At 57.9% G+C, this 52,593-nt stretch carries 41 protein-coding genes and 1 pseudogene; 19 read left to right on the forward strand and 23 right to left on the reverse strand.

All coding sequences use genetic code 11. The annotated features are described in order from the left end of the window. The first annotated feature begins 146 nt into the window (after window positions 1-146). The 3 genes from E4O97_RS03965 to E4O97_RS03975 are packed head-to-tail and all read left to right on the forward strand — an operon-like array spanning window position 147 to window position 3,712. Window positions 147-806: a paraquat-inducible protein A gene (locus tag E4O97_RS03965; protein WP_248131927.1), complete on the forward strand. Its 660-nt coding sequence runs from the start codon at window positions 147-149 to the stop codon at window positions 804-806. Continuing rightward, complete coding sequence (locus tag E4O97_RS03970; protein WP_032878056.1) at window positions 793-1,416, forward strand: paraquat-inducible protein A; 624 nt, start codon at window positions 793-795, stop codon at window positions 1,414-1,416. Before E4O97_RS03965 ends, E4O97_RS03970 begins: the two co-directional genes overlap by 14 nt. Then, window positions 1,409-3,712 (forward strand): MlaD family protein, encoded by a 2,304-nt coding sequence (locus E4O97_RS03975; RefSeq protein WP_248160874.1) that lies wholly within the window; start codon window positions 1,409-1,411, stop codon window positions 3,710-3,712. The genes E4O97_RS03970 and E4O97_RS03975 overlap by 8 nt, the downstream gene beginning before the upstream one ends. Before the next feature lie 186 nt (window positions 3,713-3,898). Here the strand turns inward: E4O97_RS03975 and mksF are convergent, their stop codons facing one another. The 3 genes from mksF to mksB are packed head-to-tail and all read right to left on the reverse strand — an operon-like array spanning window position 3,899 to window position 8,710. After that, window positions 3,899-6,739 carry an Mks condensin complex protein MksF gene (mksF, locus tag E4O97_RS03980; RefSeq protein ID WP_005784503.1) on the reverse strand — a complete coding sequence of 947 codons (2,841 nt, stop codon included), beginning with the start codon at window positions 6,737-6,739 and terminating at the stop codon, window positions 3,899-3,901. Next, the gene (mksE, locus tag E4O97_RS03985) at window positions 6,736-7,443 is read right to left on the reverse strand and encodes an Mks condensin complex protein MksE (protein ID WP_032878054.1); all 708 of its coding nucleotides are present in this window, start codon (window positions 7,441-7,443) and stop codon (window positions 6,736-6,738) included. Before mksE ends, mksF begins: the two co-directional genes overlap by 4 nt. Then, window positions 7,433-8,710 carry an Mks condensin complex protein MksB gene (mksB, locus tag E4O97_RS03990; protein ID WP_005784507.1) on the reverse strand — a complete coding sequence of 426 codons (1,278 nt, stop codon included), beginning with the start codon at window positions 8,708-8,710 and terminating at the stop codon, window positions 7,433-7,435. The genes mksE and mksB overlap by 11 nt, the downstream gene beginning before the upstream one ends. Before the next feature lie 187 nt (window positions 8,711-8,897). On the opposite strand from mksB, the gene E4O97_RS03995 reads away from it, so the two are divergent. Both E4O97_RS03995 and rimI read left to right on the forward strand, forming a co-directional pair. After that, the gene (locus E4O97_RS03995; RefSeq protein ID WP_056845582.1) at window positions 8,898-9,644 is read left to right on the forward strand and encodes a hypothetical protein; all 747 of its coding nucleotides are present in this window, start codon (window positions 8,898-8,900) and stop codon (window positions 9,642-9,644) included. After that, the gene (gene rimI / locus E4O97_RS04000) at window positions 9,637-10,089 is read left to right on the forward strand and encodes a ribosomal protein S18-alanine N-acetyltransferase (RefSeq protein ID WP_003188286.1); all 453 of its coding nucleotides are present in this window, start codon (window positions 9,637-9,639) and stop codon (window positions 10,087-10,089) included. Before E4O97_RS03995 ends, rimI begins: the two co-directional genes overlap by 8 nt. 58 nt (window positions 10,090-10,147) lie before the next feature. On the opposite strand, the gene E4O97_RS04005 is transcribed toward rimI, so the two are convergent. Further along, on the reverse strand, window positions 10,148-10,552 hold the full coding sequence (locus E4O97_RS04005) for a hypothetical protein (RefSeq protein ID WP_032878051.1): 405 nt from the start codon (window positions 10,550-10,552) through the stop codon (window positions 10,148-10,150). 139 nt (window positions 10,553-10,691) lie between these two features. Between E4O97_RS04005 and can the strand changes: the two genes are divergently transcribed. Further along, on the forward strand, window positions 10,692-11,336 hold the full coding sequence (can, locus tag E4O97_RS04010; RefSeq protein WP_005784518.1) for a carbonate dehydratase: 645 nt from the start codon (window positions 10,692-10,694) through the stop codon (window positions 11,334-11,336). Here the strand turns inward: can and E4O97_RS04015 are convergent. From E4O97_RS04015 to acpA, 3 genes are all read right to left on the reverse strand, one after another. Further along, window positions 11,333-11,848, reverse strand: a complete 516-nt coding sequence (locus E4O97_RS04015) for a hypothetical protein (protein ID WP_032878050.1) — start codon at window positions 11,846-11,848, stop codon at window positions 11,333-11,335. The genes can and E4O97_RS04015 overlap by 4 nt on opposite strands. A gap of 137 nt (window positions 11,849-11,985) precedes the next feature. Further along, window positions 11,986-13,155, reverse strand: coding sequence for a hypothetical protein (locus tag E4O97_RS04020; protein WP_078820212.1), 1,170 nt, complete (start codon window positions 13,153-13,155; stop codon window positions 11,986-11,988). Window positions 13,156-13,274: 119 nt separating this feature from the next. Continuing rightward, window positions 13,275-14,975, reverse strand: a complete 1,701-nt coding sequence (gene acpA / locus E4O97_RS04025; RefSeq protein WP_248160875.1) for an acid phosphatase — start codon at window positions 14,973-14,975, stop codon at window positions 13,275-13,277. Window positions 14,976-15,132: 157 nt separating this feature from the next. Between acpA and E4O97_RS04030 the strand changes: the two genes are divergently transcribed. Next, window positions 15,133-15,423, forward strand: coding sequence for a nucleotidyltransferase family protein (locus E4O97_RS04030; protein WP_248160876.1), 291 nt, complete (start codon window positions 15,133-15,135; stop codon window positions 15,421-15,423). Continuing rightward, a pseudogene (locus tag E4O97_RS04035) lies at window positions 15,420-15,762 on the forward strand (DUF86 domain-containing protein). The gene E4O97_RS04030 and the pseudogene E4O97_RS04035 overlap by 4 nt, the downstream one beginning before the upstream one ends. 38 nt (window positions 15,763-15,800) lie before the next feature. On the opposite strand, the gene E4O97_RS04040 reads toward E4O97_RS04035, so the two are convergent. Further along, window positions 15,801-17,219 carry a TIGR00366 family protein gene (locus E4O97_RS04040; RefSeq protein ID WP_032878044.1) on the reverse strand — a complete coding sequence of 473 codons (1,419 nt, stop codon included), beginning with the start codon at window positions 17,217-17,219 and terminating at the stop codon, window positions 15,801-15,803. 186 nt (window positions 17,220-17,405) lie between these two features. On the opposite strand from E4O97_RS04040, the gene E4O97_RS04045 reads away from it, so the two are divergent. Further along, window positions 17,406-18,695, forward strand: a complete 1,290-nt coding sequence (locus E4O97_RS04045) for an MFS transporter (RefSeq protein WP_216090703.1) — start codon at window positions 17,406-17,408, stop codon at window positions 18,693-18,695. Between the two features lie 108 nt (window positions 18,696-18,803). Here the strand turns inward: E4O97_RS04045 and E4O97_RS04050 are convergent, their stop codons facing one another. Next, a complete protein-coding gene (locus E4O97_RS04050) occupies window positions 18,804-19,778 on the reverse strand; it encodes a DUF4917 family protein (protein ID WP_216090704.1) in 975 nt (324 codons plus the stop codon). 316 nt (window positions 19,779-20,094) lie between these two features. On the opposite strand from E4O97_RS04050, the gene E4O97_RS04055 reads away from it, so the two are divergent. The 4 genes from E4O97_RS04055 (at window position 20,095) to E4O97_RS04070 (ending at window position 26,623) form a co-directional block, all read left to right on the forward strand. Next, complete coding sequence (locus E4O97_RS04055) at window positions 20,095-21,000, forward strand: cation diffusion facilitator family transporter (RefSeq protein WP_032878042.1); 906 nt, start codon at window positions 20,095-20,097, stop codon at window positions 20,998-21,000. A gap of 109 nt (window positions 21,001-21,109) precedes the next feature. Next, on the forward strand, window positions 21,110-22,336 hold the full coding sequence (locus E4O97_RS04060; protein WP_032878041.1) for a TolC family protein: 1,227 nt from the start codon (window positions 21,110-21,112) through the stop codon (window positions 22,334-22,336). A 19-nt stretch (window positions 22,337-22,355) separates the two neighbouring features. Beyond that, window positions 22,356-23,462, forward strand: a complete 1,107-nt coding sequence (locus tag E4O97_RS04065; RefSeq protein ID WP_078820219.1) for an efflux RND transporter periplasmic adaptor subunit — start codon at window positions 22,356-22,358, stop codon at window positions 23,460-23,462. Between the two features lie 17 nt (window positions 23,463-23,479). Continuing rightward, on the forward strand, window positions 23,480-26,623 hold the full coding sequence (locus tag E4O97_RS04070; RefSeq protein WP_078820220.1) for a CusA/CzcA family heavy metal efflux RND transporter: 3,144 nt from the start codon (window positions 23,480-23,482) through the stop codon (window positions 26,621-26,623). 59 nt (window positions 26,624-26,682) lie between these two features. On the opposite strand, the gene E4O97_RS04075 is transcribed toward E4O97_RS04070, so the two are convergent. From E4O97_RS04075 to E4O97_RS04085, 3 genes are all read right to left on the reverse strand, one after another. Beyond that, entirely contained in the window at window positions 26,683-28,137 is a 1,455-nt protein-coding gene (locus E4O97_RS04075) for a heavy metal sensor histidine kinase (RefSeq protein ID WP_078820221.1), read from the reverse strand. After that, the gene (locus E4O97_RS04080; protein ID WP_005784544.1) at window positions 28,134-28,808 is read right to left on the reverse strand and encodes a heavy metal response regulator transcription factor; all 675 of its coding nucleotides are present in this window, start codon (window positions 28,806-28,808) and stop codon (window positions 28,134-28,136) included. The genes E4O97_RS04075 and E4O97_RS04080 overlap by 4 nt, the downstream gene beginning before the upstream one ends. A 335-nt stretch (window positions 28,809-29,143) precedes the next feature. Continuing rightward, window positions 29,144-30,463, reverse strand: a complete 1,320-nt coding sequence (locus E4O97_RS04085; protein WP_248160877.1) for an OprD family porin — start codon at window positions 30,461-30,463, stop codon at window positions 29,144-29,146. A 226-nt stretch (window positions 30,464-30,689) separates the two neighbouring features. Here E4O97_RS04085 and E4O97_RS04090 point away from each other — a divergent pair, with 226 nt between their 5' ends. Both E4O97_RS04090 and E4O97_RS04095 read left to right on the forward strand, forming a co-directional pair. Then, complete coding sequence (locus E4O97_RS04090) at window positions 30,690-31,022, forward strand: DUF2790 domain-containing protein (RefSeq protein WP_003188305.1); 333 nt, start codon at window positions 30,690-30,692, stop codon at window positions 31,020-31,022. Between the two features lie 96 nt (window positions 31,023-31,118). Then, window positions 31,119-32,435 carry a PAS domain-containing methyl-accepting chemotaxis protein gene (locus tag E4O97_RS04095; RefSeq protein ID WP_032878035.1) on the forward strand — a complete coding sequence of 439 codons (1,317 nt, stop codon included), beginning with the start codon at window positions 31,119-31,121 and terminating at the stop codon, window positions 32,433-32,435. A gap of 153 nt (window positions 32,436-32,588) precedes the next feature. On the opposite strand, the gene E4O97_RS04100 is transcribed toward E4O97_RS04095, so the two are convergent. Both E4O97_RS04100 and E4O97_RS04105 read right to left on the reverse strand, forming a co-directional pair. Beyond that, window positions 32,589-32,825, reverse strand: a complete 237-nt coding sequence (locus E4O97_RS04100; RefSeq protein WP_005784550.1) for a hypothetical protein — start codon at window positions 32,823-32,825, stop codon at window positions 32,589-32,591. A 452-nt stretch (window positions 32,826-33,277) separates the two neighbouring features. Continuing rightward, a complete protein-coding gene (locus E4O97_RS04105) occupies window positions 33,278-34,087 on the reverse strand; it encodes an AraC family transcriptional regulator (RefSeq protein WP_032878033.1) in 810 nt (269 codons plus the stop codon). 162 nt (window positions 34,088-34,249) lie between these two features. Here E4O97_RS04105 and ddlA point away from each other — a divergent pair, with 162 nt between their 5' ends. Then, entirely contained in the window at window positions 34,250-35,344 is a 1,095-nt protein-coding gene (gene ddlA / locus E4O97_RS04110) for a D-alanine--D-alanine ligase (protein ID WP_248160878.1), read from the forward strand. Between the two features lie 80 nt (window positions 35,345-35,424). On the opposite strand, the gene E4O97_RS04115 is transcribed toward ddlA, so the two are convergent. The 3 genes from E4O97_RS04115 to E4O97_RS04125 are packed head-to-tail and all read right to left on the reverse strand — an operon-like array spanning window position 35,425 to window position 38,814. Next, entirely contained in the window at window positions 35,425-36,141 is a 717-nt protein-coding gene (locus E4O97_RS04115) for a polyphenol oxidase family protein (RefSeq protein WP_216090710.1), read from the reverse strand. A 27-nt stretch (window positions 36,142-36,168) separates the two neighbouring features. Beyond that, window positions 36,169-37,998 (reverse strand): gamma-glutamyltransferase, encoded by a 1,830-nt coding sequence (gene ggt, locus E4O97_RS04120; protein ID WP_078820224.1) that lies wholly within the window; start codon window positions 37,996-37,998, stop codon window positions 36,169-36,171. A gap of 36 nt (window positions 37,999-38,034) precedes the next feature. Then, a complete protein-coding gene (locus E4O97_RS04125) occupies window positions 38,035-38,814 on the reverse strand; it encodes a PhzF family phenazine biosynthesis protein (protein WP_032878029.1) in 780 nt (259 codons plus the stop codon). Window positions 38,815-39,137: 323 nt separating this feature from the next. Between E4O97_RS04125 and E4O97_RS04130 the strand changes: the two genes are divergently transcribed. Then, complete coding sequence (locus E4O97_RS04130) at window positions 39,138-40,361, forward strand: hypothetical protein (protein WP_248160879.1); 1,224 nt, start codon at window positions 39,138-39,140, stop codon at window positions 40,359-40,361. Between the two features lie 576 nt (window positions 40,362-40,937). Here the strand turns inward: E4O97_RS04130 and E4O97_RS04135 are convergent. After that, the gene (locus tag E4O97_RS04135; RefSeq protein WP_248160880.1) at window positions 40,938-41,627 is read right to left on the reverse strand and encodes a DUF5677 domain-containing protein; all 690 of its coding nucleotides are present in this window, start codon (window positions 41,625-41,627) and stop codon (window positions 40,938-40,940) included. 340 nt (window positions 41,628-41,967) lie between these two features. On the opposite strand from E4O97_RS04135, the gene E4O97_RS04140 reads away from it, so the two are divergent. Continuing rightward, on the forward strand, window positions 41,968-45,060 hold the full coding sequence (locus tag E4O97_RS04140) for a TrlF family AAA-like ATPase (protein WP_248160881.1): 3,093 nt from the start codon (window positions 41,968-41,970) through the stop codon (window positions 45,058-45,060). Between the two features lie 215 nt (window positions 45,061-45,275). Continuing rightward, on the forward strand, window positions 45,276-47,555 hold the full coding sequence (locus E4O97_RS04145; RefSeq protein WP_248160882.1) for a restriction endonuclease: 2,280 nt from the start codon (window positions 45,276-45,278) through the stop codon (window positions 47,553-47,555). 273 nt (window positions 47,556-47,828) lie between these two features. Here the strand turns inward: E4O97_RS04145 and E4O97_RS04150 are convergent, their stop codons facing one another. The 5 genes from E4O97_RS04150 to E4O97_RS04170 all read right to left on the reverse strand — a co-directional run bounded on the left by E4O97_RS04150 (window position 47,829) and on the right by E4O97_RS04170 (window position 52,478). Continuing rightward, the gene (locus E4O97_RS04150; RefSeq protein WP_248160883.1) at window positions 47,829-48,038 is read right to left on the reverse strand and encodes a hypothetical protein; all 210 of its coding nucleotides are present in this window, start codon (window positions 48,036-48,038) and stop codon (window positions 47,829-47,831) included. Between the two features lie 63 nt (window positions 48,039-48,101). Beyond that, on the reverse strand, window positions 48,102-48,944 hold the full coding sequence (locus E4O97_RS04155; RefSeq protein ID WP_248160960.1) for a chromosome segregation protein SMC: 843 nt from the start codon (window positions 48,942-48,944) through the stop codon (window positions 48,102-48,104). A 98-nt stretch (window positions 48,945-49,042) separates the two neighbouring features. Beyond that, window positions 49,043-51,931 carry a DUF927 domain-containing protein gene (locus E4O97_RS04160; RefSeq protein WP_248160884.1) on the reverse strand — a complete coding sequence of 963 codons (2,889 nt, stop codon included), beginning with the start codon at window positions 51,929-51,931 and terminating at the stop codon, window positions 49,043-49,045. After that, window positions 51,928-52,197: a DUF3077 domain-containing protein gene (locus E4O97_RS04165; RefSeq protein WP_248160885.1), complete on the reverse strand. Its 270-nt coding sequence runs from the start codon at window positions 52,195-52,197 to the stop codon at window positions 51,928-51,930. The genes E4O97_RS04160 and E4O97_RS04165 overlap by 4 nt, the downstream gene beginning before the upstream one ends. Continuing rightward, a complete protein-coding gene (locus tag E4O97_RS04170) occupies window positions 52,194-52,478 on the reverse strand; it encodes a hypothetical protein (RefSeq protein WP_248160886.1) in 285 nt (94 codons plus the stop codon). Before E4O97_RS04170 ends, E4O97_RS04165 begins: the two co-directional genes overlap by 4 nt. Window positions 52,479-52,593 lie beyond the last annotated feature (115 nt).

Here is a 52,593-nt window from a genome sequence, read left to right on the forward strand (position 1 = left end):
GGGGTTTTGTTTTGGGCGGTCGAAAAGTGTCCACTCTATCCGCGCACGGCTGGCATCCCTCAATCGCCCGACAAAATTGCACAGTTATTTCCGAGCCAGAGCACTAGAATAGCCACCTAACTATTTTTAGAGTCAGAGCCCTATCTATGCCCGATCCGGTTGATGCCGTTGAGGTGTCGGATTTACCACTGGACGACCTGGTGGCATGCCATGAGTGCGATTTGCTGATGCGCAAGCCAGCGCTCGCCCTTGGCGAAAAGGCCCAGTGCCCACGCTGTGGCTACGAGTTGTACGCTCACCGCCACAATGTGGTCGAGCGAAGCCTTGCTTTAGTACTTGCGGCCCTGCTGCTTTACATCCCGGCGAACTTTTTGCCCATCATGCAGCTCAATCTACTCGGGCAGTCCTCGGAGGACACCGTATGGAGCGGCGTTGTTGGCTTATTCGATACCGGTATGCAAGGCGTTGCTGCCGTTGTGTTCTTGTGCAGCATGGGGATCCCCTTGCTAAAGCTGCTCTGCCAATTGGCAGTGTTGCTCAGCATCCGCTGGAACATCGGTCGCAGTTACGGGCTGTTGTTGTACCGCATCTACCACCATATGAAGGATTGGGGGATGCTGGAGGTCTACTTGATGGGCGTACTGGTGGCAATCGTAAAGCTCGCCGACATGGCCTCCATCACGATCGGCCTGGGTCTGGTCTGCTTCGTCAGTTTATTAATGGTTCAAGTTCTGCTTGAGGTGGTGATGTCACCCCATCAGATCTGGCAAGCACTGTCAGGAGAGGATGACCATGCGGGCGATTGATGCAGGCATTCTGATTTGTACCGAATGCCATGAATTGAACAAGCAAGAAGCGGATACCGACGAGCAACTCTGTACCCGTTGCGGCGCGTTGATCCATGCGCGTCGCCCCAATAGCCTCACCCGTACCTGGGCATTGCTGATCACCGCAGCAATCTTGTATATCCCCGCCAACCTGTTGCCCATCATGACCGTCAACTCCCTCGGCCAAGGCGACCCGAGTACCATCATGGCGGGGGTGATCCAGCTGGTGCAGCACGGCATGTTTCCTATCGCCGCCGTGGTGTTCATCGCCAGTATTCTGGTGCCGACATTCAAGTTGGTAGGCATCGGCCTGTTGCTGTTCTCGGTGCAGCGTCACCAACCGCTGTCCGCGCAACAACGCATTGTGATGTACCGCTTTATCGAATTCATTGGCCGTTGGTCCATGCTGGATATCTTCGTGATCGCTATCCTGGTGGCGGTCGTTAACTTTGGGCGACTTGCCAGTGTCGAGGCCAATCTCGGCGCTGCAGCGTTCGCCAGTGTGGTGATCTTGACGATGCTTGCCGCAGTAACTTTCGATCCCCGACTGATTTGGGATAACACGGAGTCGGACGACGACCATGAGTGATTTGCCTAAAGCTAAAACCCGCCCGGCCTCCAATTGGTCGGCTATTTGGGTGTTGCCCCTGATTGCCCTGATCATCGGTGGCTGGCTGGGGTGGCGCGCCTACTCCCAGCAAGGTCTTGAGATTCAGGTCCGCTTTGAGAGCGGCGAGGGTATTCAAGTCAACAAGACTGAAGTGGTCTACAAAGGCATGACCGTAGGTAAGGTCAAGACCCTGGCCCTGGATGACGAAGGCAGTAATCGCGGGGTGATCGCCACCATCGAGATGAACAAGGATGTAGAGCAGTATCTGAGGACCAACACCCGCTTCTGGTTGGTCAAGCCCAGCGTCAGCCTCGCCGGCATCACTGGCCTGGAGACCCTGGTTTCGGGTAACTACATCGCCGCCAGCCCGGGCGATGGTGAGCCCACGCGCAAGTTCAAGGCGCTGTCTGAAGAACCACCGTTATCCGACGCCAAGCCGGGCCTGCACCTGACGCTCAAGGCCGACCGCCTGGGCTCGCTGAACCGTGGCAGTCCGGTGTTCTACAAGCAGATTCAGGTCGGCCAGGTCAAAAGCTATCTGTTGTCCGAAGACCAGAGCATCGTTGAGATCAAGGTTTATATCGAGCCGACCTACGCCAGCCTGGTGCGCAAGCACACGCGTTTCTGGAACGCCAGCGGCATCAGTATCGACGCCAACCTCTCCGGGGTGAAGGTGCGCAGCGAATCGCTTTCCAGCATTGTGGCCGGTGGTATCGCCTTCGCCACGCCTGAGAATCGCCAAGACAGCCCACCCACCGACCCGAGCCTGCCTTTTCGCCTGTACGAGGACTTCGATGCCGCCGCAGCCGGCATCAAGGTCAAGGTCAAACTCACCGATTTCGAAGGCCTCCAGGCCGGGCGTACCCCGGTCATGTACAAAGGCATCCAGGTTGGTAGCCTGAAAACCTTGAAGATCGACCCGGACCTGTCCAGCGCCAGCGCCGAGTTGACCCTTGATCCTTTGGCCGAAGACTACCTGGTCCAGGACACGCAATTCTGGGTGGTCAAGCCGTCCATCTCCCTGGCAGGCATCACCGGCCTGGAAGCACTGGTCAAAGGTAACTACATCGCGATCCGCCCGGGTGACAAAGGCACCCCGCCACAACGTGAGTATGTGGCCCGCGCCAAGGCGCCGCCGTTAGACCTGCGCTCCCCCGGCCTGCACATGGTGCTGCTCACCGACAACCTGGGCTCGCTGGATGTCGGCAGCCCGATTCTGTACAAACAGGTCAAGGTGGGTTCGGTGCAGAGCTACCAGTTTTCACGCAAGAAGAAGCAACTCGTGATCGGCGTTCATATCGAGAAAGAGTATGAAGGCCTGGTCAACGGCTCGACACGTTTCTGGAACGCCAGCGGTGTCACTCTCACTGGTGGGCTCACCGGTGGCATCCAGGTCAAAAGCGAATCCCTGGCCAGCCTGATGGCCGGTGGTATCGCCTTCGAAACACCGGAGCCCAACGTTCCCCTGAAGCACCGTATCCCGCGCTTCCGTTTGTTCGCCGACCGTGACGCCGCGAATCAGCATGGCACCCTGGTGACGATCAAGGTCGATCGTGCCGACGGCCTGCGCCCCGGTACAGCCGTACGCTTCAAAGGCCTCGATGTTGGCAAGGTCGAGAGCGTCGACCTCAGCGCCGACATGCAGTCCGTATTGCTGCGCGCCCGTATTACTCAGGTGGCTGATCGTATCGCCCGCGCAGGCAGCCAGTTCTGGGTGGTCAAGCCGGAGCTGGGCCTGATGAAGACCTCCAATCTTGAAACCCTGGTCACCGGGCAATACATCGAGGTGCAGCCTGCGGTGAAAAATGCCGGGCCGCAAAAAAACTTTGTTGCACTGGATCAGCCGCCGGAGGCTGTCCATCAGGAGCAAGGTCTGAGCCTGACACTCAGCGCCGCTCGCCGTGGTTCGCTCAAAGAAGGCGTGCCGGTCACTTACCGTGAAGTCACCGTGGGCAAGGTCACCGGCTATGAACTGGGCCAGACCGCCGACCGTGTGTTGGTGCATATCCTGATCGAGCCCAAGTACGCACCCCTGGTACGCAGTGGCAGTCGCTTCTGGAACACCAGCGGCTTCGGTCTCGACTTCGGCCTGTTCAAGGGCGCGACGGTGCGCACCGAGTCCCTGGAGACCTTGGTGGCCGGCGGTATCGCCTTTGCCACGCCGGATGGCGAACGCATGGGCAACCCGGCACGGCCACAGCAGACCTTCCCGTTGTTCGATAAGTTTGAAGATGAGTGGCTGACCTGGGCGCCCAAGATTCCACTCGGTAAATAAACCGATGCGCGGCCTTCGCGAGCAAGCCCGGCTCCCACAGGGATATGCATTTTCAGCAAGTATGCATTCCAACTGTGGGAGCCGGGCTTGCCCGCGATGAGGCCCACAAACACACCGCAAATCCCAAGCCGAAAAAAAGGCCGCGATCCAAAAGATCGCGGCCTTTTTGCATGTCAGCGCAACGCGTCAGACCTCATCCAGCTCCGGCTCATCGGCTTGCACATTCATCGTCGCCTTCACCACATCATGGCGACGGATGTATTTCCAGTCCGCCTCATCAATGTAGATTCCGTTCGGCCCGCTGCCGCCTTCCAGGTCGATCGCCACCTGGGCGGAGACCTGCGGCTTCACACTGGCCAGGATCGGCACGAAGCCCAGTTGCAAGCTGGTTTCCAGCAAGGCAGCCTGGTTCTTCTCATCAATGTCTGCAGCCTCATCGAGGTAATACGGCAAACGCACACGGCCGGCCTGGTCACGGTCCATCAAGTGCAACAACAAGTACATGTTGGTCAGCGCCTTGATGGTCATGGTGGTGCCGTTGGACGCGGCGCCATCGATGTCGGTATGAATCACCGGCTGACCGTGCACCTTGGTGATCTCGAACGCCAGTTCGAACAAGTCCTTGAGGCCCAGCTGGTTATGGTTGGCCGCAACGAGGCGCGCCAGGTATTCCTTGGCCTCTTCGTTCTTGTTGTCCTGCTCGGCGCTCTGGCTGAGGTCGAACACCGACAGCGTTTCGCCTTCTTCATACTGGCCAGCACTGTGGATGATCTGGTCGATATGCTTGAGGGCTTCCTTGTTCGGCGCCAGCACGATGCGAAAACTCTGCAGGTTGGAGACCTGGCGTTTGTTGATCTCGCGGTTGAATAACGCCAACTGGTGTTCAAGGCTGTCGTAGTCGCTACGGATATTGCGCAGGGTACGGGCAATATCGGTCACCGCTGCTCGGCGTGCCTTCCCCAGCGTCAACGCCTCATCGGTGCGGTGCGCGTAAGCGTTGATCAGCAGCTGCAGGCGACGCTCCATGTCATCTTCGCTGTCGAACTTGGCCACACCCTTGAGGCGCACCTGAGCGTACAGGGCTTCGATCTGGCCGTCGGCGCGCAGCAAGCCCTGCCAGCTATCCTGGTAGTCATTGAGCAGTGGCAGCAAGTTGTCCATGGAGTCGTCGACCGGGTCCATGAACGGCGTGCCGAACGGCAGGTCCGCCGGCAACAGCTGACGACGACGCAACGCATCATCCAGCGTGCGTTGCTTGGCTTCCATATCGCCGATCTGGCGGCCGACCAGTTGCAGCTTGGCCGATAATTGCTGGACGCGCTCGGTAAAGGCATCGCTGGAGCGCTTCAGCTCATCCTGGGCGGCTTCCATTTGCGCCAGGTTTTCCAGCTTCTCGCCTTCTTCTGCACTTAGGGTCTGGGTGCGGCGGAAATCTTCCAATGCCTTCTGAGCATCCAGCACCTGCTGATACAGCGCTTCGGTCTGGGTCTTGCTCGCCGCGCGGTCGGAAGCTACGGCCTGCTGGGTTTTGAGTTGCTTGAGTTCTTTTTCCAGGCGCTCCTTCTGGTCGCGCAATGCGGCGCGGTCGGCCAGGGCCTGCAACGCAGGCGGCTCGATGTGCGAGATGTCGATGGACAGCCCCGGCACTTCAAAGCGCTCGCCTTTGAAGCCATCGAGAATCTGCTCCAGGGATTTGACCCACTGGCCGTCCTCATCCAGCGTGATGCCGTGCTCACCCAGAGGCAGGCTGAACAACGAGCTGTTGAACAGGCGCATCAGGCGTTCGACATCCTGTTGCGAGAACTCCTCGCGCAGCTTGGCATAGCTGTTGTTGTCGGCGTGATCGAGTTGCTGCCTGACCGACTTCAAGCGCTTTTCCAGGTCGCGCAGACGCTCGTCCAGGTCCTCGGCGCTGAACTGTCGCGACTGCGCCAATGCGCCCGCCAGTTCATCGTGGGCGTCCTTGGCGGCGAGCAACTGTTGCTCCAGCACCTTGACGTCATCCACCAGGGCAAAGCGATGCTTGAGTACCGACAGCTCGCCCAGCCAACGCTGGATACCGCTGATCTCCCGCTCCAGACGCATCAGTTCCTGAGTACCGCCACGCTGGTCGTTCTGCAGCGCGTCCTGCTCGTTGCGGTAGTGCTCGGCCTGGATGGTCAGCTCTTCCTTGCGCGCACTGGCGTAGTCCGACCAGGTGCCCAGCAACGAATCCAGCAGCGGTGACAGGCGATGCAGTTTGCCGCGCAAGGCGTCGCGTTGTTTCACGCCATTGGCCAACGCCTCGACCAACGGCCCGGCAGCCACCAGCGAGTTGTAGTCCTGCTCCATGCGTCGCACATCACGGAAGGCTTCTTCGCACGCAGCGATGTAGTCGACACTGCCTGAACGCAAGCTGTGTTCGAACGCGTCGAGGAACAGTTGCTTGAGCTTGGCCGCGGTGATTTCGCGCATGTGCAGCAGGTTGATAAACAACGCACGGAACGTCTTCAAGCTCTGTTCGCTGGTGGAGCGCAGCGGGATCAGGGTCAGGTCCAGCGGGATCGACGTATGGCCGCCCACCAGCAAGCGCCGCAGTTCATCAGGCTTGAGTTCGTAGGCTTTGAGGCCCTCGCGCTCAAGGTTGGTAAACAGCTCTTTCTGACGCAGACAGGTGTCGTTTTTCTGGTAGTGAGCCAGGTCCAGCTTGCCCGCATAGGCAAAGAACTGGTGACCGAAACCGCCGCCCGGCCCGCGTCCGACCACGCCGATGACGTGCGGGCCGTGGGGCAGGGAGACTTCTACCAGGATGTAGCTGGTATCGGTGGCAAAGTAGAAGCGCCGCGATTGTTCCAGCGTGTACTTGCCGAAACTCATGTCCGACATGCGCGCCAGGATCGGGAACTGCAAGGCGTTGATGGATGCGGATTTACCCAGGTTGTTCGCGCCATACACCGACAGCGGCTCTTCCAGCGGGAACAAGCCCAGGCTGTAACCGGCGGTGTTCAATAGGGCGAAGCGGCGGATGCCGTAACGTTCCTTACTCATACGTCGGTTTCCTGTTCTTCGGCAATGGCTCGGGCCAGGGCGTCTTCTTCGCTTTCCTCATCAAAGGCGCTAAGGTCCAGCGGGTCATCGGTCTTCAGCAGTTTTTCATCGCTGTCTTCGTCGATGATCACTGGCACCGGCAGCGGCAATACGCTGTGCACGCTGGCGGCGAGGTCGCGGTCCTGTTGCACCGACAGGCACACGTCGAGGAAACGGTGCATTGGTGGCAGGAAGCGGTAGATACCGTTGTCTTCGCTGGCAAAACCGAGTTGGGTCATGCGACGCATGATTTTTTCTTCGAGCTCTTCCTGGGTCTGCACTTCGGCCTGGATAAACAGGTCGCGGTACTTCTCCAGCAACGAAGGCAATTCGTCGCGCCCCAGGCTGCCGCCGTCGAGCACGGCAACCGGGTCGCGGCCCTGGTCGGCCAGGTGCTCGACGAGAATGAAGGTAAACAAGGCCAGGCGCTGGGCGGTCTTGTTGACCTGCGCGGCAGCCACGGCGGTGTCCGGGACGAAGTAGTAGAAACCGCGGGTATCGCATACCAGCTCAAAGCCCAAGGCCTTGAACAGCGTGCGGTACTGGTCCTGGAAGTTCGACAGCTGCGCGTACAGCTCCGGGTCGCGGCGGCTGACGTGGTAACCCTTGAACAGCTCGCGAAAAATCGGCGCCAGCTGGGACAGTTCGGATAGATCAAGATGCATAAGGGGTGCTCGCAGAATTCTCGGTGGCGTCAACGCCGGCCGGGAGCAGGGCGAAGGAGCGCAGGCTGACCTGATGCTCGTGGGTGTGGTAATCGCGACGTTCCAGGCGCTCGCGCTTGAAGCGTTTTTCCCGGGATAGGCGTGAAAACCAGTACAGCAATTCGTCGGTGGCGCCGTCGGGCTCCTGTTCCAGCAGCCAGGTCATCAGGTCCGGCATCGGCAGGGCGTCTTCGCAGCGCTCGAGCATTTCCTTGACCGTACGCGGCGCGCGCGGGGCTTCGCCCTTGTGGGATTTGTGCGCCTTGGGGAATCGCGCCGGTTTCGGCTCGAAATTGGCCAGGGCATACACATAAGCCTCGACCTGGCTGGCGCTGCCCAGGAAGGTGCTTTGCGGTCGGGTGAACATCGGCATCGCCGCTTGCGGCACCGCGTCCAGGCCTTTACGGCGAATCGCCGACAAGGCTAGCGCAGCGCCGCGAGTCACTGCGTTATGCCGGCGTGCTTCTTCGCGCAGCGGCAACAGCAGCTCGCGCGCATGGCGCAAGGTCAACTGGGCGCTGGTCTGCATTTCGAGGATGCGCGCGTGAGTGCGCAGCAGCATGTCGTCGTCCACCAGGTGGCCAAGACGCTGTTGCTCGGTGAGCATGCGCAGCAGCACGTTTTCCACCTTGCGCACGCCTTGCTCGAAGGCGCCGTCAGCGTTCACCAGCTGAATCATCGGCTCGACGTATTCGTCCCAGGTTGCCAACACCTCGGCGTAGCGCTGGCGCAACGGGATCTGGCGGTCGCTGGTCTTGGCGCGATCGGCCACGGCGGCGAGGGCCTGTTCGTCGTTGGCAAGTTTTTTCAGCACGTCGCGCACGCGCATATCCAGCAAGCGCAGTTGCCGGGCCAGGTCATGGCCGTCGCGGATGTCGAAGGCGTCCTGGATATAACCGGCCAGACGCTCGAGGTGGCGCAGGTAGGCTTCGATTTCCAGGCACAGGCCAAGCCGGTGCTCCTTGCGAAGATAAGCGAGGAAGTCGTGGATCTGCGCGTTGAGCTCGAAACGGTTCGGGCTCTTGGCGACAGGTACCAGGATATCCAGGCGAATCCACACGTCCAGCAGGCTGGTAATGTCCTGGGGCGTGCTGTCCAGTTGTTGGGCGGCCAATTGTGCGCGCAGCTCGCTCAGGCTCAGGGTGCCTTGGTCGAAGTGTTCGCACAGAGGCTCAAGTAAGGCCCAGTGTTCGGCGAGGGCGCGCAGGACGCGCTTGGGTTCGATCATGGGAATGGCCGGCTGGTTGGCGATTAAAAGTCGCGATTGTACTGCATCAGGCGCGGGATTTATCCACAGCCGGTCAGTGCGCAGTGGGCGATTGTTGCCGAACAGCGGTAGAATCCCCGCTCTTTACTTATCCACAAGTGGCCGAGCTGTGCTTATCGAGTCCCGACGTCGCGCTTACTTGACCGCCATGCAGGTGGTCAACTGGCTGCCCCGCACCGAACTGCCGTTTGCCGCGCCGTCGCGGCCCGAGTTGTTGCAGGCGCTTGAGCCCTATGAGGCGTTCGAGTCGTCGGGGGAAGAGGCTGCCGCGCCCGTGGCGGTGGTCAAGCCCCCAGTCGAAACACGCCCGGCGGTCGAACGGGCAAAGATCGAAGTGCCACGCCCTGCGCCGGTGACCAAGGCTGCCAAGGTGGTGGAGGAGGCCGCGCCGGTGGTCAAGGCTCCGGTAGTGCCGCCGCCCCGCTTTGCCCTGCAATTGCTGCGGGCCGGGCGTTGCCTGTTGCTGGTGGAGCTGCCCACCGGCGAGCGCTTCCAGTCCCGCGACCCGGCCTACCTGCTGCTCAAGGACATGCTGCGCGCCGCCGGCCTGCCCGACAGCCCGCAAATCATCGGTGAGCCTGTACGCTGGCCGCTGCTGGTACGCGGCACCATGGACCAGGGCCCGGAAGCTGCGCGGGATTTTGTCCAGGGCTTTGTCTCGGCGCGTCTGGAAGACGAACCCTGCGTGTGCCTGTGGCTGATCGGCTTGCCTGCCGTGCGGTTTGCCGGTGAAGCCAATGCCGAGGCCTGGTACCGCGAACTGCAGGTCGACAGCCTGGGTTCGGTATGGGCCCTGCCGGGTCTGGAATTATTAATGGAAGAGCCACAGCGTAAGGCTGATGTCTGGCAAGCCATGCGCCGGCTGATGGCGCGCTGGAAAACAACTGATGAGTGAGGCTTTATCCTTCCGCCCGATGACCGAGGCCGACCTCGACGCGGTGCTGAAAATCGAATACGCGGCGTTCAGCCATCCCTGGACGCGAGGGATCTTTCTCGACGGGCTGGGCAAGTATCAAATCTGGCTGATGTTCGAAGGTGAGCAGCAGGTGGGCCATGGGGTGGTGCAGATCATTCTCGATGAAGCGCACTTGCTGAACATCACCGTTAAACCGGAAAACCAGGGGCGCGGATTGGGTTTGGCGCTGCTGGAACACCTGATGTCCCGTGCCTACGCGGCCAACGCGCGGGAATGCTTCCTGGAAGTGCGGGACAGCAATACCGGGGCTTTTCGGTTATATGAGCGCTATGGCTTCAATGAGATTGGCCGACGCCGGGATTACTACCCTGCTGTGGGTGGTCGCGAAGACGCGGTCGTCATGGCTTGCACCCTCGTCGACTAAATACCGGAACCAATGTGGGAGGGAGCAAGCCCCCTCCCACATTTTGAGCTGCGTTGTGTCAGCGTTTGCCGTTGAGCGGGTCCAGATCGGCCAGTTCGGCCTCATCCAGGCCATTTCCGCCACCAATATCCTCTTCACCAACAACACTCAGATCGTAGTCCGCCGGGCTGTCTTCTCCTTCCTCCCGAGCATCTCTGGCACCGTCCTCGTGAATCAGCGTTTCCGGGCTCATATCATCATCGGTTGATTCATGATCAGCGGTCGAGGCCCCGGTCATCCCGGCCTCTCGTACCCGTTCGTCGGGCATCAGCTGCTCGCGCTCGCCACGCGGGATTTCATCGCCGATTTCCGCTGTCTGGTCCTCTTCGTCAAAATCCAGCTCGCGCATCGAACCCATGCGGTCTTCGTTGTCGTCGATCGGTTCCGGCTGGGTTGCGCCGTAGGGACGTCGTGATTCAGTCATGGCCAATCCTCATACTGTGGGGCTTATAGTGTGTGGACAGGCGCTGAGCCCCAAAGATTCAAGCTAATTTGCGCCAGGCGTGACCCGGACGAGGGGTTGTCAGTCACAAAACTGCGCATCATTCCTGAGGCTTTCCCTGATGAACGAACTACAAGACCTGCTTGATAACAACGAACGCTGGGCGGATGCGATCAAACAGGAAGATCCCGAATTCTTCGCCAAGCTCGCCCGCCAGCAAACCCCGGAATACCTGTGGATCGGTTGCTCCGACGCGCGGGTGCCGGCCAATGAGATCGTCGGCATGTTGCCCGGTGATCTGTTCGTGCACCGCAACGTGGCTAACGTGGTGCTGCACACCGACCTTAATTGCCTGTCAGTGATCCAGTACGCGGTGGACGTGCTCAAGGTCAAACACATCCTCGTCACCGGCCACTATGGCTGCGGCGGCGTGCGTGCGTCGATGCAGGACCGCCAGTTCGGCCTGATCGACGGCTGGCTGCGCACTATTCGTGATCTCTACTACGAGAACCGCGAACTGCTGGCTCAACTGCCAACTGAAGAAGAACGCGTTGACCGCATGTGTGAACTCAATGTGATCCAGCAGGTGGCCAATGTCGGTCACACCAGCATTGTGCAAAATGCCTGGCATCGTGGGCAGAGCCTGTCGATCCATGGCTGCATCTACGGCATCAAGGACGGTCGCTGGAAGAGCTTGAACACCACCATCAGTGGCTTCGAGCAACTGCCGCCGCAGTACCGCCTGCGTCCGTTGGGCGAAGCCTAGGACCTTTTGTTTTCGCGCCACCAGGCCAGGCCTTGGGCGTTCAACGGCTCTTTGCTGCCGGTGATCCAGCCCCGGCAGTTCAGCTCGCCGCAATGGCAAGCGAACTGCCGGTAAAGCGCGTCTTCAGTAATGGCGTAATCCAGGGTCAGCAGGCTGCCTGCGGTAATGGTGTTCAGGGTCCATAGTTCCATGTACGTGGTGTCCAGGAGCACGTTCGGCTTGCAGGAGTGCCGTATCAGGCCGCAGAACCATCTATCGTACAAGTGAATACGCGGCGACAGTTGCAGCGTATGCGCCCGGCGCTCGCTGACTGCGTAGCCTGAAACCAGAGCGATGCGTACTCGACTGTCAAAGTCGATGCGAGCCTTGATGCCACCCCGCTTGCCATTAGGGTATCGCACGACCTTGAATTGTGCGGTCGAGGGGTAACCCTGTTCCACCTGCAGCGTCTCAAAGGGGTAGAGGCAGTCATTCACTGCCGTTTTAGCCTTATCCATGGCTTGAGTCTTCATCACTCTCCTGAATTGGGCTGCATGGATCTGGGGTGTTCTGACTGCCAGTCTTGCAGCAAGTGGGCGCAAGCCAAGACTCGCCGAAGTTGAAGCCGGTTTCTACTGCCAGATCTGACAGTAGAAACCGCGGGTTCGCGTTAAAGCGCGGGAGAGGTAACAGTGGGGGGCGGCGCGGCGTTTTTCAGCTGCTTCAATTGCGCCTTGATAGGCGGTGTGGCGCACTTGGTATTGGCCTGCTCCGGGGTCAGGTTGCGCACCGAGGTGAAGAACAGCTCACAGGTCTGCTCCTTGCGTGTGACCTGCCAGGTATTCAAGCAGGCTTTGAGCAACACATTCGCATCGCTGGCGGGTTTCTGGCCCATGCCCGCTTGCCAGCAGGCCGCGCTTAAATCCTGCCCCATTACTTTCAATCCGGCCTCGTCGGCCTTTTGTTCATCTCCGTCATAGCTTGCCGGGTCCGCCGCGTACCAGATGTAGCTGGGGTGGTTGGCGCCCAGCACTGACACGCTCGTGCCTGGTGTCGGGCTGATCTGGGTCAGCTCCAGCACGCCGACGTTCTGACCGTATTGTTGCTTGAGCCAACTGCGCACCGGCGCGCCGAACGCCACCATCGGCAGTGAGCCGTTGGCGTGCAGACTCAGTTCCTTGACCATGCGGGTCTGGTAGTCGGTGAAGTAGCTGTAGACGCTCTCGAGATCCTTGCCTGCGTTGGACGGTGCGGCGATGGGCGCGATATCGATGATGGTCTGGTAAGCCGGTGTCTCGCTGGCCGGGATGCCGTTGTCGGTAAGCAAGGCCGCCCAGCGGTCAGTGGTGGCCGACTCCAGGTAGTCCTGGGCCTGGGTGAGCGAGTAGTCCGGAGGAAAGTGCAGCAGTTCGATGCTCTTGCGGTTCTCCAGGGCCATGCCCAGCGGCAGGAACAGGTACCAGTTATAAGCCCACTTGCCATCGCTGTTGAGCCGGCTGGCACCCTGATAAGCGAGGTCGGCGGTATTGAGCAAGGTGGTCAGGGACTGGCCGTAGGTGTCCGGTACGCCGCTGAAATTCGCCCAGACCTGGCCATCGTGGGTTTTCACACTGACCCTGGCGCGGCTGTAGCCGTCACGCTGCAGGCTCTGGTTCAAGTAGTGCTCAGCGGTCTGCTCCAGCGTCCATGGCCGAAAGCAGATCACGTTGCAGTTATTGGGAAATGCGAATAACTGGGTGACGCGCTGCGTACTGCCCAGAGGCACCTCGATGTCGGCCTGTACGACCGCACTCACCAGCAGTGCGGCGAGGGTGAAGGACAGCCTGGTCGTTTTAAACATAGTTGGTTCCTTGTCAGCGACGCCCGTCTGCGCGGGATAAAAGCCCACCTGCACACAGTAGCGGCTGACCGGGAAAATCGCGTGTTAAATCGCCAGGCATGTCGTTATTGGATAAGCCTCTACGGGTGAAATTGCAAAGCGTTGGTCAGGTCGCCCATGGGCTTCTGGCCGCGGGCGATCATCGCGTCGTCACGCTGCTTGAGGCCGTCCAGAGTCTCCAATTGGAACACTCGGGTGATCAAACGCAGGATCGATGCAGTGTCGTACACCGTGTGGTCAACCGTGCCTTTGCGCGCAAACGGCGACACCACCAGGGCCGGCACCCGCGTGCCCGGGCCCCAGCGGTCACCCTTGGGCGGCGCGACGTGATCCCACCAGCCGCCGTTTTCATCGACGGTGACCACCACCACCATGTTTTTCCACTGCGGGCTCTCTTGCAGCACTTTCAGGGCGCGGGCGATATGGCGGTCGCCCGAGGCCACATCGGCATAACCGGCGTGCATGTTCAGGTTGCCCTGGGGTTTGTAGAAACTCACGGCCGGCAGCTTGCCGGCCTGGGCATCTGCGAAGAACTTGTTCGTGCTTGATTCATCCCCCAAGCCGCCGTCGCGCAGGCGTTTATCACGTTCCGCACGGTTTTGCGGACCTTGCTGCTTGAAGTAGTTGAACGGCTGGTGGTGGTACTGGAAGTTCGGGATCTTGGGGATCCCGCCCGAATCCTTGAACTGCTCCAGAGTGGCCTGCCACGCGCCGGCATACCAGGCCCAGTCAACGTTCTTTTTCGACAGCTTGTCGCCAATGTGCTCGTGGGTTTGCGGCACCAGCACATTGGGCAGGTCAGGCTTTGAGTAATCCGGGTTTTGCGGGTCGCGAATCCAGGTGGGCCAATACGGCGGGGCCAGGGTGTTTACGGCGTAACCGTCCGGGGTCAGCGCGCTGGGGCCGAACTGCGGCGGGCCGGTCATGGCGCTGGCCGGGGACGCGTCCAGCGGCTTGAGGCGCGTGTCGGTGGGGTCATCACTTTGCAGCGTGGCGATCTGCGCCTTGGCCACCGATTGCGCGGCATTGGGATAAACCGGCGCCGTGGCGCTGATCAGGTAGTGGTGGTTAAGAAACGAGCCGCCAAATGCGCCCTGGAAAAAGTTATCGCAGAGCACAAACTCCCTGGCAACGTCCCACAGGCGCAGAGAATAACGACTTTGGGCGTAATGGCCCATCACCAGGCCCCCGGTATCGCCCCAGGCGACAAAACCGTCGTTCTTGCCGCCGTTGATCTGCATCTGGTTTTGATAGAACACATGCCACAGGTCGCGGGTTACCAAGCTCAATGGCAGGTCTTCGGCGTTCGGGCCCTTGAGGGCAAACGGTGCGTTGGAAAGGTTTTCCTGGAATTGCACACCGCTGGGGTAGGTCACCCCGTCGACCGTTTGCGGGCCTACTTGCAACACACCGCCCCATGTGGGCGGCAGGCTGGCCAGCACACTACCGTCGCGGTCGCGCTGCCGGGTGTCAGTGGCGGATAACGCCGACAGTGGTTTTTCAAGCCCGGGGAAATCGGCAAACAGGTTGTTGAAGCTGCGGTTCTCGGCGTAGATCACCACCACGGTTTTAACCTGGTCGCTCAAGGCCTTGTCCAGTTCCTGGGGCGTGAGCGGCCTGGCTACCGGTGTGCTCGGCGCTTCGCTGGTATGGCCGCAGGCACTCAAAGTCGCGCCTACCCCCAACACCGCCGCACCGCCGAGGAAGCGCCGACGGCTGGTGTCGACCGGCGTTTTGGGGGCGCAGTCGTGGGTAGGGCGGTTGTTGTGCTCGTCACTCATTGCGGGGGGAGTCCTTGGCGAGATGTTGCAAGATATTTCGCAGGACGGTAGCAATGGAATGTGACGGAACGAAGACACACATGTGATGTGCGGGGCGTGTCTACACAGAGTAAGCGCTGCTAGACTGGGCTTCTAATGCACACCATCGAGGTGAGTCGTGAAACCTTCAACTGCACTTGATCTACAACGAGCAACTGTCAGAGAAGTGATAGGACGTTTCCAAATATCAAACCCGAGAGTATTTGGGTCTGTATTAACGGGTACCGACCAAGAAGGCAGTGATCTTGATTTGTTGGTTGATGTGCCACCGGGGACAACTCTTTTTGATCTTGGCGGGTTGCAGGTCGAGCTTGAGGACTTGTTAGGCGTCAATGTCGACCTGTTGACGCCTGGCGACTTGCCTTTGAAATTTCGCGCCAAGGTGTTGGCTGAGGCCCGTCCTGTATGACAGAAAATCGCTTAGGGGATTATCTGGAGCACATAAGGCAAGCTGCCACTGACGCTATCACTTTTGTAGAGGGCTTGAGCAAAGAAGAGTTTTTGGAGGACCGGCGAACACAACAAGCTGTGGTCATGAAGCCTGATCATCGTTGGTGAAGCGTCGACGAAAATCATGGATCAGCATCCGGACTTCGCGGCACGCCATTCACATATTCCTTGGCGCAATATGCGAGCGATGCGCAACCGAATCGCTCATGGTTACTTCGATATCAACTTGGATGTTGTTTGGGACACGATACAGAGTGCATTACCTGATCTATTGGCACGCCTTCCTGTAAATCCTTGACCGCAGCTGTTCTACCAACAGTTGCGGTCACCCGTTATTCAGGGCATCACAGGCGGCAAATATTTCAACGTCGTCCCCAGCGCCCACAACAAGAACAACACCAGCGGCGTGTGCACCAACAACTGCACAAACGAAAACCCGATCAAGTCCCGCGCCTTCAGCCCCAACACCCCCAGCAGCGGCAGCATATAGAACGGGTTGATCAAGTTCGGCAGTGCCTCGGCGGCGTTGTAGATCTGCACCGCCCAGCCCAGGTGGTATTGCAGGTCATTGGCCACTTGCATCACATAGGGCGCCTCGATAATCCACTTGCCGCCACCCGATGGGATGAAGAAGCCCAGCACCGCCGAATACACGCCCATCAGCAGCGCGTAGGTGTCGTGGGAGGCGATGGAGGTGAAGAACGTCGAGATATGGTGCGCCAGGGTCTGGCCGTCACCGCCCTTGACCACCGTCATCAGTGCGGCAATCGAGCCGTACAGCGGGAACTGGATCAGCACGCCGGTGGTGGTTGGCACCGCACGGGCCACGGCATCGAGGAAGCTGCGCGGGCGCCAGTGCAGCAGGGCGCCGACCATGATGAACAGGAAATTATAGGTGTTGAGCCCGGAGATGGCGCTGATCGCCGGCTTGGTTGAGAACTCATGGAACAGCCAGCCGGCCGCCAGCAATGCCAGCAATATCGTCAGCAACGGGCTGTGCTCCAGCCATTCGCCCGGACGCGTCGGCGGTTGTGGCTTGGGCAGGTTAAAGGCCGGGTCGACGCCGCATGCCTTGGCATCGCGGGCGCTGTTGGGGCCGGGCGCGGTGGCGTAGGCGATGATCAGCGACACCACGATCAGCGCCAGAAGCAGCACACCGGATTGCCACAGGAAGATCGTTTCGGTGAACGGGATCATCCCGGTGATCGACAGGATCGACGGCGGCAAGCTGGCCGGGTTGGCCTGCAACTGCGCGGCTGACGACGACAGCCCCAACGCCCACACGGCACCGAGGCCCAGGTATGCCGCAGCGCCGGCGGCGCGGTAGTCCATGCGCAAATCGGTACGACGGGCCAACGCCCGCACCAGCAAACCGCCGAACACCAGGGACAAGCCCCAGTTGAGCAACGAGGCCACCATGGAAATCAACGCCACCCAGGCTACCGCCGAACGACCGTTCTTGGGGATGCGCGCCAAGCGGTCGATCAACTTCACCGCGGGCGGCGAGCTGGCGACTACATAACCGCCGATCACCACAAACGCCATCTGCATGGTGAACGGGATCAGGCTCCAGAACCCGTCGCCAAATGCTTTGGCCGCTTCGGCGGGCGCTGCGCCCATGCCCAGGGTCGCCACGGCGACGATAATCACCGCGAGGGCGGCAAACACCCAGGAGTCGGGAAACCAGCGCTCGGCAAAATTGGAACAACGCAGAGCAAATCGAGCGTAACGGCTTTCTTCGATAGCATCGGCCATGAAGCTTTCCTCTTGTATTTATTATGGGGTTTGGCAGTTTTACGGCATGTTCCTCTACCCCCATTGATTTGGGAATGTAGTTATCTTCAACGATCAATGAGTAAAGCAAATATATCCGTCGTGATTGCCTTCAATGGGTTCAGCTCATAACCTGCACGCCATTTTGTTTGTCTGCCGAGCCTGCACATGACTGCCACCTTTTCCCCACGGGCGCAGCGTTTTTCCCGCTCCGACTACAAAACCCTGGGCCTGGCCGCCCTCGGTGGAGCCCTGGAAATCTACGACTTCATTATTTTTGTGTTTTTCGCGCTGACCCTCAGCCAATTATTTTTCCCCCCGGAAATGCCTGAGTGGCTGCGCCTGTTGCAAAGCTTCGGCATCTTCGTGACTGGCTACCTCGCCCGTCCGCTGGGCGGCATCCTGATGGCGCACTTTGCCGACCACCTGGGGCGCAAGCGCGTATTCAGCTTGAGCATCCTGATGATGGCCTTGCCCTGCCTGCTGATCGGCATCATGCCGACCTACGCGCAGATCGGCTATTTCGCACCCTTGATCCTGCTGGCGCTGCGCGTGCTGCAAGGTGCTGCAGTGGGCGGCGAAGTGCCCAGCGCCTGGACCTTCGTCGCCGAGCACGCGCCGCGCCAGCACCGTGGCTACGCCTTGGGCTTCCTGCAAGCCGGCCTGACCTTCGGTTACCTGCTGGGCGCATTGACTGCCACCTTGCTGGCGCAAGTCTTCACCCCGGCCGAAATCCTCGACTATGCCTGGCGCTTGCCCTTCCTGCTCGGCGGCGTATTCGGCGTGATCGGCGTATGGCTGCGTCGCTGGCTCAGCGAAACCCCGGTGTTCCTCCAAATGCAGGCGCGTCGCCAGGCCGCCGCCGAAATGCCATTGCGCACCGTGCTGCGCGAGCATCGCGCCGTGCTGTTGCCAGCCATGATCCTGACCTGCGTACTCACCTCAGCCGTGGTGGTGCTGGTGGTCATCACCCCGACCATGATGCAGAAAACCTTCGGCATGAGTCCCAGCCACACCTTCGCCCTGAGCGCGTTGGGCATCGTTTTCCTGAATATCGGCTGCGTCCTCGCCGGCTTGCTCGTGGACCGCATCGGCGCCTGGCGCGCGGTGCTGGTCTACAGCCTGTTGCTGCCGGTAGGGATTTTTATCCTGTATGCCAGCCTGATCAGCGGCGGTGTGTGGCTGGGCGCGGCGTACGCCGTGGCAGGCTTGAGCTGCGGGGTGGTGGGCGCGGTGCCGTCAGTGATGGTCGGCCTGTTCCCGGCGCAGGTGCGGGTGTCGGGGATTTCCTTCACCTACAACATTGCCTATGCGCTGTGGGCGAGTACTACGCCGCTGCTATTGATCGCGCTGATGCCGACCAGCCCGTGGGTCTGCGTGGGGTATTGCGTGGTGATGGGGGCGGTGGGGGTGGGAACCACGATCGTCTTTCGTAATTTAGGCTACGCGAACTACTAATGTTTTTTTGAGTGTCAATACTCAACCTGCCCCCCCTCCCATAGCCAAATTTCTGCTGATAGGAGGGGGAGATAGTTTTTAATCTTTTGCTTACGGAACTTTAACTTGTTATGGGCCCCAGATCGGTGTCGTTTCGGCCTGGAAGAATTCTATATCAAATCCGAAAAATTGATGTTTTGCTCTCATCATTGTCTGTTGATTTTCTTTGCTTTCAGCTTTTCCGTAGATACTAATGAAAATTTTCTCCACTTGAGCCTCCTTTATTTCTTCAAATATATGTCTGTCGTTGTCTGCTATAGAGTGGCCATAGATGAAGAGTGTGCCGTTTAAGTCTCTAAGCTTTCGTAGGCAATAATTTAAATAGGGGTTGTGTTCTATCCGTGCGCGTTTTTTTGCATGGGTCGGCTCCGCAACAAACAGGGGGAATTTCCCGTGCTCTAAGTTTTCTCTGACCTGGTCAATTATGGGGATTCCATCTTCCGTACATTTATGCTTTTTTATACCGGACACAGTATCATAAATGTGCAGTCCCCCATGAAGAAAGTGGACCTCCTGGTTAGTACCATGCCCTACCCAGGATGTTGGGTATCTGAAGCCGTCATCGGTGGAGTAGCGCTCTGGAGGTAGGTTGTTTTTATTTTTTGCCCAGTAAAGCAATAGGTCATAATTCAGTGTGAATATTTGGTTGAATGAACATAGAAACTTTCGTGCTGTGGTGTATTGTTCATCAGAAATATTGCTGGGTAGTGGAGGGTGAGTGTTGGAGATGGCGTTTATAAGTGCTGACTTCAGTACTTCTTGATCTCGCTTTACGGTTTCTATGAGTTCTGGGTTCGCTTCGTAAATTTCTAGTACAAGCTGTGTGGAAACCAGTCGTTTCATGACTTTTTCAAAGTCATAAGTGTTAAGTTGTTTAAATAGCTCTTTAAGTTGAAATTCTCGATCTCCGAAATTAGCAGCTTGAAGCAGATACTTGTAGTTGAAGATCTGGTGGTTCCACGCTTGAGAGAAACCGTTTGCGAGTAATACTGAGGGCTTTTGGCCCACGGGTACTGATTGCATCGCGTCGCTGTAGGTGATCACCTTCACGCTCCCTGTGAGTAATGTTTAAGGCACAATAATTTGCGTGATGACTATATGCCATTATTCGATCGCTGAGGCAAGACTATGTATTACGTGTGAGGTTTAAGAACTTTCTCCGACAATAGGCACCAGGATGGCAAGGTGCCAGAGCAAGCAAGTCGTACCTGATAGAACTGCCCCAGCGTGTCCATGAACGATTTTGGTGCGCTCAACGCTAACGACGTTCTGGCGTGCAGATGACAATTTTGCAAACCATGCCCGTGGATCTGGCCTATAGCTCTATGATCCGTTTCCTCCCAACCCACAAGGACATCCCATGAGCGCAGGACACAGCCACGCCCAAGTACGCGCCGGCCACGAACGCAAGTTATGGATCGCCCTGGGGCTGACCGGCAGTTTCATGCTGGCCGAAGTCATCGGCGCCTTTATCACCGGCAGCCTGGCACTGTTGTCGGACGCGGCGCACATGATGACCGACGCCCTGGCCCTGGCGATTTCCCTGGTGGCGATCCAGGTCGCCAAGCGCCCGGCAGATCGCAAGCGCACCTTCGGGTATGCGCGGTTCGAGATTCTGGCGGCTGCGTTCAATGCATTGCTGCTGTTCGCCGTGGCGTTCTACATCTTGTACGAGGCTTACCTGCGGCTGCAGACGCCCGCCGAGATCCAGTCCACCGGCATGTTGGTGATTGCGCTGCTGGGGCTGGTCGTCAACCTGATCTCCATGCGCCTGCTCAGCGCGGCCAGCGGCGAGAGCCTTAACGTCAAGGGTGCCTATCTGGAAGTCTGGAGCGACATGCTCGGCTCCGTCGGCGTGATCATTGCCGCGCTGGTGATCATGTTCACCGGCTGGGGGTGGGTCGATTCCGTGGTCGCGGCCGCCATCGGCTTTTGGGTATTGCCGCGCACCTGGACCCTCCTCAAGGCGAGCATGAACATCCTGCTGCAAGGTGTGCCGGAAGGCGTCGATATCGAGCAGGTGGAGCAGGCCATCCGCAGCGTGCCTGGGGTCAGGGACGTGCACGACCTGCACATCTGGGCCCTCACCAGTGGCAAGAATGTGCTGAGTACGCATTTGGTCGCGGATGCGTCCCAGGGCACTGAGCAACAGATCCTCAGCCGAGTGACGGAGTTACTGCACGAGCAATTCGATATTTCCCATGCCACGATCCAGGTCGAGGGCGAGGGTTTTCAGCATGACGATCACGACGACGTGCATGCCTGAGCCTGGCTAACGGATTTGTAATCTTTCACCCACGGCCCTGATAAGTACCGACAGCTACATTGCCCCCGCTGGGACACCTCAGCGACTTCATGGGCGTGGAACTCTCGTTATGGCAATTTCCGTTAGAACACTGTTGGGGGCGGCAGCATTGGCATTGTGGATATCCGCAAACGCCGCCCAGGCACAACCCCTCACCCTCGATGCAGCGCTGCAAACCGCCTTCGCCAACAACCCGGACCTGGCGGCCGCACAATGGGAAATCGACATCGCCCAGGGCGGCCGCCAGCAGGCCGGCTTGATCCCCAACCCTGTGGCCTCCTGGGATGCCGAAGACACCCGCCGCAACAGCCGCACCACCAGTATCAAACTCAGCCAGACCCTGGAACTGGGCGGCAAGCGCGGTGCGCGCATCGAGGTGGCCACCCGCGCCCAGGACGCCGCCGCGCTGACCCTGGAGCAGCGCCGTAACCTGTTGCGCGCCGAGGTCATCGACAGCTACTACGGCGCCCTGCGCGCCCAGGAGCGCCTCGACCTGGCGCAACGCTCCATGACGCTTGCCGAGCGCGGCCTGGTGGTCGCCAACGGGCGTGTCACCGCCGGCAAGTCGTCACCGGTGGAAGCTACCCGCGCCCAGGTGCAGGTGTCGGAAATCCGCCTGGAATTGAACCGCGCACAGATTGGCCTCACTGATGCCTACCGTCGCCTGGCCACCAGCACCGGCAGTGCGGCCACCGACTTCCAGGCCGTCGCCACGCCAAACACCTCCGCGCCGGCGTTACCCGCCGCCGCGCCTTTGCTGGCACGTCTTGAGCAAACCGCCGAACTGCGCCTGGCCGAACTCAATATTGTGCAGAACGAAGCCAGCGTGGGCCTGGAAAAAGCCCAGCGCATTCCGGACCTGGATGTGTCCATTGGCAGCCAGTACGACGCCAGCGTGCGCGAGCGGGTCAACCTGGTGGGCGTGTCGATGCCGATCCCGCTGTTCAACCGCAACCAGGGCAACATCCTCGCGGCCACTCGACGCGCCGACCAGGCCCGCGACCTGCGCAACGCCGCCGAGCTGCGCCTGCGCACCGAAACCCGCCAGGCCCTGGACCTGTGGCAAACGGCGAACACCGAAGTGCGTGCGTTCAACCAACAGATCCTGCCTGCCGCACAGAGCGCGGTAGACAGCGCCACCCGTGGTTTCGAGATGGGCAAGTTCAGCTTTCTCGACGTGCTCGACGCCCAGCGTACCTTGATCGCGGCCCGCACCCAGTACCTCGCGGCGACGGCCCAGGCCACCGACGCCTGGGTGCGTATCGAACGAATTTACGGCGACCTCGCCCGGTTTTGATTTTTCCTGGAGTCCCCTGATGAACAAAAAACATGGCATGGCGCTCGCCGTCGCCTTGGGCCTGCTGCTATCGGGCTTGGCCCACGCCGAGGAAGAAGAAGGCAAACTTGAACTCACCGAGCAGCAGATCCAGGCCGCCGGTATTCAACTGGCCCAAGCGCAACCGCGCTCGATCAGCACGGTGCTGACGCTGCCCGGCGAGGTGCGTTTTGATGAAGACCGTACCTCCCACATCGTGCCCCGTGCTGCGGGCGTGGTGGAAGCGGTGAACGTCAATCTGGGCCAGTCGGTAAAAAAAGGCGAACTGTTGGCGGTGATCGCCAGCCAGCAGATTTCCGACCAGCGCAGTGAGTTGGCGGCCAGCCAGCGCCGGGTCGAACTGGCGCGTACCACCTTTGAGCGCGAGCGCCAGTTGTGGCAGGACAAAATCTCCGCCGAGCAGGATTACCTGCTGGCGCGGCAAACCCTGCAAGAGGCCGAAATCGCCCTGAACAATGCGCGGCAGAAGATGACCGCCCTCAGCGGCAGCGCAGTTCTGGCCGGTGGCAATCGCTATGAACTGCGGGCGCCGTTCGCCGGGGTGGTGGTGGAAAAACACCTGGGCGTGGGCGAGGTGGTCAGTGAAACCAGCAACGCATTCACGCTCTCGGACCTGTCTCAGGTGTGGGTCACCTTCGGTGTCTTTCCCAAGGACTTGAACAAGGTCCGTGTAGGCAAACCAGTAAAAGTCAGCTCGACGGAAATGGGCACCGAAGTGCTGGGCACCGTGGCGTATGTCGGCAACTTGCTCGGCGAGCAAACGCGTACCGCCACCGTGCGTGTGACGGTGCCCAACCCCGACGACGCCTGGCGTCCTGGTTTATTCGTGGCCGTGCAAGTCGCCACCGATACCTACCAGGCCAAGGTCACCGTACCGCAAGCCGCCATCCAGACCGTCGAGGACAAGCCCTCGGTGTTCGTGCGCACTGCAGAAGGCTTTATCACCCGCCATCTTGAACTGGGCGTCAGTGAAAACGGCTACGTCGAAGTGCGTCAGGGCCTGGAGGCCGGTGCGCAAGTGGCGACGGCTGGCAGCTTCATCCTCAAGTCCGAACTGGGCAAAGGCTCGGCCGAACACGCCCATTGATCTGCGAGTGACTCCCCATGTTTGAGCGCCTTATCCAATTCGCCATCGAGCAGCGCATTATCGTGTTGCTGGCGGTGCTGTTGATGGCCGGTGTCGGCATCGCCAGCTATCAGAAACTGCCCATCGACGCGGTGCCCGATATCACCAACGTGCAGGTGCAGATCAACTCGGCGGCCGCCGGTTTTTCGCCGCTGGAAACCGAGCAGCGCATCACCTTTCCCATCGAAACCGCCATGGCCGGCCTGCCGGGCTTGCAGCAGACGCGTTCGCTGTCGCGTTCCGGTTTGTCCCAGGTCACGGTGATTTTCAAGGACGGCACCGACCTGTTTTTTGCCCGCCAACTGGTCAACGAGCGTCTGCAAGTGGCCCGCGGGCAATTGCCCGATGGCATCGAAACCGCGATGGGGCCGATTTCCACCGGGCTTGGGGAAATTTTCCTGTGGACCGTGGAAGCTGAGGACGGTGCGCGCAAAGAGGACGGTACGCCTTACACCCCCACCGACCTGCGGGTGATCCAGGACTGGATCATCAAACCGCAGCTGCGCAATGTGCCGGGCGTGGCCGAGATCAATACCATCGGCGGCTTCGCCAAGGAGTATCAGATTGCGCCGGACCCCAAGCGCCTGGCCGCCTACAACCTGACGCTCAACGATCTGGTGACCGCTCTGGAGCGCAACAACGCCAATGTCGGCGCCGGTTATATCGAGCGCAGCGGCGAACAGTTGTTGATCCGCGCGCCGGGGCAAGTGGCGTCTATCGATGACATCGCCAACATTGTCATCACCACCTCGGACGGCACCCCGATTCGTGTGCGTAACGTGGCCCAGGTCGACATTGGCCGCGAGCTGCGCACCGGCGCCGCCACCGAAAACGGCCGCGAAGTAGTACTGGGCACCGTGTTCATGTTGATCGGTGAGAACAGCCGCAGCGTGTCCCAGGCAGTGGCGAAAAAGCTCGAGGAGATCAACCGTTCACTGCCCGAAGGCGTGGTGGCGGTCACCGTCTACGACCGCACCAACCTGGTGGAAAAAGCCATCGCCACCGTGAAGAAGAACCTCTTCGAAGGTGCGTTGCTGGTGGTGGCGGTGTTGTTCCTGTTCCTGGGCAATATCCGTGCGGCGCTGATCACGGCGATGGTGATTCCGCTGGCGATGCTGTTCACCTTCACCGGCATGTTCACCAACAAAGTCAGCGCCAACCTGATGAGTCTCGGTGCGCTGGACTTCGGCATTATCGTCGACGGTGCGGTGGTGATCGTCGAGAACGCCATCCGTCGTCTGGCCCATGCGCAGCAGCGTCACGGCCGCCTGCTGACCCGCAGTGAGCGCCTGCACGAAGTGTTCGCTGCTGCCAAAGAGGCGCGGCGGGCGCTGATCTTCGGGCAACTGATCATCATGGTGGTGTACCTGCCGATCTTCGCTCTTACCGGGGTGGCCGGGAAGATGTTCCACCCGATGGCGTTCACGGTGGTGATTGCCTTGCTCGGCGCGATGATTCTGTCGGTGACCTTCGTACCGGCGGCGATTGCGTTGTTCGTCACCGGCAAGGTCAAGGAAGAAGAAAACTTCGTCATGCGCAGCGCACGCCGGGTGTATGACCCAGTGCTCAATTGGGTGATGACGCGCCGCCCCTTGGTATTTGGCCTGGCGCTGCTGACCATCGTCGTATCGGGCCTGGTCGCCAGCCGTATGGGCAGCGAATTTATCCCCAGCCTCAGCGAGGGCGACTTCGCCCAGCAGGCGCTGCGCGTACCTGGCACCAGCCTGACGCAATCGGTGCAGATGCAGCAGCAATTGGAAAAAACCTTGCTGGCCGAAGTGCCGGAAATCGAGCGGGTATTTGCGCGCACCGGTACGGCGGAAATCGCCTCCGACCCGATGCCGCCGAACATCTCCGACAGCTACGTGATGCTCAAACCCAAGGACCAATGGCCGGACCCGAGCAAGTCACGCGAGGCGATCATTGCCGACATCCAACGCGCCAGCGCGATTGTGCCGGGCAGCGTGTATGAGCTGTCGCAACCGATCCAGCTGCGTTTCAACGAGCTGATTTCCGGGGTGCGCAGCGATGTGGCGGTGAAGGTGTTTGGCGATGATATGGCCGTGCTCAACACCACTGCCGGGGAAATCGCCGAGACCTTGCAAAAGCTCAACGGCGCCTCGGAAGTGAAGGTGGAACAGACCTCCGGCCTGCCGGTGCTGACCATCAATATCGACCGCGATAAGGCCGCTCGCTTTGGCCTGAATGTGGGCGATGTGCAGGACACCATCGCTGTCGCCGTCGGTGGGCGTCAGGCCGGTACGTTGTACGAAGGTGATCGGCGTTTCGACATGGTCGTGCGCTTGTCCGACGCACTGCGCACAGACATCGAAGGCTTGTCACGGTTATTGATTCCGGTGCCGGCGCTGGCCGGTAGTACCTCGGGACAACTGGGCTTTATCGCCTTGTCCCAGGTCGCCAGCCTCGACCTGGTGCTGGGCCCCAACCAGATCAGTCGCGAGAATGGCAAGCGCCTGGTGATCGTCAGCGCCAACGTGCGTGGGCGTGATATCGGCTCGTTTGTCGAGGAAGCCGAAGCGGCCATTGCCACTCAGGTGAAAGTGCCCGCCGGTTACTGGACCACCTGGGGCGGGCAATTCGAGCAGTTGAAAGAAGCCTCCGAGCGCCTGCGTATCGTGGTGCCGGTGGCGTTGCTGCTGGTGTTCGGCCTGCTGTTCATGATGTTCAACAACCTCAAGGATGGCTTGCTGGTGTTCACCGGGATTCCGTTCGCGTTGACTGGTGGAATCATGGCGCTGTGGCTGCGGGATATTCCGCTATCGATTTCGGCGGGGGTGGGCTTTATCGCTTTGTCGGGTGTGGCGGTGCTGAACGGCCTGGTGATGATCGCCTTTATCCGCAACCTGCGCGAAGAAGGGCGCTCGTTAGCGGTGGCGATCCACGAAGGCGCGCTGACCCGCTTGCGCCCGGTGCTGATGACTGCGCTGGTGGCGTCCCTCGGGTTTATCCCCATGGCACTCGCCACCGGCACCGGCGCCGAAGTACAACGCCCGTTGGCAACGGTGGTGATTGGCGGGATTATTTCCTCGACCTTGCTGACGTTGCTGGTGCTACCGGCGTTGTACCAATGGGCTCATCGCCGCGAGGAAGAGACCGCCTGACAACCTTGAATGCACCACAAAACCAATGTGGGAGGGGGCTTGCTCCCGATGGCAGTGGGTCAGTTGATACATGTATTGGCTGACACACTGCCATCGGGAGCAAGCCCCCTCCCACATTGGACCGGTGTTGGCTTCAGGGGAAAGGCCAGGCTGAACCGCGTGAAACGCCCGAGCTGGCTGGTCACATGAGCGTGCCCCTGGTGCAGGTGCATGATCGACTTGACGATAGCCAGCCCCAACCCGGTGCCACCCTCGGCGCGGGTACGACTGCTGTCGGCGCGGTAGAAACGTTCGAACAGGTGCGGCAGGTGGTGCGCGTCGATGCCTCGGCCGGGGTTGCCCACCGACAGCGACACGCTCTGGCCATAGGTTTCCACCAACAGCAGGATGCTCGAACCTTCTGGCGTATGGCGTATGGCATTGGAGAGCAAATTGGAAATCGCCCGCTGGATCATCAGACGATCCCCCGTCACCCAGGCCTCGCCGCGCAGGCTCAGGGTGACTTGCTTGTCTTCGGCACTCAGGGCAAACAGCTCCATCACTCGCTCGGCCTCTTGCCCCAGGGATACGTCGGTGAATGACGCCCGCGCCGCCGGATGGCTGACCTGGGCAAGGAACAGCATGTCGCTGACAATACGCCCCAGGCGTTCAAGCTCTTCGGTGCTGGATTCCAGCACCGCCTTGTATTCCTCCGGCGGGCGCTGGCGCGACAGGGTCAGTTGAGCCTTGCCCATCAGGTTGGTCAGCGGGGCGCGCAGTTCGTGGGCCAGGTCATCGGAGAATTGCGAGAGTTGCTGTACGCCCGCATCCAGGCGGTCGAGCATCACGTTGAAGCCTTGGGCCAGTTCCCCCAGTTCGTGGGGCAAATTGTCGACGGACAAACGGTGTGTCAGGTCCTGGGTGGTGACCTTCGCCGCCACCTGGCTGAATTGCTTCAACGGCGCCAAGCCGCGTTGTACCAACCACCAGGCACCCATGCCGATCAGTATCAACAGCAGCGGCAGCGCAATCAGCGTGGCGCGCAGATAGGCGCTGAGCAGTGCCTGGTCGTCTCTGCGGTCCAGGGACAGCAGCACCCGCACGCGTTCACCGCTGGCCAGGCGCATCAGGCTGGAGGCGCTGAGCACCTGGTTGCCGTCGCTGTCGGTCCAGTTCAGGTAGCCGAGGGTTTCCCGCGGTTTGAAGTCGGTGAGCAACGGCGATTGGGGCTTGGCGCCGATGTTCAGTAACACGCGGGTGTCGGGCGCGGTGCCGACGATAGTCAGGTAGAAATTGTCGTGGCCGATGACCAGGTCCAGCAGCGCATGGGGACGAGCGCGAATGGCCTGGGCGTCGAGCCCCAGGGACAGGCTGTGCTGGAGCTGTTCCATCTTGCTTTCCAGGCCCTTGCGCGCCAGTTTTTCCAGTTCATGGGTGAGGGCCAGGTAGGCCAGGGTGGCCAGCAGCAAGACCAGGCCCGCGCCCATCAGGCTGACGGTCAAACCCAGGCGCATCGACAGGCTGCCGGTTTTCATGGACGCGCCTCCAGCACGTAGCCGACGCCGCGAATGGTGTGGATCAGCTTGACCTCGCTCTGGTCGTCGACCTTGGCGCGCAGGCGGCTGATGGAGACTTCCACCACGTTGGTGTCGCAGTCGAAATTCATATCCCACACCAGCGAAATAATCTGCGTGCGGGTCAGCACTTCACCGCTCTGGCGCATCAGCACCTGCAGCAGCGCGAACTCCTTGGTGGTCAGGTCGATGCGCCGAGTGCCGCGATAGGCGCGGTGGCGACGCGGGTCCAGTTCCAGGTCCGAGACGCGGAACACTTCCGGCTGGGGGATGTGTTCGCTGCGCCGCAACAGGGTGCGCACCCGCGCCAGCAGCTCGGGGAACTCGAACGGCTTGACCAGGTAATCGTCGGCGCCCATGTCCAGGCCCTTGATCTTGTCCGCCAGCCTGCCGCGGGCCGTGAGCATCATCACCCGCTGGTTGCCGTTGCGGCGCAGTTGTTCCAGCACTTGCCAGCCATCCTTGCCCGGCAGGTTGACGTCCAGAATCACCAACTCGTAGGCATGCTGCTCGGCCAGGTGCAGGCCATCAATGCCATTGGCGGCGCAGTCGGCCACGTAGCCGCTTTCGTTCAAACCCTGTCGCAAATAGTCAGCGGTTTTTTGCTCGTCCTCAATCACAAGGATACGCATGGGGGTTACCTCTTGAATGATGGAGAGAAGGCGCCCATGTCCTTATGGCGGCTGTTATCAAAGTGGGAAAAGTCTGAAGGCTAAAGTAGCTTTAGGGTCAACTGCGACCATCGGTCGCATAGCCCGGCGCACAAAAAAAACGCCCCAAGCGGGGCGTTAAAAATTCATCTCTTTCCAAAGGAGCTACACAAAAGCTTCAGAGATGAACGTGCTCGGTAAATAAGTTGGCGCGAGTATAGAAAGTTGAAACTAACGAGAAGCTGAGGCCAATATTACAATTTTGATAACCGGCTATTTGTGAACAGATGTTAGTTAATCGCGAGCGAATGTAAGTGTCACAAAATGGCCAGTGGATATTCGGCGATCAAGCGAACTTCTTCCAGATCGGACTCAAAGGCGCTGGAGCGCACGGTGGCCTGGCGCAAGCGCAGGGACAAATCCTTGAAACGCCCACTTTGCACCACGTACTTGGCCTCGATATCCCGTTCCCAACGGCGTTGATCGGTCAGCGGGTTACCCGCCGCATCGCGACGCATGTACACGGCGTTGGCGTTGCTGTAGTCGGCGCCGGTGCCCTTGCCGTAGCGGGTCATGAACGACAGGCCCGGGATGCCGAACGCCTGCATGTCCAGGTCGTAGCGCACCATCCATGAGCGCTCCTTGGGCGAATTGAAGTCGCTGTACTGGATCGAGTTGTTGAGGAAGATCGAATCAGACTGGCGCAGGTAGTCGAAGTCATCGTCGCCATTGTTGCGCTGGTGCGACACGGCCACGCTATGGGCGCCGACCTTGACCCCAAGCCTGGCGCTCCAGATGTTGTTGTCGAATTCGCCGAGCCGTTTGCGGCCTTCGTCCACGGCCTTGTAGTAGTTGAAATCGCCGAACAGTGACACGTCGTCGGTCAATGCGTAATTGGCATTGCTGCCGAAGTAGTACTGGTCCCAGGCGTCCTTCAAGCGGCTGCTGTACAGGCTAAAGCCCAGATGGCTGTTGAGCTGGTAGTCACCACCGAAGTAGGCGATCCAGGGCGAGTCGACCTTGCCTGCATAGAAGGTGGCAAAGCCTTTGTTCATGCCGCTTTCACTGGGCTGGCTCATGCCGCTCAGGCGCCCGCCTTGCAGGCTCAAGCCTTCCAGGCTGGTGTTTTGCAGGGTGACGCCGCGAAAGCTCTCGGGCAACAGGCGAGAGTCGCCGTAGGCCACCACCGGGGTGAGTGGGAACACGTCGCCGGCCTTGATCACCGTGTCCAGCACGCGCAGTTTTGCCGCGCCGCCGATTTTGCTGTAGCTGTTTTCCGGCTGGTTGTCGCTGTTCACCGGCAGCACGCCGAACGAGCCTTTGCCGCCGCTGCGGCCGCTGCCCGAGTCAAGCGTAAGGCCGTACATGGCGAACGCGTCCAGACCAAAACCCACGGCGCCCTGGGTAAAACCGGATTCGAATTTGCCTATAAAACCTTGGGCCCAGGCTTCGGAGTAACCATTGCCAGTGGGGCTGGACTGGCCTTTGCGGTCATCGCGGTTGAAGTAGAAATTGCGTGCCAGCACGTTGATGCGGCTGCCCTCGATAAAACCCTCGGGTGTGTCTTGCACCGCCACAGCGGTCAGGGGCAACGCGGCCATCAATGAAAAGGGAAGGGTGTAATGACGAATGCTCATGATGCGCTCCTCGGTGATGGCAGTTATCAGCTTCTTATAGAGGCGGGCGTTCTTATTGATCTGGCCCTGGCTGATAGTTGCAAACGGCGTATAACAGGCGCATTGCATGAAGATTACGATTCTGGAAACTAATGGCCATCTAACAAATAAGTAATGTTCTGGTGAACCTGGCGTCAGGGTGGGTTGGTTAATCTCGACACTGAACTTTTCAGTCGAGGAAACCGCAATGAACTTTTATAAAGTAGGTGTGGCTGTATTAACGGCTGTGTTGTCATTTGGCGCACTGGCCGAAGGGGGCGGGGATCGCACCTTTGCCCTGATGATGGAGCGCAATGAGAAAGCCATGGCCGCCTACGCGATCAAAAAAGGCAAGCCGGTGCCCGAGGTTCAGGCTTACCGCTATGGCATGGACCTGGACATTGCCAAGGTCGTCAACGTGACGCCGCCGATCCGCTCGTGCAACGTCGTGCCGTCGCGCATGACCTATGAAGACTCCAGCGGCAAGCTCAATACCCTGGAATATCAGGTCATGGGCGTATGCCGTAACAATGGCGGTTGAAAATATAGTTCGGCCCAGGGCTCAAGCGCTCTTCAGAAAACCCCGGCAGCGCCGATGCAAGTTAGAACACCCACCTCACTTGCCTAACGGTGCCCCATGTTCAATACCCGCCTGAAGCAGGAGCTGACCGCTCTGCGCGAAGAATTGTCGAGCTTGCTACAGGTGAAAGAGAGCCTGGAAAGCGAAATGCTCGTCCTGACGCTGGACGCCGAGGGCCGGGTGGAGTGGGCGAATGCCAACTTCCTGCAGGAACTGGCTTATTCATTGAGTGAGATTGTGGGGCGTGCAATCGAAGACCTGGTACCGGCCCATGTGCGCCAGGATGAGTTTCAGTTGCGCTTCAAGCACGCCCTGGCCCGCGGCGAACACTTCGCCGGCGCCGTGCGCCTTATGCGTGGCAATGGCAAGGAAGCGTGGTTGCGCTCGATCGTGCAGCCGGTGCGCAGTTCACAGGGGCATATCAAGCATTTTTCGATGTTCTCCAGCGACCTCACCCGCACCATCGAGAGTTCGCGTGAGCATGAAAACCTGATCACCGCGCTGATGCGTTCCACCGCGTTGATCGAGTTCGACCTGGACGGAAACGTGCTCACCGCCAATGACCGCTTCCTCAGCAGCATGGGGTACAGCCTGGCGCAGATCCAGGGTAAACATCACCGTATGTTCTGCGAACCGCAGGAATACAACAGCGCCGAGTACCAGCAGTTCTGGAAGCGCTTGAACGCCGGTGAGTTCGTGGCGGCGCGCTTCAAGCGCGTGGACAGCCACGGTCGCCTGGTGTGGTTGGAAGCCACCTATAACCCTGTGCTGGACGCCAACGAACGGCTGTACAAAGTGGTCAAGTTCGCCACGGTGATCACCGACCAGGTTAACCGCGAGCAAGCGGTGGCCGAGGCCGCCAACATTGCCTACAGCACCTCCTTGCAAACTGATGACAGCGCCCAGCGCGGCACCACCGTGGTCACCCAGGCGGTGGACGTGATGCGCGACCTGGCCCAACACATGCAACAGGCCGGCGAAGGTATCGAGGCGCTGAACGCTCAGTCCCAGGTGATCGGCAGCATCGTCAAGACCATCAGTGGCATTGCCGAGCAGACCAACCTGCTGGCGCTCAACGCCGCCATCGAAGCCGCGCGTGCCGGTGAGCAGGGGCGTGGCTTTGCGGTGGTGGCCGATGAAGTGCGGCAACTGGCTTCACGCACCAGCAAAGCCACCGAGGAAATCGTCGGCGTAGTGCGCCAGAACCAGGACATGGCCCGCGATGCGGTTGCGCTGATGGCCGACGGTCGCCTGCAAGCCGAGCAAGGCCTGGCCCTGGCGGCCGAGGCGGGTACGGTGATTGTGGAAATTCAGGACGGTGCGCAAAAAGTGGTGAGCGCGGTCGGGCAGTTTGCCAATCAGTTGTCGAGCTAAAGAGCACGTTCGGACACCAAACTCGATTTTGGCGACAACAGAACCCAAATGTGGGAGCTGGCTTGCCTGCGATAGCATCACCTCGGTGTACCTGATGTACCGAGGTGTTTGCATCGCAGGCAAGCCAGCTCCCACATGAGTTTTGTCGTGTTTTCAGGTGCGCGGCATGCACTCGATAGTGCGGTTTAGCACGGTCTTGGCCATCTCCAGCAAATGCCACGCGGCATGGATTCTGGCGCGGTCGTGGGGTTGCAGGTGATCGCAACAGTCCCACACGGTGGCAGAGGCGCTGTTGATCAGGTGTGAGATATAGAGTTGAGCGTCTTCGAAGCTGAGGTCTTCGTTGACGACGAGGCAGTCCATGGGTGGATCGGGAAGTGCTTTGGTCATGGTGTAACTCCTATTGGGCATGGGAGCGACCACCAACGCTGCTAAACGTAGGGTGGCAGCTGTACGCGGGTTAGCAGACCGGTCAATAGGAAAACCAGCGCACCCGAAGGTGCCCCGCGCACAGCCACCATAAATGCAGATGTGGACCGTGTGCCTATTGAACTCAGGCTGCTAAACCCGATCACTGAAAAGGCAGTGACGGACCGAAGACTAGCCATCGATTCCAACAGGCACAAGGCGGCAGGGATTGTCTCGGAAACGTCCTGCAATTTAAAGGGACACGGCTTGCTGGCCCTTTACAAACCATGACCAAATGCCAGCAACACCACTACATTCAAAATGTGGGAGGGGGCTTGCTCCCGATAATGGTGTGTCAGTCAATATATTTGTCGCTGATACACCGCTATCGGGAGCAAGCCCCCTCCCACATTGAATGCATTCCAAGTCTTGGATCAGCGTCCGAGCATCTTTACCCAACGCGACGGCGGCATGCCGTAGGTGCTGCGAAATTGCCGGGTCATGTGGCTTTGGTCGGTGAAGCCGGCGGTCATTGCGGCATCCACCAGAGATTGGCCCTGGGCCAACAAGTGACGCACCAGGTCCAGCCTGCGCATGGTCAGGTAGCGGTAGGGGCTGGTGCCGAACAACAAGCGAAAATCCCGCGATAACGCCCAGCGGTCGCGGTCGGCATGGTCGGCTATTTCATCCAGGGTGATGCTGCGGCCCAGGGCGCTGTGGATAAATTCACGGGCGCGTTCGGCGGCCACGTAGTCGAAGGATTTACGGCTGACGACGGCACCGGATGCCTCGCTCAGGGCCTGGGCCAGGTCGAACATGGCGTCTTGCTCTTGCATCGGGTCAATCGGGCAATCCAAGCTTTGCAGCAGCACTTCGCTGGCGCGGTGCAGCCGAGGGTCGGTCGACAGGCCGCCGGGAATGAAAGGCAAGGGTTTGCCGCCGAGGATCTGCTGGATTAGCGCCGGCTCCACATAAATCATCCGGTACTTGAAGCCTTCATCGCTGCCGGCACGGCCGTCGTGGGTTTCGTCCGGGTGAATCACCATGGTGGTGCCGGGCATGCTGTGGGTCATGCCACCGCGATAATGAAAACTCTGCACGCCGAACAACGTGCGCCCGATGGCGTAGGTGTCATGGCGATGGGGGTCGAATGCGAAACCGGCAAAGTACGCCTCGATACGGTCCAGGCCGCTGGCGTGCGGGGCGCGGTGCAGCCAGTCGAGGGAGTGGGTGGGTTTGCCCATGGTGACTTGTCACAGAAGGAGGTGGGAACACGTTAACCGAGTCTGCCGCGGTTGTCTGCCTGGGGTCTTGTACGATTGTGCAGGCGTCGGGTGGTGCAGATTGCTAGCGGATCGCTGACCGCCCGTGTTAAGAAGCCTTACTTTCAACAGTGAGGCCGGGTCATGAGCAAGGTGCGGGTAGGTATTATTTTTGGTGGCCGTTCGGCTGAGCATGAGGTCTCGCTGCAATCGGCGCGTAACATCGTCGATGCCCTCGACCGTTCGCGCTACGAACCCATCCTGATCGGTATCGACAAGGCCGGTCACTGGCACCTCAACGACACGTCGAACTTCCTGATCAACCAGGAAAACCCGGCCCTGATCGCCCTCAACCAATCCAACCGCGAATTGGCGGTGGTGCCCGGCAAGGCCAGCCAGCAAGTGGTGGAAACCTCCGGCCAGGGCTTGCTGGAACACATCGATGTGATCTTCCCCATTGTCCATGGCACCCTCGGCGAAGACGGTTGCCTGCAAGGTTTGCTGCGTATGGCCGACTTGCCCTTCGTCGGCTCCGACGTGCTCGGCTCGGCCGTGTGCATGGACAAAGACATCAGCAAGCGCCTGCTGCGTGACGTGGGTATTGCCGTCACACCGTTCATTACCCTTACACGTCGCAACGCGGCGCGTACCTCCTTTGAAACGGCGGTGAACAAGCTCGGTTTACCGATGTTCGTCAAACCCGCTAACCAGGGTTCCTCTGTGGGCGTGAGCAAAGTCGGCAACGAAGCCGAGTACCTCGCCGCAGTTGAGCTGGCGTTGGGTTTTGATGAAAAAGTGCTGGTGGAGTCCGCCGTTCTAGGCCGTGAAATCGAATGCGCCGTGTTGGGCAATGACCACCCAATCGCCAGCAGTTGTGGCGAGATCGTGGTGAGCAACGGCTTTTATTCCTACGACAGCAAATACATCGACGATCAGGCCGCACAAGTGGTGGTGCCTGCGGCTATCAGCCGTGAAGCCAGCGAACGAATTCGCAGCTTGGCCATTGAAGCCTTTGAGGTGTTGGGTTGCGCAGGGCTGGCGCGGGTGGATGTGTTCCTGACGAATGAGGGCGAAGTCCTGATCAACGAGATCAACTCACTGCCTGGTTTTACCCGCATCAGCATGTACCCCAAGCTGTGGCAGGCGGCGGGCATGAGCTACAGCGAGTTGGTGAGCCGGTTGATCGAATTGGCGCTGGAGCGACATGCGGGGCGCAAGGGGTTGAAGATCAGCCGCTGATTGCTGGTGGCTCGCGGTTCAAGGGCTGCTTCGCAGCCCAGCGGGAGCAACCTCCCTCTCCACAAGGTACGGTATGTCCGTCAGGTCGTACGAGCAATCCACGAATAGATCAATGTCTTCGGCTCCTCCAAGTGATGCGTCCTCCTGCGATAGCTGGCAAACGTCGGTGACGTGCAATAAGTGCACACGTCACTCACCTCGATCTGCTCGCGCTTGACCCCCGCCGCTTGCAGCAACAGCAGCCCATACCCGCTCAAGTCAAACCAGGCACTTCCCGCTTGCCTGGCGTGGGGCGGTGTAATGTGCGGAGCTTGTAGCGGTGTCGGTTGCTCAATGCTCCAGGGCGCCTGGCTGTCCTCCCATAGGTGGCCTTGATCCGCTTGGAACTGGGCAATGAACGTTTCACTCACCTCATAGCAGCAAGGCTTGATCGACGGCCCAATTGCCACCCGCAACTGGGCCGCGCTAATGCCTTCATCGATAAAACGCTGCACGGCATTGCCGATAATCCCGCGTTGCAGGCCCTTCCAGCCGCCATGAATGGCGGCCACTAAATCACCGCCTGCGATCAGGATGGGCAAACAGTCGGCCGTAATGACCGCAATTGGCTGCCGGCTCCGGGTGAACACCCCGTCAGCCTCAATCGTGTTGGCCGGCTGACCCGGCTGCCACTCGATCACTGACGCGCTGTGCACCTGTTTGCAAATAAACACGTCATCGGGGCGCAGCGGATCGTCAATCGAGCAAAAACCGTGATCCACGCCGGGGAGGGCATTGAGGTTACGGGCTTTGTTCACCGTGCATTCTCCTTTGATCAAAACACCCTAGTCGCCCAGCGCCTCGCCTTCACGCCGAGGGTCGGCGCCGCCGCTCAGCGACACCTTGCCCTGGGCATCCCGCGTGCGGACGATGGCCTGCACGCCGCTGGTCATATCGATCTCGCTCAGGGCATGGCCCTTGTCCTTGAGCGCTTGTTTGAGCGCAGGGCTGAACAGGCCGGTTTCCAACTCAGTTGCGCCATTGCGGCTGCCGAAATTCGGCAGGCTGATGGCCGCTTGCGGGTCGAGCTTCCAGTCGAGCATGGCCACCAGGGATTTGCTCACGTACTCGATGATCTGCGAACCGCCCGGGGAGCCCACGGTGGCCAGCAACTCACCATTGTTGCGATCGAACACCAGGGTCGGAGCCATGGCCGAGCGCGGGCGCTTGCCGGGTTGCACGCGGTTGGCCACAGGCTGGCCGTTTTCTTCGGGGATGAACGAGAAATCGGTCATCTGGTTGTTGAGCAAAAAGCCCTGGACCATCACGTGGGAGCCGAACGCCGCTTCCACGGTGGTGGTCATCGACACCGCGCCACCCTGGTCGTCCACCGCCACCACTTGCGAGGTGGAGATGCGCAGCGGCGAGCGATCCGGTGCATACGCCACTTGAACGCCCTCCGGTTGGCCAGGCTTGGCGACCCCCATGCTGCGCTCGCCGATCAGCGCGGCGCGCCGGGCCAGGTAGTTGGGTGCAACAAGGCCGGCAACCGGCACGGGGGTGAAGTCTGCATCGGCCACATACAGGGCGCGATCGGCAAAGGCCAGGCGCCCGGCTTCGGCGATCAGGTGCACGGCCTCGGGTGTCGGTTCAAGCCCGGCCGGCGAAGTACTCTTGTTCGGGGTCATCGGCGCGATCGCCAGGCGCGGGTCGCGGGTCTGCAGCGCCTGCAAGGTGCCAAGGATCTGCGCCACGGCAATCCCGCCAGAGGAGGGCGGCGGCATCCCGCAGATTTTCCATTGTTTGTAGTCGGTGCACAGTGGGGCGCGCTCCTTGGCGCTGTAGCCCTTGAGGTCGGCTACGGACAAGCTGCCGGCATTGTGATTGCCCTGCACCTTGCGTGCGATCTCATCGGCAATCGCCCCGTGGTACAGCGCATCCGGCCCTTCCTTGGCGATGCGCTTGAATACCGCGGCCAGCGCCGGGTTTTTCAACAGCGTGCCGGTGGCTTTGGGCGAGCCATCGGCATTCAGGAAGTACGCCGCCATCTCGGGCGATTGCACAATAAAGCGATCCGCCGCGATCAAGCTATGCAAGCGCGGTGAAATGGCAAAGCCCTGCTCCGACAGGCGGATCGCCGGCTCGAACAGCTTGGCCCATTGCAGATGGCCGCTCTTCTTGTGCGCCATTTCCAGTGCGCGTAATACACCCGGCGTGCCGACAGAGCGCCCGCCAATTTGCGCATCGGTGAACGCCATCGGCGTGCCGTCGGCCTTCAGGAACAAGCGCTCGGTCGCCCCCGCCGGTGCGGTCTCGCGGCCATCGTAGGCCTGCACGTTTTTGCCATCCCATAGCATGATGAACGCACCGCCACCAATGCCGGAAGACTGTGGCTCTACCAGGGTCAGCACCGCTTGCATCGCAATCGCCGCGTCGATGGCCGAACCGCCTTGGCGCAACATCTCGCGTCCGGCTTCGGCAGCCAACGGGTTGGCAGCGGCGGCCATATGGTGCTCGGCGTGGCGGGTACTCAGGTCAGTGCGATAGCCCGAACCCAACTCCGGTGCCGGTGGTTGTTCGGTGACAGACGTGTGGCAGGCCGCAAGGGCCAGGGCTGCTGCGATGACCGTCAACTGACGGCGGGAAGTCAAAAGCACGCGCTGAACTCCGTTCATTTTGAGAATGATCTGTTGTCCTTCGGGAATTGCGTTTTACAGATAAATCGTGCCTTGCATATACAGCACCGCCTTGCCGGAGATAATCACGCGGTCGCCCTTGAGTTCACAGCGCAACTGGCCCTTGCGCTGGCCGCCTTGCTCGGCGGTCATCTGCAACTTGCCCAGGCGCTCGGCCCAGAACGTTGCCAGCGAGGTGTGCGCCGAGCCGGTGACCGGGTCTTCATTGACCCCCACATTCGGGCCGAACCAGCGTGAGACAAAATCAAACTGTGTGCTTTTGGCGGTGACTGCAATCCCACGTTTGGGCAGGCCCTTGAGCCGTGCGAAATCCGGTGTCAGTGCCGCCACCTGCGCTTCATTTTCCACCAGCACGATGTAGTCATCGGTGCCAAACACCTCAGCAGTTTCAATGCCCAGTGCGCTCAACATTCCGGCCGGTGGCTCGCAGCGTTGCGGCTGTTTGGCTGGGAAATCCATCGCCAGTTCATCGCCATTGCGCGTCACCCGCAACTCGCCGCTACGCGTTGCAAAGCGCAGCACTTGCGGCGCATCGGCCAGCATATGAATCAATACCCAGGCCGCCGCCAAGGTGGCATGGCCGCACAGGTCTACCTCGACTTCGGGGGTGAGCCAGCGCAGCTCGTAGAACTCGCCACGGGGTACAAAAAACGCGGTTTCCGAGAGGTTGTTTTCAGCCGCGATACTCTGCAGTTGCTCGTCGGGCAACCATTCGGTGAGCGGGCACACCGCCGCCGGGTTGCCGCCGAAGGGGTGTTGGCTGAAAGCGTCGACTTGGTAGATGTCCAGTTTCATCGGGGCACTCCGCATTTTAGGGAGGCTGGACACTAACAGTGGGGGTGGGGGGCGTCAAAATACAGTTGGGGAGTTTTTTACGCGCACAAAAAAACGGCCTACCTTTCGGTAAGCCGTTTTTAGTACTTGGTGGTACACAGTCATTTGAACCGGACCTATAACATCCAGTATTTATTGGGTAATTTATATTCTGTTTTGGTTAGGCATACACGTGGGCATACACGGCCCTGAGTTCTGTGGTAATCGATGCGCTCCCAAACCGTTGCTTGTTGAACCCAACGCGATTAGCGTTGATGTCAAATTGATTGCAGAGGCTGGGCGTTATGAGCTACAGGGATGTTGGGGATTATTTGTTCAGTGGAAATAGTGCCTCAAATGCGATGACTGGCCAAATCAATGGCGCTTGCGTTGAGATCAGTAAGCTTCCTGAAAAGCGAATTTTAGAAACAGACCCTGATGCGCTAGCGAGTTTTTTCATCGATAAATACGACGTGGAGATTCCAGTTCTCATCCATGAGGGGATCGTCGCGACTCATCACGAGCGAGAGGTGCCGGTTTACTTTAATTGGGATCGAGAGATGAGGAGTGTTCCCGGAGAAGCTTACGATTTTGAAGTGCCCTTTGAAGGAGAGGCTGATGTATTCAAGCTTCGTCCGAACCCATATGACATGTCTCCGCCTCAAGCTGTGGTGCGTTCGCAGCTACTGACCTTTACCGTTGCTGACCGTGCTCTTTCCCCCGAGGCTGTCAAGTCCGAGCTGGACTCTCGCCTCGCAGCAATAGAGAAGTATTTAGAGGCTCACCGACGGCAATGGGGCGGATTTAAACAGCAATTATCTAGCGCTGTCGTGGCTGAGATCGCATCGCGACGAACCAAGCTACTTGAGCAGAAGGACACTGCCTCAAAACTGTCAGGTATGGGAATTCGCCTAAAGGAAAAGCCAGGTGATGCTCGCAGTTATATTCCTCCGGCGGTCAAGCAGAAGGTCATACCCAAATTACCTCCAATGACGCCCGCTCGAGCCTTGGACCCGACTCTCGATCTTAAACAGTACGAGATGATTCTTGGTCTTGTTAGAGGCGCAGGTCACAGCATCGAGCAGAGTTCATCGCGTACCAGAAAGCTCGACGAAGAAGCTCTGCGGGATCTTTTTTTGGTTCCCCTCAATGCTCACTTTGGAACCGCCTCTGGAGAAGCGTTCAACTATCAGGGCAAAACAGACGTGCTGATACGTCATGAAGGCGGAAACTTGTTCGTTGCGGAATTCAAGATTTGGGGGGGAGACAAACGATTTTTAGCAACTATTGATCAGTTGCTGAGCTATCTGACGTGGCGAGATACGAAGGCTGCCATTGTGATGTTCAATCGTAACGCGGGTTTTACTGCGGTCGTCGAAAAAATGCGAGTTTTAGTAAAGGACCATCCGCGATATGAGAGTGGTCCTGTGAATCTTGACGAGACTAGCGACCGTTACATTTTTTCTTTACCGCAGGATAACGAGAGGAAGGTCATCATCTCGCTCTTGGCATTCGATTTAGGATCCTAGCAGTGCATTTGCTTGGCATGAGCCTGAAATGTCGGCGGGGACCCTGAGGGATTCTTGAGTACACGGGGCATGAAACCCGCGGGATCGTGGTAGCGGCAACCACACCAGCTTACTGAAATTTCAATGTTGAAATTGAAAGGATTTTGAAGAAAAAAGCGCATCGTACCGCATTGGTAACGGTACTCGCAGACGGCTGAACGGGTAGGGCATATGCACAGGTGAACAGGGGTTCACCAGATTCACCTGTTCACTAAGCTGGGTGTCTTCCGCGTAACACGATCCGGCGGGTTTCCTACCCCGTACCTTCAAGAATACTCCAGGGGCCCCACTATCGAACCAAAGACAAGAGCATGACCCACCTCGCTTCGCTGGAGGAGCACTATTAATGGGGCTAGGGGAATACCCTAATAAAAACCGTGTTACGGGTGTTACGGGTGTTACATTTTCTCGTAAGTATATGATTTTTAAATGTTTTTATCGCGTTACACACTTGTGACGGGTGTGCCGATATGCGTGTTACTTGGCAAATGGGTGTTACACCATTATTGCGGTCCAGTTCATTTGAAGCGAACTACGTTAAGCCTTCGTATTAAGACCCAACACATCTCGTAAGGATTCGTTATCCGGCCAGTGCCGATGCATCAACCACCAAACGCATGCTTGGCCAATGGCCCGACTAATGCCCCCTATGCCTTGAAGGTGGATGGCGCACAGCTTGTCACTCTCGGACTTCTCGGACGGAGTCTCATTGTGGCCGTGCGTTTCAAGCGATAACAGTCGGTAAAACACTGTATACAAGTCTAGGATGCCAGCTTCCTTTGCTTGCTCCTCGACGCTTCTGCGTTTGCGGCTCTGCTTTGCCTGCTCATTGGCCAAGTAGTCGGCTGTCACGTCTTCTCCCGTATGGTGGTCACGGATCTTGGCGTTGCCTGCTTTCAAATTGATCTTTAAGGCTTTCGCCATTTCCGCTGGACCTGCACCGATCTGAGATTCCGCATTTTCGATCGATCTGATGCTCCAGGAAACCGTGATCAATTGTTCAAGCAAGCTACGGCTCAAGATTCCCAAGCAGGCGGCATTTCGAGCAGCGCCTAACGCCGCTGCTCCACTCACCAGATCTGCCGCACGCTTCAACTGCTGACGAACAAAAATGTCACGCGGATCAGCCGATTCAGAGGACTTCATCTGGGATGAGGCAATTAGGAACGTGGATTGGGTATTCAACGACTCAACCAGTCCATCCATATCTGCTGAGGGGATGCTCATTCGGTTCCTAGACCTTCTAATCTTGAGATGCAGGACAATATTTAATGGAAACGCTTTTATCCGCCTGGTAGCGGCGCTCATACCTCAGGCATTTCCCACCCATGCGCAGCATGTGTAAGCGCACTATTTACAGAATTCTCGCATCAAGTCAGTCGAATACGCTCCACTGGCCTCTTTCGGCTACCTCACCACTACCCAAGCAGTGGAGAAATAAGGCGTCCATAAGAGGTTGCAATGCTCTCTGCCTGACTTGTCGATGCTGGCATTGCGACATAGTATCTGGCTGTCCCCGAAATTAGGCGGACGGGCATGCGCAGTCCAACGCAATGGAAGGTGTGAAATGATAATTCAAAGCGGCAGCGAACGCGGGTCAGTATGGCGTCAATGGGATTTGCATATTCACACTCCAGCTTCATTCGAATGGCGAGGAGCGAAGCTCGACCGGAAATACCCGGATTCAGCTGCGAACAAAGCACTAGTTGATGAAATGATCAAAGCGCTTAACCAGGCGGAGCCCGCAGTTTTTGCCCTTATGGATTACTGGACGTTTGACGGATGGTTTGCGCTCAAGCGCAGATTGGCTGAACCGGATGCTCCGAAGCTTACTAAGACCGTTTTCCCTGGCATAGAGCTAAGACTCGCGGCTCCAATGAAAGGTCGCCTGAACGCCCACGTGCTTTTCTCAAACGAGATTGATGACCAGATCTTGAAAGATTTCTTGGCTCATCTCCGTATAGCACTGAACGGCAGAATCTTGTCTGATGCAGCCCTTATAGCCTTTGCTCGAGAAGCACCTGAAGGTTTGCTGAAGCCGCATGGCATCAAACTCGAACAGATCGCAGATGATGATGAGCTGGCCTATGTGGCAGGCGCGAAAATCATCGAGCTGACGTGTGAAAGCTATAAAGACGCGATTGCTAAAGTCCCCGATGACCAGGCTATCGGCTTCATGCCCTACGACACCAATGATGGCTTGAGTGATGTGAAGTGGACCGAACACTATGCCTATTTTCTTGGGTTAGTCAGGTGCTCGCCCATTTTCGAAAGTAGGAACGCTGATTTACGTTCGGCGTTCGTTGGAGAGAAAACGCCTGGCAATGCTGGCTTTTACGCGGGCATCAGGAACGGCTTGAACGATGTCTCGAGGCTTGTCGTGGCAGGTAGCGACGCGCACTGCTTCATAGGTGCGGGAAATCCTGACAAGCGTGGATACGGAGATTTTCCTTCAGACAAGAAGACTTGGATCAAAGCTGATCCCACCTTCCGGGGGTTGCAGCAGGCGATCCGAGAACCTGCGAAGCGTTCGTTCATAGGATTAACGCCTCCCAAACTTGAGCACATTGCCGGAAACAAAACGCATTTCATCGACCAAGTCGTGATCAACAAGGTGAAGGACTCTGTTTTGACTTCACAGTGGCTAGGCGATGTGCGTCTTCCTTTAAATTCCGATCTGGTTGCGATCATCGGCAACAAGGGGAGTGGTAAGAGTGCCCTGGCCGATGTTTTGGCTCTTCTGGGGCATTCTCGGCAGACCAACCACTTCTCCTTCCTTCGCAAAGAAAGGTTCCGGGGCAAAAGTGGCGAGCCTGCCCGCCAGTTCGAAGGCTCTCTCGTCTGGCATGACGGGACCGTCACCACCTCCAATCTTAACATCGACCCACCTGCCGAGAAGGTGGAGATGGTGAGGTACATCCCACAAGGGCACTTTGAAGATCTCTGTAATGCCCATGTCACCGGCCAATCCAATGCCTTCGAGGATGAGCTTAGATCGGTCATTTTCTCTCACACTGACGACGCCATCAGATTAGGCGCATTGGATTTCAATCAGTTGATCGAGCAGCAAGAAAGCACCTTCCGCCTTCAACTGAACGAATTTCGCAAAGACCTCAAGCGGGTCAATCTTGAGATTGCAAATTATGAAAATCAGTTGAATCCACTGATCAAAAAGAGCCTGGTCGAACAACTGGGCCTCAAGCAGCGGCAGCTAGCTGATCACGAAGCCGTTAAGCCTGCGGAAATGGAAAAACCATCTGCTGATCTATCACCTGAGCAACAAGTGACAGCTGTGACCCTTGAAAAAATCGCTGCCGAACTCAAGCGTCTGGAAGAGGAGCGGACCGCAGCCAATGATGCGGCCTCTCAGCTGGCCGCCAAAAGCAAGGCTTTGAAGGATGTGAGAGAGCAGGTTCGGATGCTCCAACGCACTCATGACCAGTTTGTCGCAGACACGAGTAAAGACCTAGCCCTGTTAGGCATACCAGTTATCGACCTTGTGAAAGTCGAGATCAATTACGACCCGTTGGAGCAATTGGCAGAAGCGGTACTGGCTGACCAAGCTGCCGTAGGCAATAGCACCAAAGCGGGAGAAGATGCGCGTCAAAAATTGTTGGAGCAGCAGACTGAGGCCAAAGCGCGGCTGGATCTGCCGCAACTGATTTATCAAAATTATCTGCTCGCGGTTGATGACTGGCAGCGAAAGCATCAGGAGCTGGTTGGTACCGCAGATGCCCCGGAAACAGTGAAAGGGCTGGAGGCAAGGATCGCGCAGATCCAAGCTCTGCCGGAACTGCTGAAGACCCAGAGAGCTCACCGGCAAAAGCTAGCAGGTGATGTCTACGACATTCTTGATGAGCAGCGAAGGGCGAGAGAAGCATTGTTCAAGCCGGTTCAGGAACTCATTCAGAGTAACAGCCTGATTCGCGACGAGTACAAACTGGGGTTCAAAGCGAAACTCGGAGGCTCAATTGACGCCTTTGCAACCAGCCTGTTTAGCTTGCTGAAGCAGAACGTTGGTGAATTCCGAGGTGAAGATGAGAGCTTCAATACGATCAGGCGGTTGGGCGAAGCTGTGGACTTTGACAACCGTGAAGAAGCGGTCGCGTTTGCCCAAGACCTGCACGACAAGATTTCGGTAGCGGCAGCTACGATTGGAGAAAAAGTCGAGTACGGAATCGATTCGATGCTACGCAAAGACAAGAGCTCGAACGAGGTTTACGACCTGCTGTTCGATCTTTCGTATCTTGAGCCTCGATATTCACTACTGTTTCAGGATGCAGAGATTGAGCAGCTCTCGCCCGGCCAAAGGGGCGCTCTGCTCCTGATTTTCTATCTGTTGGTGGACAAGGGACGTAACCCCATCATCCTGGATCAGCCGGAAGAGAACCTGGACAACGAGACGGTAGTGAGCCTTTTGGTGCCTGTTCTCACAGATGCTAAGAAACGTCGACAAATCATCATGGTCACGCACAACCCTAACCTTGCTGTTGTCTGCGATGCTGAGCAGATCATTTGGTCTCACTTCGACCGGGCGAACGGTCAGAAAATATCTTACACCGCAGGCGCCATAGAAAGTCCTGCTATCAATGGCCATGTAGTCAAGGTGCTGGAGGGGACGAAGCCTGCATTTGATAACCGCAGGTTCAAATATCACTGAGAAATAGTCGCCGGCCTTGGTCCATTCTGCAATTTGCTCGGGTCTTGAGGGCGTTGACGCTATGGTTTGGGCTTGGTGATCTGCCATTTGAGAATGTCGACTTTTGGCCGATAGCTGACCATCACCATGGACAAAAATGACGCCGATTCAAAACACGTGGCGTTATCTGAAGGTCCGCCTAAACTACTACTTTAGGACAACAACAAGAGTCTCATATGCCGAATTACGACTTCAAACAATTGTCCCCTCATGATTTCGAGCAGCTCGCTCGCGACTTACTTCAAGTCCGCGATGGGATCATTTTAGAGTCATTTAAGGCCGGAAGGGATCAAGGGATAGATTTTCGACATGCCACCGGAAAAGATAATCTCATAGTTCAATGCAAACACTACGTAGGTACAGGGTTTTCTGGGCTCATAAGGGACTTAAAAAAAGAGTCTGTGAAAGCTGAAAAGATCAAGTTGACTCGCTATGTATTGGTTACTTCCGTAGGGTTGACCCCCTCGAACAAAGATGAAATAAAGTCCTTGTTCAATGGGTTGGTCACGCATGATATTTTGGGTTCCGACGATATAAATAATTTACTCGGCATCTATCCAGAAGTTGAGAAAAAGCATTACAAGTTATGGCTTACAAGTCGTGAAATGCTAGACCGCGTGATACACAATGCTTCGCTTACGCAAAGCGAATTTGATGTTAGTCAAGTTCATCGAGATATTCATAAATATGTCAGGAGTGCGGCATATCCAAGATCACTTGAAATGCTTGCAAACGAGCACGTCGTCATAATATCCGGTGCTCCTGGTGTAGGAAAAACATCACTTGCTAAAATGCTGCTGTATAAGCATATTGAACTTGGTTATGAGGCGATTTCAATTCTAACTGACTTTCAGGTTGGTCGCGAACTTTATCAGAAAGGTAAAAAGCAAGTTTTTTATTTTGATGATTTTATAGGCGCAACCTTTTTAGGTGAGCAAGCGTCAGTTTTTAATCGAAATGAAGATCGTGCCATTGTCGAATTCATTGAAATGGTACGATCATCGTCGGCTACGAAATTGATTATGACTACGCGAGAGCATATTCTTCGGCAGGCTATTGCAACTTCGGAAAGATTCAGTCAGGCCAATTTAATTGATAGTCGCTGTGTACTTTCAGTTGGTGACTATAGTCGAATGCAGCGTGCTGAAATTTTATATAATCATATATATTTTAGCGATTTGCCAGAGGCCTATCGAACCGCCTTGTTGTCTAATCGTTTTTATATGGAGATTGTTCAGCATCAGAAATTTAATCCGAGATTAATAAGTTGGCTTTCAACTTTTCAGCGTGTTAAATCGTCCGCGCCAGAAAAATACCAGAATTTTGTTAGGGCTTTATTAGCTAACCCTGCAGAAATTTGGCGCCATGCTTATGAATTTCAGATTAGCGATTCGGCTCGTAGCATCCTCTTGACTCTTTACACGTACAGTGGAATATGTGAGCCAGAGCTTCTGGAGCGCGCTTTTTACTCCTTGCACAAGCTTCGAGCTCAGCGATATTGTTTTCAGATCAAACCTTCTGACTGGCGATTCGGGCTTGGAGAATTGAATGGCTCATTCATTCGCCCTGGAAAAAAAATTGAAGTGATTGATCCATCGGTATTAGATATGTTGAACGCTGTTGTTCGCAGAGACACGCCAAACGCGCTGGATATGATCGAAGGTTCCATTCGCTTCGAGCAAATTCGTCGCATATGGGCGTTTTCGCTAGTTGAAGATAGTCGCGATGTACTTAAGCATCTACGCTACGAATCCCATCGGGTGGCAGTAGTATTTGACTCTCTCTTCAAGGCTCCCAGAAAAGTTCTTATTAAGAAGCGCTATTCTTATATCGACGATAGTCTAGAGCTTCGAGTGGGTACTATGATCGACGCAGCAGAAAAGCTGCAGTCAATTGAACTTCTCCAAGCTTCAATCGCAGCACTTAATACGCTTCTTGGTAATTGGGATTCGGAAGTTGCCAATATTGAAATGGGCGTAGAACTACTTGGAAAAATAGAAAGCTCTACTTTTGAACTGTTGCGTGAAGATAAGTCGCTGCAAATTCGTATTGTTCGTGCTTTGGTAAAAGAAGCTTCGACAGGGTGTAGTGCAGATGAATTGAGGGATTTGTTGCTCGCCGTAAAACTTGAAGAGCTGGATGATGATCTAAGCACTGATCTAAATGAGGCGGTGGAGTTTCTTCAAGATAATTCTGTCAGTGATGAAATACATGGGTGCCGCTCGATAGCTGAATTTGAGGCTCTTGATGAGACTCTTAGAGCTATTGGGGATATTACACAGTATGACTTTAGTAGTGCTATTGAATCGCTGCGTGAGAAAATGAGTGAATTTGAAAATGAGCAAGCTTCCCACGAGGATTATCTTTACGAAGAATGGAGGGATTCTCAACGAGAACATATAAATAACGATATTGAAATTCACGATATTTTTGATTCGTTGCGCGAAATTAAATAAGCCTGTTGTTTTTTTGTAAATTGCTGGATAACTAATCAGTAATTAAGCAGTACAGCGCAACGGCTTCAAGATTTTAGAGATGAATTTATCTTGCTCTCGACAAAATAAACAGTGGTAGATGTGTTGAGGTGCACGATCGAGGTGAGCGGCGCCTTCTTTCCGAAAGCGGGCATAACCCACAGCCGCCACGGATCAGAAGCCGAAAAATCTGGAGCCTTGCTTGTAATGGGAGTGTCTAACGACGCGGAAGCTGCTTAAGCTTCCGCTTCTCTATCAGCCACCCTTTCTTTTGAGTTGAAGGTCAATGAAATCAAGCTCTGCCTTGATTGCATCAATCGTAAGCGTCTCAACTTTAGTGTCAGTGTTTGCCCGTGCGTTGAGCTTTTTCATGCCAGACATGCCGAGAATTATCCCGTTCAAATGCAGCTTTCGGGCCTTCAGGGAATCTGGCACTTGAGCGCCGTTCTGTTGTGCTTTATTCATGGTTAGACCGATGGTTGGCCCGAAGCAGCCGACCCTCGCCGGTTGCTTCGGGGAAGGTTCAGGTTAGGCCGCCAGCAGGTCAAGCAGGCTGTGTTGGCGCGAGCGATCTGCGAGTTCGTGCCAGGTCCAGCTTCCAAAGCGCTCGCCCTGTTCAGGGATATCCAGCTTCATCAATGCAACCGGGTCTCGATTGATCAGGTCGCGTGCGGCCCACAACTTACCGCCTGTTTCCAGCAGCGCTTTCGCGGCCTCATTCCACTTTTCTTCTAATACCGTGTTTGCCAGATGTGCTGCTTCTTTTTCAATCTTGGCATGTTCTTTTTGCGCCTCCGTGATGTGCTGATCAATCGTTACCAGCTCTTGTTCCAGCGCGGTGATCAGCAGTTGCTGACGACGATGATGCTCAACCGCAACCGTGAGGTTTTTTGCTGCCTTTTGAGCTTCCGCATTAGCGGCTTTCTCACCTTCCACATCGCCCCAAGCGACAGCCTGCGCATAGGCGGTGGCTGCATTTGTCTCAGCTTGTCGAGCTTTTGCCATATCTTCCTGATCGCTGTGGCGGACCTGCTGCAACCGGCTCTCGATACTGCTGCGCTTTTCGTTGAGTTCCATCTCGTCGGCTTTCCGGTTCGCCATATCGCTGAGATAACCCGCAGCCAAGCTCTCACGATTCGCCAATGTCTCAATGCGATCAATCTTCTGGTTCAGTGTGCTGATCTCGAGATTTCGCGAGTCGATGCGTCTTTTGTGATCGTTGATTTCATCCTGCACAGCCCGTTGACGGCCTTGCTGGATAACCTCTGGGCTTTTCAGCGCGTCTTCGAAGGGCGCCAGGTCGCGCTGAATGCTCTCCATTTCGAGGGTCAGTGTGTCGCGGCGGTCTTTCAGTTCTTGGATAGTGTTCATCTGTATTGTCTCTGGGTACTGCGGTTGATAGGGATGGTTGTCGAACGGCTGGCGAGGCCGGTAATGAGCCGGCGCTACCTCGATCAGCAGGCATGCCATCAGGCGGCCTTGGCCTCGCTTTCATCCGTTCCAGGAACTGTCTTCACCACATAGCAGCGTTGAGGTCCTAACCCGGGCAGGCGAATCAAGCTGTACGCCTTGCCGTCGCTTCCCGGTTCGAGCACGCCCCGTTGCAGCAGCTCCTTGTTCACCGCACTGATATTCATGCCCTTGAAGATTTCGGCCCTCCAGGATTCCGGCAGCACGTAGTAGGTGTTGGTGGTGTGCAGTGCGTCGCCCATGCCGTGTTCCATCGTCTTGCGAAAGCCCAACCGATCAATCGTGCGTGGGCCGTGCTCATCGATCTTGGCGGCGGCAGATTCCCAGCGGGTAAAGCGGCTTTCTCCGAACCGTTCGATGACCTGGTGTAACCGCGCCAAGATCGCATCTCCCTCAAAGTTTCCGGCGCCGCCGCGCTCAGCCAGCCATGCATGCAGGCAAACCCGTGCAGCCGTCATGGCCGTACCATCAGGCCAACCGGTGACGCCGAAGGCGGTGGCCAACTCTCCGGCGGCTGCTGCGAGGCCAAAGCGAAGGGCGGCACGTTGGGCTTGCCCACTGGCCGATGCAGGTAGGTTTTGGGTGATGAACTGCTCCACCGTGCGGCGAATGACCACCGTCCATCTGAGCATTTCTCCAGGCGAGCACAGTGCATGCAGGAAGGCGGTGAGGGGTGTGCCGTAGTATTTGGCGACACGGGCCTTGAGCGCATCGGAGAGGGCAGCAGCATCCTCAAAACCATTCAGCACATCGAACATGCCGAGACCTTTGCTAGCATCCGCTGGCACGGCGAGCATGCGCACCTCCATACCGGCTTTGAGCTCCTTGTTTGCGTCTGCCATGTGCTGCGCCAACGTCTTCTCGCCAGTCGAGAGAAACAGCAAGCGCCACTCCTGCACCTGTCGGCCCGCTTGTCCTCGATCATTCGCCCGGGCCTTGCCAGTGCCGTTGCCGAGCATGTACACCGTCTCGCCAATAATGCGCGGGTCGCACATGCCGATTTCATCCAGTACCAGGAGACCGTCTGAATGTGCGGCGGCGATGGACTCCAGAGCGTTATCTGTCGAGCGCCATGAGCGCACCAGGCGCGGCCCGCCATAAACCGAGGCTGCAACTTGCAGGTGGGTGGTCTTGCCCCCGGAACTGTCGCCGTAGAGATGGAAGCCGCCTGACTCATGACCGAGCAGGTTCAACAGAGGCCCAGCAAAGGCCACAGAGACGACAAATGCCAAGCGGTGATTACCAACGCACAGTGCGCCGATTTGCTGCTGCCATTGCTCCAGAGAACCCGCCTCGCTGATCGGTGGCAGCTGGGCACCGGCTTCATAGAAATGCAGGTGCTCGGCATGCGATCCGATCTGTTGTTCGGGCAAAAGGAATGCGTTGTCGTGCCAACCCAGGCGCGTTACCAAACGTGCGCGCTGGGCGCTATCGAAGCCGCCGAGATAGCTTTGTAGGTCGTTGCGGGCATTGCGTCCTGATCGGCTCCCGGCAAGGCGCAGGCCCATGTCTACCAGCGGGCCGAGTACGTCTTTGCCAAAGTCGCCGGTCATGGTCCTGGCTGGAATGTTCCAGCGTTTTTTAGCGCCGTCCGGGTCATCGAACTCGACCAACAAGCCCCAGTTGTGGCCCTTGTCGTCGCGAGTGCGGGCGATGATTTCGAGAGGCGAACACACGGGACGCGCCTCGCCATCATCGCCGGAATAAAACACCCCGTCAGGCGTCAGGCGAAAGCCGCCCGGCAACAGATCATTTTTCGATTTCGCAGGACGTTTTGCAGGTGCCTTGGTTTTCGCTTCTTGGGGCTCAGTGGGCTCAGCGGCACTGCCGAAAAACTCACCGCTGCGCACCAGCTCGGCGACGTGGTCAGCGGTCCAGTCTTTGGTTAATGCATCCGCTGCATCGTCGCCGTCTGCCCATTTTCCACCCTTAATGAGCGTGGGCTTTCCGCCTTTGCTGCTGGGCTTGAGCTTGAACACGTCGAGCGAGATTCGTTGTACCGAAGCGGCGCCCAGCTCAATCAACTTGAGCTCGATGGCATCCATGCAGGACTTGCCGCTGGCATCGTTATCCGGCCACAGCACCACAGTGCGCCCTTTGAGTGGCGTCAGGTCGGCCTTGTGCCAAGAGTTGGAGCCGTTCGGCCAGCAGGTGGCTACGTAGTCCGGCATCAGCTCAGCAGCGGCATCAGCTGCTTTCTCACCCTCACACAACACTACGGGCGCATTGGCGCGCTGTGCCAGCTCATCCAGGCGCATCAACGGCCTAGGCTCAGGCAGGCCTTGCCAGCGCCATTGTGTGGTTTGCCCATCGGAGCGTTTGCACCAGGTCAACGGCGCAAAGACCTTTCGCGGTTTGCCGTCTTCATCTGGGCCCAGGTCGAAGCGATACAGCACCATGACCGGTTGGCCCTGTGCATCGCGATAGATCCACACCTTGGATGGAACACCGTGTTGCCGGTGTTTCGCTGGGCATTTGTTCATGGCCCCAGCCGGGATCGGTTGAATCGAAATCCAATCCGGCGTAGCGGGCTTGGTTGGTGCGCTTTTGGCGGTCGCGGAGCCAGCGGAAACGCTGAGCAGATCCGCAAGCTTTTTGCAGGCATCAACGTCGGTGCCGCCGTCGATGTAGCGCACCAGGTCGATCAGGTCCCCGCCCTTATCGCCGGTGGCAAAATCCGCCCAGGTGCCTTTGCTCAAATTGACCTTGAGTGAGCCTGCGCGTTTGTCCGTGCGCGTCGGGTTTGGTGCGGTGTATTCCTTGCCGCCGTCGACGCGTTTGCCGTTCGGCAGCCAGTGAGTAAGGACGCGGTCGATGTTCTTCAGAGCGGCACTTTTTACGTCGGCAAAGCTGGGGCGTTTTGAGGTGTTGCCGGTGCGCTGGGTCATGGCTTGGCCCTCGATGCAAACATCGAGTCATTCACGTCATCAAGGAGTGCCTTGGCCATTTCACCGAGGTAGAGCGCGCACCAGCTATAGCGCTCACCATCATCACTCATGGCGGCGTCTAATGTGAGCTGATTCACGTAGTGCTGGAGAAGAGAAACCGTCTCAAGCGCGTCTTCAATCGGTACTCCTGCGTTCACACGGAATAGGTGCTGGCTGTTGGTGCTACCAAAAAAAGACGCCCGTCCTAGTGTGCCTTGGGTGCTCATAGCGCACCGCCTTTCTGGCTTACTGGCGCAGAGGAGGCATCACCGTACATGGTGAGTGTTTTGATCAACCCCAGAGTGCCGCGCACGTCCCAAATAACGGACGACAGCACGCGGTTGGAGAGTAGGGGTTTATCGCCATCTAAGTGATCTTCCAGCAGCATGAGAACTGAATTGGCACGTTCAAGGGCACAGGTGATGGCGTCGATAGGCAGGCCGGCTTCGGCGTCTGGGCTGACGCGGAGCAGATCCTCGGGTAATGAAAAGCCTGGAAGCATGCTCATTGGGCGCCTCCTGCTGCTTCCAGGGCGCGAGCCTTGGACATATGGGCGTTGTAACGGGAGAGGCGTGTAGCGAGGCTGGAGTTGGCGTGTAAAGCGGCGAGAGCCATTGCTCGAT

Origin of the sequence: Pseudomonas sp. W15Feb34 (assembly GCF_023127765.1) — a bacterium.
GTDB lineage: Bacteria > Pseudomonadota > Gammaproteobacteria > Pseudomonadales > Pseudomonadaceae > Aquipseudomonas > Aquipseudomonas synxantha_A.

Excerpts from the sequence above, each read along its gene's own strand:
- E4O97_RS03965 (WP_248131927.1), top strand. The coding sequence starts at position 147 with ATGCCCGATCCGGTTGATGCCGTTGAGGTGTCGGATTTACCACTGGAC.
- E4O97_RS03970 (WP_032878056.1), top strand. The coding sequence starts at position 793 with ATGCGGGCGATTGATGCAGGCATTCTGATTTGTACCGAATGCCATGAA.
- E4O97_RS03975 (WP_248160874.1), top strand. The coding sequence starts at position 1,409 with ATGAGTGATTTGCCTAAAGCTAAAACCCGCCCGGCCTCCAATTGGTCG.
- mksF (WP_005784503.1), bottom strand. The coding sequence starts at position 6,739 with ATGAGTAAGGAACGTTACGGCATCCGCCGCTTCGCCCTATTGAACACC.
- mksE (WP_032878054.1), bottom strand. The coding sequence starts at position 7,443 with ATGCATCTTGATCTATCCGAACTGTCCCAGCTGGCGCCGATTTTTCGC.
- mksB (WP_005784507.1), bottom strand. The coding sequence starts at position 8,710 with ATGATCGAACCCAAGCGCGTCCTGCGCGCCCTCGCCGAACACTGGGCC.
- E4O97_RS03995 (WP_056845582.1), top strand. The coding sequence starts at position 8,898 with ATGCAGGTGGTCAACTGGCTGCCCCGCACCGAACTGCCGTTTGCCGCG.
- rimI (WP_003188286.1), top strand. The coding sequence starts at position 9,637 with ATGAGTGAGGCTTTATCCTTCCGCCCGATGACCGAGGCCGACCTCGAC.
- E4O97_RS04005 (WP_032878051.1), bottom strand. The coding sequence starts at position 10,552 with ATGACTGAATCACGACGTCCCTACGGCGCAACCCAGCCGGAACCGATC.
- can (WP_005784518.1), top strand. The coding sequence starts at position 10,692 with ATGAACGAACTACAAGACCTGCTTGATAACAACGAACGCTGGGCGGAT.
- E4O97_RS04015 (WP_032878050.1), bottom strand. The coding sequence starts at position 11,848 with ATGAAGACTCAAGCCATGGATAAGGCTAAAACGGCAGTGAATGACTGC.
- E4O97_RS04020 (WP_078820212.1), bottom strand. The coding sequence starts at position 13,155 with ATGTTTAAAACGACCAGGCTGTCCTTCACCCTCGCCGCACTGCTGGTG.
- acpA (WP_248160875.1), bottom strand. The coding sequence starts at position 14,975 with ATGAGTGACGAGCACAACAACCGCCCTACCCACGACTGCGCCCCCAAA.
- E4O97_RS04040 (WP_032878044.1), bottom strand. The coding sequence starts at position 17,219 with ATGGCCGATGCTATCGAAGAAAGCCGTTACGCTCGATTTGCTCTGCGT.
- E4O97_RS04045 (WP_216090703.1), top strand. The coding sequence starts at position 17,406 with ATGACTGCCACCTTTTCCCCACGGGCGCAGCGTTTTTCCCGCTCCGAC.
- E4O97_RS04055 (WP_032878042.1), top strand. The coding sequence starts at position 20,095 with ATGAGCGCAGGACACAGCCACGCCCAAGTACGCGCCGGCCACGAACGC.
- E4O97_RS04060 (WP_032878041.1), top strand. The coding sequence starts at position 21,110 with ATGGCAATTTCCGTTAGAACACTGTTGGGGGCGGCAGCATTGGCATTG.
- E4O97_RS04065 (WP_078820219.1), top strand. The coding sequence starts at position 22,356 with ATGAACAAAAAACATGGCATGGCGCTCGCCGTCGCCTTGGGCCTGCTG.
- E4O97_RS04070 (WP_078820220.1), top strand. The coding sequence starts at position 23,480 with ATGTTTGAGCGCCTTATCCAATTCGCCATCGAGCAGCGCATTATCGTG.
- E4O97_RS04075 (WP_078820221.1), bottom strand. The coding sequence starts at position 28,137 with ATGAAAACCGGCAGCCTGTCGATGCGCCTGGGTTTGACCGTCAGCCTG.
- E4O97_RS04080 (WP_005784544.1), bottom strand. The coding sequence starts at position 28,808 with ATGCGTATCCTTGTGATTGAGGACGAGCAAAAAACCGCTGACTATTTG.
- E4O97_RS04085 (WP_248160877.1), bottom strand. The coding sequence starts at position 30,463 with ATGAGCATTCGTCATTACACCCTTCCCTTTTCATTGATGGCCGCGTTG.
- E4O97_RS04090 (WP_003188305.1), top strand. The coding sequence starts at position 30,690 with ATGAACTTTTATAAAGTAGGTGTGGCTGTATTAACGGCTGTGTTGTCA.
- E4O97_RS04095 (WP_032878035.1), top strand. The coding sequence starts at position 31,119 with ATGTTCAATACCCGCCTGAAGCAGGAGCTGACCGCTCTGCGCGAAGAA.
- E4O97_RS04100 (WP_005784550.1), bottom strand. The coding sequence starts at position 32,825 with ATGACCAAAGCACTTCCCGATCCACCCATGGACTGCCTCGTCGTCAAC.
- E4O97_RS04105 (WP_032878033.1), bottom strand. The coding sequence starts at position 34,087 with ATGGGCAAACCCACCCACTCCCTCGACTGGCTGCACCGCGCCCCGCAC.
- ddlA (WP_248160878.1), top strand. The coding sequence starts at position 34,250 with ATGAGCAAGGTGCGGGTAGGTATTATTTTTGGTGGCCGTTCGGCTGAG.
- ggt (WP_078820224.1), bottom strand. The coding sequence starts at position 37,998 with ATGAACGGAGTTCAGCGCGTGCTTTTGACTTCCCGCCGTCAGTTGACG.
- E4O97_RS04125 (WP_032878029.1), bottom strand. The coding sequence starts at position 38,814 with ATGAAACTGGACATCTACCAAGTCGACGCTTTCAGCCAACACCCCTTC.
- E4O97_RS04130 (WP_248160879.1), top strand. The coding sequence starts at position 39,138 with ATGAGCTACAGGGATGTTGGGGATTATTTGTTCAGTGGAAATAGTGCC.
- E4O97_RS04135 (WP_248160880.1), bottom strand. The coding sequence starts at position 41,627 with ATGAGCATCCCCTCAGCAGATATGGATGGACTGGTTGAGTCGTTGAAT.
- E4O97_RS04140 (WP_248160881.1), top strand. The coding sequence starts at position 41,968 with ATGATAATTCAAAGCGGCAGCGAACGCGGGTCAGTATGGCGTCAATGG.
- E4O97_RS04145 (WP_248160882.1), top strand. The coding sequence starts at position 45,276 with ATGCCGAATTACGACTTCAAACAATTGTCCCCTCATGATTTCGAGCAG.
- E4O97_RS04150 (WP_248160883.1), bottom strand. The coding sequence starts at position 48,038 with ATGAATAAAGCACAACAGAACGGCGCTCAAGTGCCAGATTCCCTGAAG.
- E4O97_RS04155 (WP_248160960.1), bottom strand. The coding sequence starts at position 48,944 with ATGAACACTATCCAAGAACTGAAAGACCGCCGCGACACACTGACCCTC.
- E4O97_RS04160 (WP_248160884.1), bottom strand. The coding sequence starts at position 51,931 with ATGACCCAGCGCACCGGCAACACCTCAAAACGCCCCAGCTTTGCCGAC.
- E4O97_RS04165 (WP_248160885.1), bottom strand. The coding sequence starts at position 52,197 with ATGAGCACCCAAGGCACACTAGGACGGGCGTCTTTTTTTGGTAGCACC.
- E4O97_RS04170 (WP_248160886.1), bottom strand. The coding sequence starts at position 52,478 with ATGAGCATGCTTCCAGGCTTTTCATTACCCGAGGATCTGCTCCGCGTC.